Raw genomic sequence first — 56,656 nt, 5'->3', positions numbered from 1 at the left:
GCGCAAGACCCCGTCGTCCGCCGGGAGCTCCTTTTGCGCATCGCCACCTGGAACGTGAATTCCGTGCGGCAGCGGCTCACGCCGCTGCTCGCCTTTCTGAAAGAAGATGCGCCCGACATACTCTGCCTTCAGGAGCTCAAATGCGAGACGGAGGCCTTCCCGCGCCTCGAGGTCGAGGACGCCGGCTATAATGTTGTCCTGCACGGGCAGAAGACCTTCAACGGCGTCGCCATTCTCTCGAAGCGGCCGATCGAAGAGTCGTATGTCGGCCTTCCCGGCTTCGACCATGAAGGCCAGTCGCGCTACATCGAAGCGGTGATCTCGGACGGCGTGGGGGGCGCTGTGCGCGTCGCCTCGATCTATGCGCCCAACGGCAATCCGCCCGACACGCCCAAATACCGCTACAAGCTCGCCTTCATGGAGGCGCTGACGCAGCACGCGGCGGCGCTGCTGCGGCTCGAGGAAAAGACCGTTCTCGCCGGCGATTACAATATCATTCCCGAGAACCGCGACGTGCACGACCCCGCCGCCTGGGCGGGGGACGCGCTGTTTCTGCCCGAAAGCCGCGCCGCCTACCGGCGGCTCGTCAACCTCGGCTACGCCGACGCGCTGCGCGCCGTCACCGACGACGGCGGGCTCTACACCTTTTGGGACTATCAGGCGGGCGCCTGGCAGAAAAACAAGGGCATCCGCATCGACCATCTGCTGCTCTCGCCGCAGGCGGCCGACAGGCTGCAAGGCGTCGAGATCGCGAAGACATTGCGCGCGGGCGAGAAGCCTTCCGATCACGTGCCGATCGCCGCGCAGCTCGGCTGATCAGTCGAGCGCCGCGACCGCCCGGAAAATCACATAGAGCGCCACGGCGACCACGATCGCCGCGAAGACCATGGCGAGCGCCCCGCGCTCGGCGGCGAGGCGGCGCGCCGTCGCCGCCCCAATCAGACCGCCGACGACGCCGCCCCCGAGCAGGGTGGCGGCGAGCGTCCAGTCGACAAGGCCGGAGAGCGCGTAATTCGCGGCCGTCGTCACCCCGAAGGCGGTGACGGACACGAGCGAAGAGCCGATGGCGTTGATGATGGGGAGATCCGCCGCAAACATCAGCCCCGGCACGATCAGAAAGCCCCCGCCGATGCCGAAAAAGCCCGACAGCGCGCCGGTCGTCGCGCCCAAAGCCGCGAGGCGCGGAAAGTTCTCGCGATTGAGCCGGACCTGCGGATAGCCCTCGCCGCTGCGGCTTCTGAACATCAGCGCGCCGACGACCAGCATCAGCACGCCAAAGAGGGCCAGCAGCTTTTCGCCGTTCATGAGTTTCCCCATCGTCGACCCGCCAAAGGCGCCGATGACCCCGAAGAGCGCGAAGACCGAGGCGCAGCGCCATTTGATCGTGCCGGCGCGCGCGTGGTGCCAAAGGCTGACCAGGGCGTTGGCGGCGACCGCCACGGCGCTGGAGCCGATGGCGACATGCGGCTCCGGCACGCCGACGAAATAGACGAGAAGCGGCACGGCGAGGACCGAGCCGCCGCCGCCGACAAGACCCAGCGAAAAGCCCACGAGAACGCCGGAGAGCGCGCCGGCGGCGATTTTCATGAAGAAGGGCGTGAGCATGGGAGTGGGGTCGCCTACATTAGAACTTGCTTATTTAGATAACCCGCATATATGAGGACAGCAAGCAGGAAGGGGCGAACTGAAAGGGCAAGACATGTCGCAGGCGGATATTCGCGGCTTTTTCGACGAGCCGACTTTCACCATCACCTATCTCGTGTCCGATCCGGCGACGAAGAAGGCGGCGATCATCGACCCCGTCCTGGATTATGAACCGGGCGGCGGCGTCGCCGACTCCCGTTCGATCGACGCCATTCTGGAGGTCGCCCGCGCCGAAGGACTGACGATCGAATGGGCGCTCGAGACCCACGCCCATGCCGATCACCTGTCCGCCGCCCCGGTGGTGAAGGCGCGCACGGGCGCCCGGACCGGCATCGGCGAACACATTACAAGAGTTCAGGACATCTTCCGGCCGGTGTTCCTGGCCGACGACATTGCGCCGCAGGGCCGTGATTTCGACCGCCTGTTCAAGGACGGCGAGCGCTTCCCGCTGGGGGAGCTGTCGATCGAGGCGCTTTACACGCCGGGCCATACGCCGGCCTGCGTCTCCTATAAGATCGGCGACGCGGTCTTCGTCGGCGATACGCTGTTCATGCCGGATTACGGCACGGCCCGCGCCGATTTCCCCGGCGGCGACGCGCGCGCCCTCTATCGCTCGATCCGCCGCCTGCTGGCCCTGCCGCCGGAAACGCGGCTCTTCATGTGCCATGATTACAAGGCGCCCGGCCGCCCCTTCTATGCCTGGGAGACGACGGTCGCGGAGCAACGCGCCAAGAATGTGCAGATCGCCGACGGCGTCGGCGAGGAGGAATTTGTCGCCTTGCGCCAGAGCCGCGACAAGGCCCTCGCCGCGCCGCGCCTGCTCCTGCCGTCGATTCAGGTGAACATTCGCGCCGGCCGTTTTCCGGCCCCCGGTCCGGATGGCGTGCGGCGGCTGCTGATCCCGGTGAAATTCAGGGGCGCCGCCGCGCCGGAGGCCTAATTGCGCGCGCGCAGATAGTCTTCGAGCAGAGCCACGGCCGCCTTGCGATCGGCCTCGCTCGCCGAGGCCAGCGCCTTGGCCTGGGCGTCGATGATCCATTGCTCATTGGCGCCGCCGGCGACGGCGTCGCGCGCCAGCGTCAGATACATGAGGCCGCGCGCCTTTTGCGCCGCGCCGCCGCCGGCCTCGCCGCTATACATCAGGCGGCCGAGCACGGCCTGGGCTTGCGGATGCCCCTTGCGCGCGGCGAGCTCGAGCCAGCTCATGCTCTGGCGCAAATCCTTCTTCACCCCAACGCCGTCGAGATACATGCGGCCAAGGTAATATTGCGCATCGGCGTTGCGAAAATACGTCGCCGCGTAGCGGAACAGTTCGAAGGCGCGGTCGAGGTCGGGCTCGATCTTCGCCGCCGAAAGGCCGTCCCGCAGATAGAGGCCGACGGCGACGAAGGCGTTCGCCGCCATGGAGCGCTCGCGCGGGTCCGGGTCGGCCTCGGCGAAATGTTCGACGATGCGCGAAAAATATTCGTAGGCCTTGACGTCGTCGCGCGCGACGCCGTCGCCGTCGGCGTACATGCGGCCGAGCTTCCATTGCGCGAGCGGCTCGCCCCCCTCGGCGGCGTAGCGCAGCGCGGCGACTGAGGTGGCCGCGTCGCCGTTATGGTAGGTCTCGAGCCCGGCGCGCAGAGCCGCGCGCGGATTCTTGAACATCGGCAGGGGCGTCGTCTCGGGCGCGCGCGCAGCGGGCGCGTCGAGCGCCGGGGCCGGATCGACGAAGGCCGTGACGAACATGGCGAAGCTCGCCGCGAACAGGCTCGCGGGCAGCGCCGCGCGCCGCAGCTTTTGCGTTGCGGCGGAGATCGCGTCCTTCTGCGCATATCCAACCATCATGCGACCCGACATCCTGGTCCCCCGACGCCTCAAAACTTGGCGTCCCTCAAGCAAAATAAAACCCCGTCGGCCGTCATCCAGAGCGCTTTCGGGAAACAGACGCCCGTCCCCTGCGGCGAGCGGCCGCCGGGCTGTCTTCCCGCACTCTGGATGAGCAAGTGACACAAGGACCTTATCGCAGCTTTTATGGCTGAAAAGGGGCTTCTGGCCTCGTGCGAAGGCGCTCGCTGCTTATGTTTTGAACTGTTGCAACAAGGGCACAACCACTGTTGCAAAATTACACTAGTCCGCTTCGACCTTGTTTTTTGCAGCCGCGAAGAGCGGGCCTGTAAAGTCCGGGGCAAGGGGTTTATGCGAGACGCGCCGGGCCGCCCGGGGAGCGTTCCGCCGGCCCCTGACTTGTGCTTTGATCGCGCCCCGCCCCGGAACGGCGAATCGCGCGGCCCACGCGCGCCAAAAAGGATAAATGGAATGGCCCTTCGCTCTCGCGCCCCGCTTCTTCTCAGCCTCGCCGGCGCCGCGGCGCTCGCCGCCGTCCCTGCCAGCGCCGGCGACGCGCAAAAGGGCGCGGTGATCGCCAAGCGCTGGTGCGCGACCTGCCATGTGGTGTCGAAGGATCAGACCTCGGCCAACGCCGACGCGCCCTCCTTCTTCGACATCGCCCAGCGCCGCACCGACAAGAAACAGCTCGGCAATTTCCTCGTCGACCCGCATCCGCCGATGCCGGACATGCACCTTACGCGCAGGGAAATCGACGACATCACGACCTATATCCGGAGCCTCGACCCGCGTCCGCAGCCCAAGGGCGAGCCGGACGGCAAGGATGCGGATCTGCCCAAGAACGGGTGAGCCTTCAGGCTTCCGCTGGACCTGAGGCCTCCGAAGCGATAGAGCGGCCGCGCGGGATGGATCGCGGCGGGCCCCGGAGCCATGGCCTATTCAGTCAAGGAAGCCTTCAAGACATTGCAGGGGGAGGGGCGCCAGGCCGGCCGCGCCGCCGTCTTCTGCCGTTTCGCCGGCTGCAATTTGTGGAGCGGGCGCGAGGAAGACCGCGCCAGCGCTCAATGCCTGTTCTGCGATACGGATTTCGTCGGGACCGACGGCGAGGGCGGCGGCAAATTCGCCGACGCCCAGGGGCTCGCGGCGCATCTGGCGGCGCTCTGGGGCGAGGGGAGGGACGACCGCTTCACGGTGCTGACCGGGGGCGAACCCATGCTTCAGATCGACGCGCCCTTGATCGACGCCCTGCACGCGCAGGGTTTCGAGATCGCCGTCGAGACCAATGGCGCGATCGCCGCCGCGCCCGGCCTCGACTGGATCTGCGTTTCGCCCAAGGCCGGAACGCCGCTCAGACAGACGCGCGGCGACGAGCTGAAGCTCGTCTTTCCCCAGCCAGGGGCGGAGCCGTCGCTTTATGAGGGGCTCGAGTTCCGCCATTTCCTGCTTCAGCCCATGGACGGCCCGGAGATTCTGCGCAATACGAGGGCCGCGGTCGACTACTGCCTCGCGCATCCGCGCTGGCGCCTGTCGCTGCAAACCCACAAGATGATCGGGGTCAAGTGAAGGTGGCGACGTTCGAAGTCTACCGCGAGTTTTATTTCGAGGCGGCGCACGCCCTTTACGATCCGGAGGCGAAGGACGGCGGCAAATACCGCAATCTGCACGGCCATTCCTTCCGCGTGCGCGTGAGCCTGCGCGGCGAGCGCCACCCCGAGGAACAGTGGGTGATGGATCTTGGAAAGCTTGGCCGTCGCCTCGTCGAACTGCGCGAGAAGCTCGACCATTCCTTCCTCAATGATCTGGAAGGGCTCGGCAAGCCGACGCTCGAAAACCTTTGTCTTTACGTCTGGCGGGAGCTTCGCCCCGACGCGCCGGGCCTCTGCGAAGTCGGGATATTCCGCGACAGCTGCTTCGAGGGCTGCGTCTATCGCGGCGACTAGCCTTCCTGCGGCATCGTCGCTATTGCGATTTGCAGACGCGGTCTCTAGGCTCTGAGCCTGTCATTTGAGCAGAAGAACCGCCTGGCGGCCGCGCGAAGAGGCGCCCGCGCAATCCAAGAGCGGACTCGAGGGGAACCCTGAAGGACATGGCGAACAACAAGGTCATCAGCGCCGACGAGGCGATTGCGCTCATCCGCGACAACGACGTCGTCACCACCACGGGCTTCGTCCAGAGCTGCATTCCCGAGGCGCTGCACGCCGCCCTGGAAAAGCGCTTCGTCGAGACGCAGCATCCGCGCGACCTCACTCTCATCATGACCGCGGGCGCCGGCGACTCCAAGGGCCTCGGCACCGGCCGCTTTCACCATGAAGGTCTGTTGAAGCGCGTCATCGCCGCCAATTTCGGGCGCATGCCGAAGGTCGCCCAGGCCGCCCAGGAAAACAAGATTCTGGGCTACAACCTGCCCCAGGGCGTCATCTCGCAGCTTTATCGCGCCTGCGCCGCCGGCCAGCCCGGACTCTTCTCCAAGGTGGGCCTCTACACTTACGTTGATCCCCGCTTTGGCGGCGGCAAGGTCAACGAGGTAACGACCGAGGACATCGTCAAATATCACAATATACAGGGCGAGGAGTGGCTCTTCTATATCGCCACCAAGATCGACGTCGCCTTCATCCGCGGCACCTCGGCCGATCCTTCCGGCAATATCAGCATGGAGAAGGAGGCGCTCGTCCTCGACAATCTGGCGCAGGCCATGGCCGCCCACAATAATGGCGGCCTCGTCATCGCGCAGGTCGAGCGCATCGTCGAACAGGGGTCGATCAAACCCAAGGACGTGCATGTGCCGGGCATTCTGGTGTCCGCCGTCGTCGTCGCCGATCAGCCGGAAATGCACCGGATGAATTACGGCGTGATGTATAATGCGGCGCTCGCCGGCGAAGTTCGCGTGCCGGTCGAGAAGCTCGCCAAAATGCCGCTCGACGAGCGCAAGGTGATCGCCCGCCGCGCCGCCTTCGAACTGCCGCCGAACGGCGTCGTAAACCTCGGCGTCGGCGCGCCGGAAGGCATCGCCGCCGTCGCCAATGAAGAAAAGCTCACGCCCTATATCACGCTGACGACGGAAGCCGGCGCGATCGGCGGCGTGCTCGCCTCGGGATCGAGCTTCGGCGCCGCCACCAACGCCGACAGCATCATCCAGCAGAACCAGCAGTTCGACTTCTATGACGGCGGCGGTCTCGACATGACCTGCCTCGGCATGGCCGAATGCGACCTGCAAGGCAACGTCAACACGTCGAAATTCGGCGGCCGCCTCAACGGCTGCGGCGGCTTCATCAACATCAGCCAGAATGCGCGGCTCGTCGTCTTCGCCGGCACCTTCACCAATGGCGGGCTGCGGGTCGAGATCGCCGACGGCAAGGTGAACATCGCCCAGGAGGGCCGCAACAAGAAGTTTCTGAACTCCGTCGAGCAGATCACCTTCTCGGGCAAGTTCGCGCAGAAGCGCAAACAGCCGGTCTATTATGTGACCGAACGCTGCGTCTTCCAGCTCAAGGACAAGGGCCTGGAGCTCGTCGAGATCGCGCCCGGCATCGACATCGACAAGCACATTCTGCCGTTCATGTCCTTCAAGCCGATCATCAACGAGCCGGAATTGATGGACAAGCGCATCTTCATCGACGAGCCGATGGACCTCATCAACGATCTGCTGAACCTCAACCTCGATCAGCGCATCAGCTACGATCCGGCGCGCAATATTCTGTTCCTCAATCTCGAGGGCTGGCATGCGCGCACCAAGAAAGACATCGACGAGATGCGCAAGGCGCTGGTCACCGCCTGCGAGAAGGTCGGCAAGCGCGTCAATTCCGTGGTCAACCACGACGGCGCGCGGATCAACGAGGCGCTCTACGACGATTACGCCGAGATGATCGAATATTTGAGCCAGCACTACTATCTGACCACGACGCGCTATGCGACGAGCGCCTTCGCCCGCATGAAGATGAAGGAGGCCATGGCCAAGCGCGGCCTGCAGCCCCACGTCTTCGAACGCCGCGAAGCCGCCGAGACCTTCCTCCAGGTCGTCGCCAGCGAAGAAGAAAAGGCCCCGGCGTAAGGGTCGGGGGGCCGTAGCGCCGCACGTAAGAGCCCTCCTGCTCCCGGGCAGGAGGGCTTTTCTTTGCCTTCATCCGTCTCACCCTCGGCGAGCCGCCTTCTCCCCGGCGGGAAACGGACGCAACGCGAATGGCGCCCTTGAGGCGCGTTCCCTTCGCCCCTTGCGGGGGAAGGCGGCAACGTGAAGCGCGGCTGGATGGGGGAAGGCGCCAAACGACGAAAGGCCCCGTCGCCTGATCGCGCACGGGGCCGAAGCTTCCTTGGAAGCGGTCTGGATTGTCCAGTCTTTGAAGAGGGCCGCCCGCTGCTTGGCCTTCGCGGCGGGCTAACCCTGGTATGTTGCAGCTCTAGGGAGGTTTCGGGACATTCAGGCAGCGCTAGCCTGACTTCCCGAGTGACCGAAACGGAACGCCGGTCACGCAATCTGACCCGGTGGCGTCATGCTCCTCTCGCAACCTTGTTGCAACGGCTTCGCCGACGACAGGGGAGTTCGCCGACGCATCCTGATCGCTGCCGTCTCGAGGTCCCGCCCGAGCGGTCCCGCCTCGCAATGTGTTGGAGACGGGTGCGATGTGGGTCAAGGATGCCCCCGCTTGCGATTCCCGTCAAGCGGCAAGTTGCCGCTGTTTCAAGAACGAGGTTTCCGGGCGCCGCGGCGCTTGCCTCCCGCGCAATCAACGCATATAGATATCTTTATATCTTAACCGAGAAGCCTGTTTGACCGAGAAGCCTATGACCGAACCGCACATTCTCAGGCTCGAGCCGGCGCTCGCGGCGCTCAACGCCGCCGCCGAAGAGACGCGGTTACGCCTCCTTGCGCTTCTGTCGCAATCCGAACTCACGGTCAGCGAGGTGGTGGCCATTCTCGGCCAGTCGCAGCCGCGCGTCTCGCGCCATCTCAAGCTTCTGGTTGAAGCAGGCCTCGTCGAGCGGCGCCGCGAGGGCGCCTGGGCCTTCTTCCGCCTCGCGCCCGGCGGCGCGGCGGGGGCGCTCGCCCGCGACTTGTCAGCCTGGCTCGATCCACGCGATCCAGTCCTCGGCGAAGATCGGGCGCGGCTCGCCGACGTGCGCCAGGCCCGCGCCGAAAACGCCGCCCGCTATTTCGCCGCCCATGCCGCCGAATGGGACGATATCCGCTCGCTGCACGCGCCCGAGGCGCTCGTCGAAGCGGCGATGCGCGACGCCGTCGGCGACGCGCCGCTGCGCTGCGTCCTCGATCTCGGCGCCGGCGCGGGGCGCATGCTCGAGCTCTTTGCGCCGCTGGCCGAACGCGCCATCGGCGTCGATCTCTCCACCGCCATGCTCGCCGTCGCGCGCGGCCGGATGGAGGAGACCGGACTGCGCAATATCGAACTGCGCCAGGGCGACATTTATGCGCTGCCCGTCGAGCGCAATTCGGTCGATCTCGCGATCATGCATCAGGTGCTGCATTATCTCGACGATCCCGCCCGCGCCCTGCGCGAGGCGGCGCGCGTGCTGGCGCCGGGCGGGCGCCTTCTCGTCGTGGATTTCGCTCCGCACCAGGAAGAGGCGCTACGCGACAAGCACGCCCATCGCCGGCTCGGCTTTTCAAAAGACGAGATCGCCGGGCTCATCGCCCAGGCGGGGCTCGACACGGTCCTGCACCGTGAGCTCGCGCCGGACGCCAGGGAAGGAGCCAAGCTCACCGTTTCCTTGTGGCTCGCGCGGGACCCGCGCGTCATCGCCGATAAGATACCCGCTTCTTCTTATGAGATCGTCTGATGTTCAACGCGCTTCATCCTACCGCCGCCGGCAAGCAGTTTAAAATCTCCTATGAATTCTTTCCGCCCAAAACGGCGGAAATGGAGAAGCAGCTTTGGGAGTCGGTCAAACGGCTCGAGGCGCTCGATCCCCATTTCGTTTCCGTCACCTATGGCGCCGGCGGCTCGACGCGCGAACGCACCCACGCCATCGTGGCGCGCATCGCCCGCGAGACCCGGATGAACCCCGCCGCGCATTTGACCTGCGTCTCGTCGTCGGCCGCGGAAATCGATGAGATCTTGCATGGCTATTGGGAGGCGGGCGTCCGCCATATCGTCGCGCTGCGCGGCGATCCGCCCACCGGCGTCGGCGCGAAGTTCGAGCCCAACCCCAAAGGCTACGCCAGTTCCTGCGAACTCGTGCGGGGCATCCGCCGCCTGCACGATTTCGAAATTTCGGTTTCCACTTATCCCGAGGGCCACCCCGAAAGTTCGTCGGTCGAACAGGACCTCGACGCGTTGCAAGTGAAGATCGACGCGGGCGCGACGCGCGCCATCACGCAGTTCTTCTTCGACAACGACATCTACTTCCGCTTCCTCGACAAGGCGCGCGCCAGGGGCGTCAAAATCCCGATCGTGCCGGGCATCATGCCGATCCGCAATTTCCGCCAGGTCGCAAGTTTCGCGCAGAAGGCGGGCGCGAGCGTGCCGCGCTGGGTCGCCGAACGTTTCGAGGGTCTCGACGACGACCCCGAGACGCGCGCCCTCGTCGCCGCCACGACCGCCGTCGAACAGGTGATGGGCCTCGCCCGCGCCGGGGTCGACGAATTCCATTTCTACACCAACAATCGCGCCGACATGGTCTTCGCCATTTGCCATTTGCTCGGCGTCCGTCCCGTTCGCGAGAAAGCACCCGCATGACCATTGATAAAGCTTACGGCCAGAACATCCTGAAGGCGCTGGAGGAAGCGGCGCAAAAGCGCATCCTCATTCTCGACGGCGCCATGGGCACGATGATCCAGCGTCACAACTTCGAGGAAGCGGATTTTCGCGGCGAAAGGTTCAAGGATCACCCGAAGGATCTGCGCGGCAATAACGACCTGCTGATCCTCACCCAGCCCGAAGCGATCAAGGCGATCCATACCGCCTACCTCGACGCGGGCGCGGACATCATCGAGACGAACACCTTCTCGTCGACGACGATCGCCCAGGCCGATTACGGACTGGAGTCGCTCGCTTATGAACTCAATTACGAAGGCGCGAAGCTCGCGCGCGCCGCCGCTGACGCCGTTGCGGCGAAGACGGGCGTGCGCCGCTTCGTCGCCGGCTCCATCGGCCCGACGAACCGCACCGCCTCAATCTCGCCCGACGTGTCGAACCCGGGCTTTCGCGCCGTGAGTTTCGACGAGCTGCGCGCCGCCTATAAGGAAGCGGCGCTCGGCCTCATCGCCGGCGGCGCCGACGTCATGCTGGTCGAAACCATCTTCGATACGCTCAACGCCAAGGCGGCGATCTATGCGCTCGAAGACGCGTTCGACGAAGTGGGAACGCGCTTGCCGATTATGATCTCGGGCACGATCACCGATCTTTCGGGCCGCACGCTCTCGGGCCAGACCGCGATCGCCTTCTGGAATTCGCTTGCCCACGCCAGGCCGTTCTCGATCGGCTTCAACTGTGCGCTCGGCGCGTGCGAGATGCGCCAGCATATCGCCGAGATCGGCCGCGTCGCCGACACGCGCGTCTGCGCCTTCCCCAACGCGGGCTTGCCCAATGAATTCGGACTCTACGACGAAAGCCCCGAATATATGGCGGAGCTCGTCGGCGAGTTTGCGCAGGCTGGCCTCGTCAATATTCTCGGCGGCTGCTGCGGCACGACGCCCGATCACATTCGCGCCATCGCCGACAAAGTAAAAGGCCTCGCGCCGCGCACCGTGCCGAAGATCGAGCCCCTGCTGCGGCTTGCCGGGCTCGAACCCTTCGCGCTGACGAAAGACATTCCCTTCGTCAATGTCGGCGAACGCACCAATGTCACGGGCTCGGCGAAGTTCCGCAAGCTCATCACCAATGGCGATTACACCGCGGCGCTCGACGTCGCGCGCGATCAGGTCGCCAATGGCGCGCAGGTGATCGACGTCAACATGGACGAGGGCCTGCTCGATTCTGAGCGCGCCATGGTCGACTTCCTCAATCTGCTCGCCGCCGAGCCGGACATCGCCCGCGTGCCGGTGATGGTCGACTCTTCGAAGTTCGAGGTGATCGAAGCCGGCCTGAAGTGCCTGCAGGGCAAGGGCGTCGTGAACTCCATTTCGCTGAAGGAAGGCGAAGAGAAATTCATCGCCGAGGCGAAGAAGGTGCGCCGCTACGGCGCCGCGGTCGTCGTCATGGCTTTCGATGAAAAAGGCCAGGCCGACACGCTGCAGCGCAAGGTCGAAATCTGCAAGCGCGCTTATCAGATCCTGACTCAAGAGGTGGGCTTCCCGCCGCAAGACATTATCTTCGATCCCAATATTTTCGCGGTCGCGACGGGCATCGAAGAGCATGAGAATTACGGCGTCGACTTCATCGAGGCGGCGCGAAGCATCAAGCGCGATTTGCCTTACGCTCATGTCTCGGGCGGCGTCTCAAATCTCTCCTTCTCGTTCCGCGGCAACGAGCCGGTGCGCGAGGCGATGCATTCCGTCTTCCTCTTCCACGCCATCCAGGCGGGGATGGATATGGGCATCGTCAACGCCGGCCAGCTCGCGGTTTACGCCGAGATCGACCCCGAGCTGCGCGAGCTTTGCGAAGACGTCGTGCTCAACCGCCGCAAGGAAGCGACCGAACGGCTCGTCGAAGCGGCGGAGAAGTTCAAGGGCGCGGGCGCCAAATCCGCGGAAAAGGACGCCGCCTGGCGCGAGCACAGCGTCGAAAAGCGTCTCGAATATGCGCTCGTCAACGGCATTACCGAATATATCGAGAGCGACGTCGAGGAAGCCCGCGCAAAATCGGCGCGTCCGCTCGACGTCATCGAAGGTCCGCTGATGGCCGGCATGAATGTCGTCGGCGATCTTTTCGGCGCCGGAAAAATGTTCCTGCCGCAGGTGGTGAAGTCGGCGCGCGTGATGAAACAGGCCGTCGCCTATCTCATGCCGTTCATGGAAAAGGAGAAGGACGCGCGCTCCTCAGCCGGCAAGATCCTGCTCGCGACGGTGAAGGGCGACGTTCACGACATCGGCAAGAACATCGTCGGCGTGGTGCTCGGCTGCAATAATTTCGAGGTAATCGACCTCGGCGTCATGACGCCGGCGGCGAAGATTCTCGAAACCGCGAAGAAAGAGAAAGTCGATCTCATCGGCCTTTCGGGACTCATCACGCCGTCGCTCGACGAAATGTGCTTCGTCGCTTCTGAACTCGAGCGCGAAGGGCTCGACACGCCGCTGCTCATCGGCGGCGCGACCACGAGCCGCGTGCATACGGCGGTGAAGATCAGCCCCAATTATCGACGCGGCCAGGCCGTCTACGTCACGGACGCGAGCCGCGCGGTCGGCGTCGCGCAAGCGCTGGTCTCGCAGAAGACGCGCGACGACTATATGGCCGAGACGCGCGCCGAATATGAACGGGTCGCCGAAGCCCATGCCCGTGCGCAGGCCGACAAGCAGCGCGTCTCGCTCGCGCAGGCGCGGGCCAACGCCTATAAGATCGACTGGGCGGCCTATGCGCCTGTCAAGCCGAGCTTCCTTGGCGCCCGCGCCTTCGCGAGCTACGACGTCGCGGAGCTCATTCCCTATATCGACTGGACGCCCTTCTTCCAGACCTGGGAATTCAAGGGCCGTTATCCGGCGCTGCTCGACGATCCGGAGCGCGGCCCGGCGGCGCGCCGTCTCTTCGAGGATGCGCAGGAAATGCTGAAGCGCATCGTTGCGGAGCGCTGGTTTACGCCGAAGGCCGTCATCGGCTTCTGGCCGGCGAACAGCGTTGCGGACGACATCGCGCTCTATACGGGCGAGTCGCGCAACGAGACGCTCGCGACCTTCTTCACTTTGCGCCAGCAGCTCGGCAAACGCGACGGCAGGGCGAATATTGCGCTCGCCGATTTCGTCGCGCCGAGAGAGAGCGGCAAGGCCGATTATGTCGGCGCCTTCGTCGTCACCGCCGGCGCGGAGGAGGCGAAGATCGCCGCGCGCTTCGCCCGCGCCAATGACGACTATGGCTCCATCATGGTGAAGGCGCTGGCCGACCGCATCGCCGAAGCCTTCGCCGAGCGCATGCATGAGCGCGTGCGCCGCGAATTCTGGGGCCATGCGAAGGACGAGTCCTTTTCGCCGCAGGAGCTCATCAACGAGCCTTACGCCGGCATTCGCCCGGCGCCCGGCTATCCGGCGCAGCCCGATCATACCGAAAAGGCGACCCTCTTCCGCCTGCTCGAGGTCGAAAAGCGCACGGGCGTGAAGCTCACCGAAAGCTTCGCCATGACCCCGGCCTCGTCCGTCAGCGGTCTCTACATCGGGCATCCGCAGGCGCATTATTTCGGCGTCGCCAAGGTCGAACGCGACCAGGTCGAGGATTACGCGCGCCGCAAGGGCATGGCGGTTTCGGAGGTCGAGCGCTGGCTGGCGCCGATCCTCAATTACGAACCGGCGGCGCTCGCCGCGGAGTAAATCCTCTACGCCGGCCGCTTACCGTCATGCCCGGCCTGCGCCGGGCATCCACAAGCCCGGCCCCGACGAGCGAAGAAAGCCGCCAGGCGCAAGTCGAAGGCTGTTCTAGACGCTTTCGGCCATCATCGATATTTTCCGGCTGAGTCTCTTGATATCCCTCGCCCCTCACCCTGCCTCCCCGCGAGCGGGGGGAGGGGGGTGAACCCGCGGGGCGCGCGCGACATGTCTCGGATCGTTGGCAAGCATCCTCTCTCTTTCGCGTCCTGGGCGCTGGTTTTCCTGTTGGCGCTCTATGCGCTCTATACGCTCGCGACGGCCCGCGGCGAACCGGTCAACGCCATGTGGCTCGTCACCGCGGCGATCGGCGTCTACGCCATCGGCTACCGCTTCTATTCGCGCTTCATCGCGGACACGGTTCTGCGGCTCGACGCGACGCGACGCACGCCAGCGCATCGGCGCAATGACGGTCTCGACTATGTGCCAACGGATAAATGGGTGCTCTTTGGCCATCATTTCGCGGCCATCGCCGGCGCCGGGCCGCTCGTCGGCCCGGTGCTCGCGGCGCAAATGGGCTATCTGCCCGGGACGCTGTGGCTGCTCACGGGCGTGATTTTCGCGGGCGCGGTGCAGGATTTTCTCGTCCTCTTCATCTCGACGCGCCGCGACGGACGTTCGCTCGGCGATCTCATCAAGACGGAGATGGGCGATGCGCCCGGCGTCATCGCCATGGTCGGCATACTCTCGATCATGATCATCCTGCTCGCCGTGCTGGCGCTCGTCGTCGTCAAGGCGCTGGCCGACAGCCCCTGGGGGGCCTTTACGGTTTTCGCGACCTTGCCGATCGCCGTCTTCATGGGCGTCTATGGCCGCTACCTGCGGCCCGGCCGAATCGGCGAAATGTCGGCGATCGGCTTTGCGCTGCTCATCCTGAGCATCGCCTTCGGCCGCACGGTCGCCGAGAACGCGACGCTCGCGACGCTCTTTACCTATAAGGGCGAGACGCTCGCCTTCATGCTCATCGCCTATGGCTTCGTCGCCTCGGTGCTGCCCGTGTGGCTCCTGCTCGCGCCGCGCGACTATCTCTCGACTTTCCTGAAAATCGGCACGATCCTGTCGCTGGCGCTCGGCATCTTCATCGTCTGGCCCGATCTGCAATTGCCGGCCGTGAGCCGCTTCATCGACGGCACGGGGCCGGTCTTCGCCGGCAGCGTGTTTCCGTTCCTGTTCATCACCATCGCCTGCGGCGCGGTCTCCGGCTTCCACGCGCTGGTCGCGTCGGGCACGACGCCGAAGATGATCGCCGACGAAACGCAGACGCGCATCATCGGCTATGGCGCCATGCTGATGGAGAGCTTCGTCGCCATCATGGCGTTGATCGCCGCAAGCGTATTGGAGCCCGGCGTCTATTTCGCGATGAACAGCGCGCCGGCGGTCATCGGCGCGACGCCGGACGCCGCCGCGGCGGCGATCTCCTCATGGGGATTCGCGGTGACGCCGGAGACGCTCGCCGGCGTGGCGCAGGAAGTGGGCGAGAAAAGCATTTTGTCGCGCACCGGCGGCGCGCCGACGCTCGCCGTCGGCATGGCGAAAATTCTTTCCTCCGTCATCGGCGGCTCGACCGCCATGTCCTTCTGGTACCATTTCGCCATCCTCTTCGAAGCTCTGTTCATCCTCACGACCATCGACGCCGGCACGCGCGTCGCGCGCTTCATGATCCAGGACCTGATCGGCGCCTTCGTTCCGGCCTTCCGGCAGACCCAGGCCTGGGGCCCCAATCTCGTCGCGACCGGCATTGCGGTCACTGGCTGGGGTTATTTCCTCTATCAGGGCGTCATCGACCCGCTCGGCGGCATCAATACGCTGTGGCCGCTCTTCGGCATCGCCAATCAGATGCTCGCGGCGATGGCGCTGACGCTCTGCGTCGTCGTGCTCTATCGCATGAAGCGCGAACGTTACGCCTTCGTCGCCATCATCCCGACCGCCTGGCTCTACATCTGCACCATGACGGCGGGCCTGGAAAAAATCTTCCACGACGATCCGCGCATCGGCTTTCTGGCGCACGCCCGGAAATTTTCGGCGGCGCTCGACAAGGGCCAATTGCTCGCGCCGGCGAAAACGCTCGACGAGATGCGTCGCGTGATTTTCAACGACTATGTCGACGCCGGCCTTTGCGCGATCTACATCGTGCTGGTTCTGTCCCTTCTAGGCTTCGCGCTCCGCGCCATCCGCGCGGCGCGCGCTGCAACGACCGTCACGACGCGGGAGAGCGAAGATGAGCTGCTGCAGCCTGCCGGGGCTTGATCTCGCCAGGATCGCCGCGAAACTGCGGGACGGCGCGCGGCTGATGGTCGGGCAGGGCGATTACGACGCTTATGTCGCCCATGCCCGCGCCGCGCATCGGGGTCGACCGGTCATGACCCGCGAGGAGTTCTTCCGCGCGCGGGAAAACGCCCGTTTCGGCGTGGGCGGCGAACGGGCGTTCCGCTGCTGTTAGGCGTCAGCGGGCCACAGGCGGCAAAAAACGCCCGGATGCATGTTTCGCAGGCGATCCACGCTGCCGCTTAAGAAATATTCTCGATGTGACGGCCAAGCACTTGCTTTTTGCGGCAGGCGGCGCACAAGCTGCGCCGCGCGGCCCGCGCGCAAGTCGAAAGCGTAATTACAGGCAAACCTTTAGTACGGAGCGAGATGCAGATGAAAAAATTGGCGGCGCCGATTGGCCTGGGTTTGATCCTCTCCGCCTGCGCGAGCATCGGGGCGCAGGACACCGAAAACATGCTCGCCGCGGCGCAATTCAACATGAAGATCGCCGATACGCCGGCGAAGCTCGCCAATCTCAAGGCGATGCCGCAGAACAGGCTCGTTCCCCATGTGAAGAACGGCAAGAACTTCTATGTTTACGCCGACGCCGCGGGATGCCAGTGCGTCTATGTCGGCAACGAAGCCGCCTATCAGAATTACCAGCAGATGCGCATTGCGAAGAACATCGCCAGCGACCAGCTGATGGCGGCGGAAATGAACCAGCAGGCGATGATGGATTGGGGCGCCTGGGGTCCGTGGGGACCTGGCTTCTATTGATATTGACGGGCGGAGGCGTCCTCATCCCGACAGCGGGCGGGGCGTCGACGCCTGTTCGTCAACAGTCCGGGCGCTCGGTCGAACCGAGCGCCCTTCTTCTTGGTTACTCCGGCAGCGCAAACACGCTGAGCACGCCGCCGAGCGCGGTGTAATTGGCGAGCGAGGCGTAATTGCCGACCGCGCCGAGGCCCTCGTTGGACTTGGAGAGACCGGCCGCCAGGCCGATGCCCGCCCAGCCGCCGACGCCCGACAGCACCGCCACATACTGCTTGCCGCCCGCCTCATAGGTGATGACGTTGCCGATGATGCCCGACGGCGTCTTATACTTGTAGAGCTCCTTGCCGGTCTTGGTGTCGACCGCCTTCAGATAGCCTTCGAGCGTCCCGTAGAAGGTCACGCCGCCGTCCGTCGACGTCGCCCCGCCCCAAACCGAGAACTGCTCCTTGTTCGACCACACGATCTTGCCGACCTTCGCGTCCCAGGCGATGAAATTGCCGGTGTGGTTCGTCCCGTCGCCGAGAACCCGCCCCGCCGGGAACATCTCCAGCGTCGCGCCGACGTAAGGCTGGCCCGCCGTATAGCTCACGCGGAACGGCTCATAGTCCATGCAGACGTGGTTCGTCGGCACGAGGAACAGACCCGTCGCCGCGTCGTAGGACGCCGGCTGCTGGTCCTTCGACCCCAGCGCCGCCGGGCAGACGTTCTGCGTGTTGGTGTCCTCGCCATTGTGCTGCGTCGAATATTTGTCGACGACCAGCGGACGCCCATAGGTCGGCGACGCCTTGTCCATGTCGACCTTCGTCGCCCAGTTCACCGCCGGATCGTATTTCTCCGCGACCAGCAGATCGCCGTTGGTGCGGTCGAGCGTATAGCCGAAGCCGTTGCGGTCGAAGTGAACCAGCGTCTTGACCGTCTTGCCGCCGATCGGCTGGTCGGCCAGCACCATCTCATTGATGCCGTCATAGTCCCACTCGTCGTGGGGCGTCATCTGGTAGAGCCACTTCACCTTGCCGGTGTCGAGGTCGCGCGCCCAGATCGTCATCGACCAGCGATTGTCGCCCGGGCGCTGCACCGGGTTCCACGTCGAGGGGTTGCCCGAGCCGTAATAAACGAGGTTCAGCTCAGGATCGTAGGAATACCAGCCCCAGGTGGTGCCGCCGCCCGTCTGCCACTGGTCGCCCTGCCAGGTCGAGATGCCCGAATCCTTGCCCACGACCTTGCCGAGATGGGTGGTCTTGTCGGGGTCGATCAGCGTGTCGGCGTCCGGGCCCATGGAGTAGCCGCGCCACGCCTGCTTGCCGTCCTTCACCGAATAGGCGGTGATATGGCCGCGCACGCCGAACTCGCCGCCGGCGATGCCGACGAAGACCTTGTCCTTGAACACATGCGGAGCGGCGGTCGAGGTCTGGCCCTTGGACGGATCGCCGTTCTTCACCGACCAGACGAGCTTGCCGGTCTTGGCGTCGAGCGCGACGAGCGTCGTGTCGGCCTGGGCGAGGAAGATCTTGCCGTCGCCATAGGCGAGGCCGCGGTTGACCGTGTCGCAGCACATCACCGGCACGACCGACGGATCCTGCTTGGGCTCATATTTCCAGAGGATCTTGTGGTCGGGATCCTTCAAATCGAGCGCATAAACGATGTTGGGGAACGGCGTATGCAGATACATCACGTCGCCCACGACCAGCGGCGCGCCCTCGTGGCCGCGCAGAACGCCCGTCGAAAACTGCCAGGCGAGCTGCAGCTTCGCCACATTGTCGGCGGTGATCTGCTTCAACGCCGAGTGGCGGACATTGGCGTAGTCGCCCGTCGGCGACACCCACTGCTTGGGGTCCTTCTGCAAAGCGAGAAGCTCGTCGGAAGAGTCAGCCGGAGTGGCGGGCGCGGCCGGCGCAGCCGTCTGCGGCGCAGGGGCGGCGGAGGCGACAGGTTCGGCTGCGGGCGCGGACCCGGCTGACGCGTTCTGCGACGCGGGCGCGTGAGGCTCTGAGACGCTCGCGCTTTCATGCGCCGGGGATGCTTTCTCGCTCTGCTGGGAATTGCCGAGGTAATAGGCGCCGGCGCCCACGAGCCAGATGAGCGCCGTGGTGGCCAGAAGGTTCCTTGTGTCGGTTTTCATTTTCTTCTCCTTGGTCTCCCTTTCGATGTGGCCGCGCTTCGCCTGCGCCGCCACGAGCCAGCGGTCGAAAGCGTCTTTCCCTTCAGGGGTCTGCGTCAAAAGCCGCACGCTGGTGCGCTTGACGTCCGAGGCCTCGAGCTCCGCCTCGAAGGCGTCGAGCGAGAGCTCGGAAGGGACCATCCCATATTCCTCGCGCTTCCGGACGGCGCCGAGGTCGCGTTCGACAATGGTTTCGAGCACCCAGTAACCGCTTTCGACGCGCGGCTCTATGGTCAGGGTTGCGGTCGACGTCACGAGGTCAACGTTCGTCTTGTCCGTAACGCCATAGGCGGCGGCGTCGAACTCTTCCTGGATGAGATATTCCTTTTGCCCGCCAATGTTGAGTTCGGGTGCGCCCCAGGCCGCTTGTATTTCGGTCCGCAAGAGTTTCACGACCTCGGCAGGGGTCAAATTCAGAACAAAAACGCTCATTCGGCACTCTCTCGTTTGCACCGCCTCGGCTCAAAGAATATGGAATGGAGAGGAATGCAAGCGGGCGCTTTTGTCCCAGCGGGACAATGGCTCGAACTCGGCTATTTTTTACCCCCTCCATGGCCCGAATGGACGACGCCGCGCCTTTCTCGATTCCACGCTTCCGCGAGCGCGCGCCCTGGCTCGGGCCCGATCTGCAGACGATCCGGAACATGCTGGCGCCGAGGCCGGCCAATCCCCCGTGCGCGGAGCGCCTGTTATTGCCCGTCTCGGAGGGCGACCGTCTGGCGGCGCGTCTCGACCGACCGGCGGGCGCGCAGGAACGGCCGCTCATCGTTCTCGTGCATGGCCTGACCGGCTCCGAGGCGAGCGTCAATGTGATTGCGACGGCGCGGCGGCTCGTCGACGACGGCTGGCCTGTGCTTCGGCTCAATCTGCGCGGATCGGGGCCGTCGCGCCCGACGTCGACGGGCCGCTACCATGCCGGACGCACGGAAGACCTCGCCGCCGCGCTGCGCGCGCTTCCGGCCGATCTGCTGCGGCGGGGCGTGATCCTGCTCGGCCATTCCCTGGGCGGCAATCTCATTCTCAAATTCATGGGCGAAAGCGTCGGCGATTTGCCCATCCTCGGCGCCGCCGTCGTATCGACCCCGCTCGATCTGGCGGCGACCTGCGCGCGCATGATGGCGCCGCGCAATATCGTCTACCACCGCTACCTGCTCACGGCGATGAAGCGCGAGGCGCTCGCGCCAGGCGCGGCGTTGACCACGGCCCAGCGCGCCGCCGTGGCTGGAGCGCGCACAGTTTTCGAATTCGACGATCGCTTCGTTGCGCCGCTCTTCGGCTATCGCGGCGCAGAAGCCTATTACGAAACCAACTCAGCCGGCGCCTTCCTCGCCGGCATAGGGCTTCCCACGCTGATCGTTCACGCCCTGGACGATCCCTGGATTCCACAGGCATGTTATGACGCAGTCGACTGGGCGCGCCTGCCGGCCATCGAAACTGCGCTTTCGCCACACGGCGGGCATTTGGGATTTCACGGCGCCGGCAACCCCGTTCCGTGGCACGACCGCGTGGTCGCGGGTTGGCTGCGCGCCAAATTCGGGATGAGACGGCCGTGAACCGAGAGATCGAGACAACACGAGTCGCGCTGATTACGGGCGCCTCAAAAGGGATTGGCCGACTTTGCGCCGAAAGGCTCGCCGCGGAAGGCTGGCGGGTTTTCGGCGCGGCGCGCACCCATGCGACAATCGAGAACGTCGAGAGTTTGGAGATGGACGTCGACGACGACGCCTCAGTCGCAGCAGGGGTCGCGCAGGTTCTCGAGAAGGCTGGAAGGCTCGACGCATTGATCAACAACGCCGGGTTTTCGCAGCGGGGCGCGGTCGAAGACGTCTCCATGGCGGAGGCGAAGGCCATTCTTGAAACCAATTTCTTCGGGGCCCTGCGGTTGTGCCGGGCGGCGGCGCCGGCGTTGCGGGAAAGCCGCGGCGTCATCGTCAATATGAGTTCGCTCGCCGGACAGATCGGCCTGCCGTTCACCGCGCATTACTGCGCGAGCAAGGCGGCGCTGGAGGCGTTGAGCGAAAGCCTTCGTTTCGAGTTGCGGCCCTTCGGCGTGCGGGTCGTCATTGTCGAGCCCGGAGACTTCAAGACCGACATTCATACGGCGCGGCGCGTGTCGCAGGCGACGCGCGAGGGCGTCTATGGAGAGGCCTTCGATCTGTTCCTGCGCAAGCGGCGCGCCTTTGAAGAGAAGGCGTCGACAGCGGAGCCGGTCGCTGAACTCGTCGCGCGGATTCTAAACGAGCCCGAGCCCGCCTTGCGTTATGTCGTCGCCATGCCGAGCCAGCGGCTCCTGCTCGTGCTGAAACGCGTCTCCCCGCAGTTTTTCTACGAATGGATCATGAGGAAAATTTTATGTCAGTGACGAGCCGCGCGCGGCCCGCGCGCATCGTCGATCTCTCCAAGGAGATCGCCTATAACTCGAACGATCCGTTTTTCATGCGGGTCAAGATCAAACATCACAAACATTGGAAGGCGCGCTGGCTCGTGCGCGCGCTCGGCCTTCCGTTCAGGCTTTTCCCGAAGAGCTTCGCCGGCTGGGCCGACGACACGATCACGCAGATGGGCGTTCATTCGACGACCCACATCGACGCGCCCTGGCATTACGGCCCCGAGCTTCTCGACGGCGGCGCGGCGGCGGCGATCGATCAAATGCCGCTTAACCTCTGTTTCGGCCCCGGCGTCAAATTCGACATGCGGCACAAGGCCGACGGCGAAGAGATCACCGCCGACGACATGGCGGCGAGTCTGAAGCAAAGCGGCGCGACGCTCGAAGCGGGCGTCATCGCCTTGATTCAAACCGGCCGCGACGCCTTTCAGGGCTCGAAGGACTATTGGAAGAAAGGCGCCGGCATGAGCGCGCCGGCGACGGAATGGCTGATCGACCGCGGCGTGATCGTCATGGGCATCGATCAATGGGGATGGGACCTGCCCTTTCATCATCAGATTCGCAAATCGAAAGAAGCGAACGATTCCTCGATCTTCTGGCAGGGGCATCTCGTCGGCCGGCGCAAGCCCTATTGGCAGATGGAGCAATTGCGCGGTCTTGATCAGCTTCCGAGCCACGGCTTTGACGTCGCCGTCTTCCCGCTGCGCCTCAAGGGCGCCTCCGCCGCGCCCGCGCGCGTCGTGGGATTTCTCTATTGATGGGCCGGATTTGGCGCGGCCGTCACGTCGGGCCGCGCCCCCTGTCCTCGTTACTGGAGAAGGTCGGGACCTCGTTTGCTCGTCCCGGTCGCTGCGGGTGACCCTTCGCCCGCTCTTTTCAAGAGGCCATCGGACATCAACCTGTCGGCCAGCGCACCCATGGCCACCAGATTTCCTTCGTGGTTCAAGTGCCAATCCCGGCTGGAGACAAGCGTCGGCTTATCCGCTGATATATTGACGCGCAGGAGCGCATCCTGAAATGCGTCGTCCTCGAAATCGGAGGTCATATCCGAAAAATCAGTCTTGTACAGATCGCCGGTCGTCGCGTCTCTCACGCAACTCACGCGCTTGAGCGCCCGGTCCAATTCGCCATTGAAGGTGTTCAGCACTTTGAACTGTGCGCCGCTTCGCTTTGCGACGTCCATGGCTTTTCGAATCAAACGGTGCGTGATGTCGATTTGATATAATTCACGTGCGCCGAGAGGCCTGATGAAATGAGAAAAGTGGCTGCGGCCATTCGCGACGTCTTCTGCGGTGAGAGCGGTGATTTGAGGATAGGAAGAATCCACGATGTCCAGCTGACCGACTTCTGTCGCCGGACACGAGGACGCCGAGGTCGGCGCGAGAGACGACCGCGGCGTATGCTTGAGCCAATCGTCCAAATAGAGCTGCTCTATTGTGCCTCCTTGCCCAAAATGAAGGCGCGCCGACAGCGTCTCCAGGAGCAGCCACAACTTCGAACGAAACGAAGGGGTCTCGATATCGCCCGTGCGCAGGTCGAAAGTCGGTTTGATCCGCCCCGCGACCTTCGTCACGCTTCTGTCTATGTTCCCGTTCTCCCAATAGTCGTTTATGGGCGTCAGCCACATCAAGACGAGATCGGCCCGGAACTCTGCGAGATATGCGCTCAGAGCCAGGACTTCCTGATCCTGGCCCCATCCCGCGGAAGCAACGCTGAAGACCTTGATGTCATCGCGTCGATACTTAGTTTTTAGAATATCCTCGAGAACTCTCTCGGGCATTCTCTCCTTTGGCTGGAATCCCGCCTCGACGTACGAATCTCCCACCAGCACGACAACGAAATCGTCCCTGGCGTACTCAATAGGGCGGCCCCGCAAACCCAACTGGTTAACGTCGCTCTTGCTGGCGTAAAGGTCTGACTTATACGGGCTCGTCTCCCATTTCCATCCAACGGTCGGGGCGGGTGGAAGGTTCAAAATATGTAACGCGATCTCGCACAGCCCGGCGGAGACGATGAGAATTGCGAAAACCTCTATCGAAACGACGATTCTCCAACGATACGCGCTCATCGACATGGGCTTTTTCCAAAATGGGCTCACGAAGGGGCAATGTCTCGACGAAAGCGCTCGGTCAAGAATACGGTTAAGGTTTAGTCGTCGCCCCGTCAACGCCAACGGCGCAGAGCTGCTGGGCTCAACGGCGCCGTCGTGCATTTTCAGTGATTGGCGCGCTCGGGCGGAAACCTAAAAAATTGCTCGGAGCGGTTCATCATTGCGCCGTCCAGCCGCCATCCATCGGTAAAATGGCGCCGGTGATGGCGCAGGCTTCCTCGGAGGCGAGGAAGACGGCGAAGGCGGCGACCTCTCGAGGCGTGACGAAGCGGCGCGTCGGCTGCGCGGCGAGCAGCACCTTGTCGATGACTTCCTCGCGCGTCATGCCGCGCGCCGCCATCGTCGCCGGAATCTGGCGTTCGACGAGCTCCGTCCAGACATAGCCCGGCGCGATGGCGTTGACGGTGATCCCGTGGCTGGCGACTTCCAGCGCCGCGGTCTTGGCGAGGCCGGCGAGGCCATGTTTGGCGGCGACATAGGCGCTCTTATAGGGCGAAGCGATCGAGGCGTGCGCGGACGCGATCAAAATGACGCGTCCCCATTGCCGCGCCTTCATTCCCGGCAAGGCCGCCCGCAAGGCGTAAAAAGCCGATGAGAGATTGGTGTCGAGCACCCGCCGCCATTCTTGCAGCGGGAAGTCTTCTATCGGCGCCACATGCTGCACGCCGGCGTTGGCGACGAGAATGTCGACGACGCCAAACCTCTCGCGCGCCGCCGCAACCATGGCGTCGACCTCTTCGGGGTCGGAGACGTCGGCGCGCCAGGCGAGCGCCTCCACCCCAAACTCCTTTGCGATTTCAGATGCGGCGGCCGAGACGCGGGCGGAATCGCCGGCGCCATTGACGACGACATTGGCGCCTTTCGCCGCGAAGGCGCGGGCGATCTCGAAGCCGATGCCGCGCGTCGACCCGGTGACCAGCGCCGTCTTGCCCTTAAACATCAGGCCCTCCTTCTCCCGTCGCGCGGTTTTTTGCGATCTACAAGAGAATAAGACGCTGGCGACGTTCGGCGAGTTCAGCGGCGCCGCATTCGCTCGGCGCGGCGGATCTGCACGTAAAGCGCGCCCTCGCCGCCGTGATGGCGCGCCGCTTCGCCAAAGCCGACGACGACGTCGCGCAAATGCGGGGCCTGCAGCCACATCGGCACGACCCGGCGCAACACGCCGCCCTCCTCGCGCGACAGGCCCTTGCCCGTCACGACGATGGCGACCTTGGCGCCGTCGGCCTGGGCGCGGCGCAGAAAGCCGGTGAGCGCGCGCTGCGCCTCGTCCTGGCGCATGCCGTGGAGGTCCAGCCGCGCGTCGACGTCGAGGCGCCCGCGCTTGATTTTTACCCGGGTGCGATGGTCGATCTCGACGAGCGGCGCCGGGGGCCTGGGGGCGGGCGGGCGGTCGAGATGGGCGACGGGCGCGGGCTTTTGACCGGCCTCGCGCAGCGATTCCGCAACGACAGGCGCGGGCGGCGCTTCGTTTTGCGCGGGAGGCCTGGCGTGAAAGGGGCGCACATTGGCCGTGACGATTGTCCACAACTCCGCCTCGGCATGGGTCAGGCGGCGCATGTAGCGCGGCTTGTCGCTCATGGCGCCGGCGCCTCGCGCGGGAGCAGGACGACGACATCCGCGTCGTGACGCACGCGGCCGGCGAGCGCGCCCGCGCGGTCGCCCGCGCCGAAAAACAAATCGGCGCGCGCCGCGCCCAAAATCGCCGATCCCGTGTCCTGCGCGATCATCAGCCGCTGAAATCCCGTCTCCGCTTCGCCTTCCCACGGGATCCGCGCGCTGATCCAAAAGGGGAGGCCATAGCTCCAGAGCGACCGGTCCACGGCGATCGAGCGCAGCGGCGTCAAGGGAACGCCTTCGCCCCCGATCGGCCCGAGGCGCCGGTCGTCTGAGTCGTCGAGGCGGAAGAATACATAAGATCGATTTTCCTGCATCAGCCTTCGCCCTGGCTGATCGCGCCCGACCCCCATCTCCCGCAATGTCGCCTTCAGCCGCTCGAGCGACGTCTCCGCCGCCGGCGCCAACCCCCGCTCGATGATGAGCCGGCCGACTGACGTGTAAGGCCAGCCGTTGCGCCCGTCATAGGTGAGAGCGAGGCGGCGTCCATCGGGGAGGCGCAGGCGCGCCGAGCCCTGCACCTGGATGAGAAAAAGCTCGACCGGATCTCGCACATAGGCGATCGGCGCGGTCATTCGAGACGCCCGCGTCGCGCGCTCCGCAGGATGAAGCCGCGCCATCGCTTCGTCCTCCTTCGCCTCCGCCTCCTCGATTTCGCGCCGCGTGGGGTAGGGCGCGAGCCTGCCGTCCGGCAGGCGGCGCCCGCTCGTCAGCGTCTCGCCCGTCGGCGCGACAAGCGGCGCCGCGTTGAGCGTGACGAGGTCGGGCGGACGCGAGAGCGCCGCCGTCGCAAAGCCCGGCTCGGGCGCGAGCCGCGCGTCAACCTCCGGCTCGTAATAGGCCGTGACGAAGCCTTTGTGGGGGAGACGGAAGGGCGTAAACCAGCGCGAAAAAAATTCCGAGCCCGGGACTGGATCGGTCAGCGCGGCGCGCGCGGCGGCGATCAGGGCGGGCGAGGGAGCGCAGGCCGGTCGTTGCGCGTCTTCGCCGCCCAGAAGCCGGGCGGCGGAACGCCGGAAGACGGACAGGGCGGCGTCGAGATCATCCGCCCCGGCGCCGGGGATCGCCGCGAAGGAGAGAGGCGCGAAATCCCCCGGCGCGCGCAAGGGATCAGACGGCGCGGGTGGCGACGAGCTTCCAGTTCGGGTCCGAGGCGCGCGGATCGCGCGCGAAGGTCCACAGCTCCTCGACCGGCACGGTATTGCCGCCGTCGATCGTCTCGCCCGCCTTGTCCTTGCGGATCGTCATCAGGCGCACGGCGAAGCGCACGGTGATCTCGTTCAAGCGCGGCGCGGCGCGGGCGGCGTCGACGAGGGCCGAGTCGATGGCGACAATGGCCGTCTCCATGGTTTCGCCGGCCTGTTCGCGGCGGGCGATCTCGCCGGCGAAACCGTCGAAGACGTCCTTGGAGAGAAGCGGGCGCAGCGTGTCGCGGTCGCCCTTGGCGAAGGCCGTCACGATGATTTCGTAAGCGCGACGCGCGCCGTCCAGAAAGGCGCGGCCGTCGAAACGCGGGTCGGCCGCAGCGATGGCGTCGAGGCCGGGGGCCGCGTCCTCCTTTTCGGCGACGCCCCTCCAGTGGTCGTCGGGGCGCAGGGCCGGCATATCCTCGGCCGGCGGCGCGCCGGGCAACGGGGCCGGCCCCAGCGAAGCGCGCCGCGGCTCGAACCGGGCGGGCGGAGCCTGCTCGCGGTCGACGCGCACGCCGAGCACGGAGCGCAGCTTCCAGACGACGAAGATGGCGAGCGCCGCGAAGACGATCAGCGACGGGTCGAAGGGTTCGCCGGAGGGCGACATTGATCTCTCCCAGATCGAGCTTTTCTCGGCTACCATGTCGCGGCTCGCATGTCACGAATCAAGGGCCGCGCGGATCGCCGCAGGCATTGCGCCGCAAGGCGTTCTCGCGAGCCCGCGGGAGAGCCTTCCAGCCGTGAACGACAGGACCAAGCTCATCGGCCTGGCGCTGGGCCTTTGGCTCGCGCTTGAAATTCTCGCCTTCGCGTTCGTACTGCGGGCGGTGGGGCTTCTCGCCACGATTGCGCTCGGTCTCGGCACGACCGCGCTCGGCCTCTCCGACGTGAGGCGCCTGCTGACGGTCTGGCGCGAGCGCGGGCGGCTGCGCGCAGACGGCGCCATGCTCGACGGCGTCCTGCAGGCGCTCGCCTCGCTCCTGTTGATCCTGCCAGGCTTCGCCTCGGACATCGCCGGCCTGGCGCTGAAATCGCCTTCCTTCCGCGCTGGCCTGCTGGCCCGCTTCCGCAGCCGTGGCGGCGACGCCCGCGCCGCCGGACCGCAGACGATCGACCTCGCCCCGCACGAGTGGAAACATCTCACGGCGAGCGGCCGGCCCAAACGCAAGCGCCGCAAGAAGGACGGGCTTTCGGCGCCCTCGCCGTGAGCGCCGCAGCCTTGTTCGCGAGAGGCAGACGTGTTAGGCGGGCGCGGCTTTTTTTCTTGTCAGCGCAAGGCTGGAGATCCCTCAGATGACCGACACAAATGGAAATGGCGCCAACGCTGCGGCGGGGGGCGCGCCGGCCCTTAATGCGCTCGTGCAATATCTGAAGGATTTTTCGTTCGAGAACCCCAATGCGCCGAACTCGCTCGGGCCGCAGCAGAAGGCGCCCGACATTTCCATTCAGGTCAACGTCAACGCCAAACAGCTCGCGCCCACCGATTTCGAAGTGTCGCTGACGCTCGACGCCAAGGCCGGCGACGGTCCCAACGTGCTGTTCAAGCTCGACCTCGAATATGGCGGCGTGTTCCGCCTCATCAATATCCCCCAGGAGCAGGTCCATCCGATCGTGATGATCGAATGCCCGCGCCTGCTTTTCCCCTTCGTGCGCCAGATCGTGGCGGAGGCGACGCGCAACGGCGGCTTCCCGCCGCTCTACATCGACCCCATCGATTTCGTCGCCCTCTATCAGCAAAAGGCCGCCGAAGCCGCCGGTCAGCAGGGAACGGCGAACGCTTAAATCGGCAGGGCGAACGGAGACTCAAGCGGCGGAGGGCGGTTGCTCTCCGCTTTCTTGTATCTGCGGCAGATATTTGTCCCAAATGGCGGCCTTCCCGAGCGTGGACAGGAAGGCGCGATGCGCCTCGTCCTCGAGCGCGGTCAGGCGGCTTCGAAGCGGGGCCGGCCGCGCGCGCAACAGATCATTTCCGATTTGCGCCCGGCGCGCGACGCTGACGGTTGCAAGCGACAAAGCCGCCTGCCGTCCGCCGCGCAACTCGGCATAGACCTCCGCCAGGAGCCCGGCGTCGAGCAAAGCGCCATGCTTGTCGCGCCGCGATAGATCGACGCCGTAACGCTGGCAGAGCGCGTCGAGTGACGCCGGACTGCCGGGATGAAGCCGCCGCGCCATGGCGAGCGTGTCGATAATGCGGGCGGGCGACAACGCCGGCAACTTTTCTAGAGCGAATTCGGCGTTGAGGAAGCGCACGTCGAATTCGGCGTTGTGGGCGACGAGCGGACTGTCCTCGATGAAATCGACGAATTCCGCCACGATCTCGCGAAACTTCCGGTGCTGCAGCAGGAATTCACGCGAGAGGCCGTGAACGCGAAAGGCCTCCTCCGGCATGTCGCGCTCGGGGTCGATATAAGCGTGGAAGATGCGGCCGGTCGGGATGAGATTGGAAATCTCCACCGCGCCGATCTCGACGACGCGGTGGCCCTGCGCCGGATCGAGGCCGGTGGTTTCGGTATCGAAGACAATTTCGCGCATTCAAGCTCTCGCCGCCAATGTCCGCAGAAGTTCCTGCACCTGGGCGCGGGCCGCGTCGAGTCCCTGGTCCGTGCGCACCACGAAATCGGCGCGCGCGCGCTTTTCCGAATCGGGAACCTGCTTTTCGAGGATGGCTGCGAATTTTTCCGCCGTCATGCCGGGTCGCGCCAGAACGCGGGCTTTTTGCACATCTTCCGGCGCCGAGACGACGACAATGACGTCGACGCTCTTTTCGGCGCCCGTCTCGAAGAGCAGCGGCACGTCATAGACGACGAGGCGCGCGCCCTTCGCTTCCTGCTCCGTTAAAAACTGATCGCGGGCGGCCCAGACGAGCGGATGCACAATGTCTTCGAGCCGTTTCAAGGCGTCCGGATCGCCGAGGACCCGTTCGGCAAGCCGCCCGCGGTCGACCACGCCGTCGACGGCGACGCCTGGAAAGGCCGCTTCGATCGGCGCCACGGCCGCGCCACGGTAAAGATCGTGGACGATCTGGTCAGAATCGAGCACCGGCGCGCCCGCGTCGCGAAACATCTGCGCTGTGGTCGATTTGCCCATACCGATGGAGCCGGTGAGACCGATCTTCAGCACGAGATCACCCGACGAGCGCGCCGATGCGACGCAGAACGTCGAGAAGCGGCAACAACGGCAGGCCCATGATCGTCCAGTGATCGCCCGCAACCTCTTGAAAAAGATGCGCGCCGAGACCTTCGACCTGATAGGCGCCGGCCGTCGTCAGCGCCGTCTCTCCCATCGCCGCGAGATAGGCGTCGATGAAGGCGTCGCTCAAAGGCCGCATCTCGAGATCGGCGTGGGCCACCGTCTCATAGATCACCGCGCCATCGCGCGCGAGCGCGATGGCCGCGTGCAGCCGATGCCGGCGGCCGGAAAGAAAGCGCAAGAGCGCCGCCGCCTTCTCCATGCTTTCGGGCTTGCCGAAGAGCCGCTCGCCGCAGCTTGCCACCTGATCGGCGCCGAGCGTGAGACGCCCCGGCGCCTCGACCGAGACGGCAAGCGCCTTGGCGCGGGCGAGCGCCTGCGCAACCGAATCGGCGCCGACAGGACCGAGCGCCTGTTCGATTGCACGCTCGTCGACGTCGGCGGGCCATGATTCGAAGGGCAGGCCGGCCTGAGCCAGCACCTGCCGCCGGCCGGCGCTTTTCGAGGCGAGAATCAGCGGCGCGTCGGCGCGCCAGAGGGAGAAGGACGGGGCTTCGCTCACGAATGGCTCATCCACAGCCAGGGCTAAAAACTTTGGAAAGCGGGGACGGCGCGCTCGTCTCGACGGGGCGCTGTCGACAGCTGGGCATATCCACGACCGGCTTTCAACAGGCAAGCCGATCTCCAACGCGGCGCCGTGAATCGACGGCTCAAGACTCATAAACATTCAGAGCCGGGTTTTTCCCCAGCGGGCTCTAGAAGTAAGTAATTGAATAATAAATATTTTTAGCGCTCTTCCCGATTCTCGGCGGGCTCGCGGGCGAGTCGTCCCACCCGGCTGGCCCTGTGGAGAAAAGGTTAACAAAAATTAACCACTGCCGATCGTTGGTTAACAAAAAGTAAATCAATCCTTTTTTAAAGGATTTTAATTTTTTGGGCTTTCGGGCTACGTCACATTTGCAAGGACCTGAGCCGAGTGATGCGGGAGATGTGAGCTTTGACCGAGGAAAAACCCCTGATCGCGGCCCTGCGCGGCGTCGCGCAAGAGGTCCCGCCGCTGTGGCTCATGCGTCAGGCGGGACGCTATCTGCCGGAATATCGAGCGCTGCGGACGCAGGCGAAAAGCTTCCTCGATTTCTGCTACACGCCGGCCATGGCCGCCGAAGTGACGCTTCAGCCGATTCGGCGCTTCCACTTCGACGCGGCGATCCTCTTTTCCGACATTCTCGTCGTTCCCGACGCCATGGGGCAGACGGTCTCCTTCGAGACGGGCGAGGGGCCGCGGCTCGCGCCGATCGAGACGCCCGAGGGCGTCGCCCGTCTCGGCGCCTTCGACGTGGAGAAACTCTCGCCCGTCTTCGAGACCATCGATCGGGTGAAGTCGCAGTTGCCCGGCGACGTCGCCTTCATCGGTTTCTGCGGCGCGCCCTGGACGGTCGCGAGCTACATGATCGCGGGCAAGGGCACGCCCGACCAGGCGCCCGCCCGCCTCTTCGCTTTCCGGCACCACGAGGCGTTTCAGCAGCTGATCGACCGGCTGGTCGAGGCCTCGGTCGACTATTTGACCCGCCAGATCGACGCCGGCGTCGAAGTCGTGCAGATTTTCGACAGCTGGGCGGGCGTCCTCCCGGCCAATGAATTCGAGGCCTGGTGCGCCAGGCCCATCGCCCGCATGGTCGCGGCGCTGAAGGAGAAGCGCCCGGCGACGCCGGTCATCGCCTTCGTGCGCGGCGCAGACGCGCAGCTTCCGGGGCTGACCCGCCGGCTCGGCGCCGAGGGCTATGGGCTCGACACGGCGCTCGACGCCAGCTGGGCCGTCAGCGAAACCGCCTCGACGGTCTGCCTGCAGGGCAATCTCGATCCGCTGGCGCTGCTCGCCGGCGGTTCGGCGCTCGATCGGGAAATCGATACGATTCTCGACGCCTTCCACGGTCGTCCACATATTTTCAACCTCGGGCATGGCATTTTGCCGCAAACGCCGATCGAGCATGTCGAGCGTCTCGTCGCCAAGGTGAGGCGCGGTTTCGGCAGGAGCTAGAATGTATCTCTGGATCAAGGCCTTGCATGTCGTCGCCATCATCAGCTGGATGGCGGGGCTGCTTTATTTGCCACGTCTGTTCGTCTATCACGCGGAGACGGCGTCCGGGCCGCAGTCCGAGACCTTCAAGATCATGGAGCGGCGGCTTTATCGCTACATCATGACCCCGGCGATGGTCGTCGCCTGGCTCACCGGAGCGTTCATGGCGGCGGACGCCGGCGCCTTCGCCCAGGGCTGGTTTCATGTGAAGGCCGGGCTTGTCCTGCTTCTCACCGGCGCCCATTTTTATGACGGCGCGCTGCTCCGGCGGTTCGCGAGCGACGCCAACCGTCACTCCTCGCGTTTCTTCCGCGCAATCAACGAGGTTCCGACCGTGCTCATGATCGGGATCGTCGTCATGGCGATCGTGAAGCCCTTCTGAGGGCGCTTGCGTCGCGCGGAAAAAACCTTTATGAGAATAATCCTCACCTCTGGCAGATAGTCGAGTCGTCGACCGCCGAAGCACTGTCTCGGCGTGCGGAACATTTATTCCCATCCCCCTGCCCTCTCTCCGAACGCTCGTCTCTTATCGAAGGCCCACATGCGGGAAATCAAACTTTCGGACTTGAAGGCAAAGTCCGCCGCCGAGCTTCTTGCTTTTGCCGAGGAGCATGAAGTCGAAAATGCGTCGCTGCTGCGCAAGCAGGAGCTGCTCTTCGCGATTTTGAAGCAATTCGCCAGCCGCGACGTCGAGATCGTCGGCGAGGGCGTGGTCGAGGTGCTGCAGGACGGCTTCGGCTTCCTGCGTTCGCCCGACGCGAACTATCTCGCGGGTCCGGACGACATCTACGTGTCGCCCTCGCAGATCCGCAAATTCGGACTGCGCACCGGCGACACGGTCGAGGGCATGATCCGCAGCCCGAAAGAGGGCGAGCGTTATTTCGCTCTTCTCAAGGTCAACACCATCAATTTCGAGGATCCCGAGAAGGTGCGCCACAAGGTGCCCTTCGACAATCTCACGCCGCTCTATCCCGACGAGCGCCTGAAGCTCGAAATCGACGATCCGACCAAGAAAGACCTGTCCGCGCGGGTCATCGACCTCGTCGCGCCGATCGGCAAGGGGCAGCGCGCGCTGGTCGTCGCGCCGCCGCGCACGGGCAAGACGGTGCTGCTGCAGAACGTCGCGCAGTCGATCACCACCAATCACCCGGAATGCTATCTGATCGTTTTGCTGATCGACGAGCGTCCCGAAGAAGTCACGGACATGCAGCGCAGCGTGCGCGGCGAAGTCATTTCCTCGACTTTCGACGAGCCGGCGGTGCGCCATGTGCAGGTCGCCGAAATGGTGATCGAAAAGGCCAAGCGCCTCGTCGAACATCGCCGCGACGTGGTGATCCTGCTCGATTCGATCACGCGTCTGGGCCGCGCCTACAACACCGTGGTGCCGTCATCGGGCAAGGTGCTGACCGGCGGCGTCGACGCCAACGCTCTGCAGCGCCCCAAGCGCTTCTTCGGCGCGGCGCGCAATATCGAGGAGGGCGGTTCGCTGACCATCATCGCCACCGCGCTGATCGACACCGGCTCGCGCATGGACGAGGTGATTTTCGAAGAGTTCAAGGGCACCGGCAACAGCGAGATCATTCTCGACCGCAAGGTCGCCGACAAGCGCGTCTTTCCGGCGCTCGACATCACGCGCTCCGGCACCCGCAAGGAAGACCTGCTCGTCGCGCCCGACATCCTCAAGAAGATGTACGTCCTGCGCCGCATCCTCAATCCGATGGGCACGGTCGACGCCATCGAATTCCTGCTCGGAAAGCTCAGAGAAACGCCGAAGGGCAATCAGGCCTTCTTCGATTCGATGAACACCTAACGAGCCAAGCTGCGGCGCGCGCTGTCCTTCGGGCGCGCCGCAGTAGGTGACAAGCTGCGCTTTGGGGTTTGGGCTGAAGCGTCGCCGGGCGAGACCATGACGAAGGCGGTGTTCACCACGAAGAGCGCGTCGTCCTATGACGACCTCCCCGAGGTGCGTTATCATTTTCCAAAGACTTATTTGAATCAGGTGGAACGCGCAGTCGGCGACTGGATCGTCTATTACGAGCCGAGGCGATCCTCAAACGACCCAGCCAGCCGAGGCGGCGCGCAGGTTTATTTTGCAACGGCGCGTCTCGTCCGCGTCGCCCCCGATCCGACACGCGCGGATCATTTTTTCGCAGAGGTAGAGGATTATCTTCAATTCACGCGTCCGGTTCATTTCCGCGAAGGAAGCCACTTTTACGAGTCCGGTCTTGAGAAGCCGGACGGCTCGACGAACAAGGGCGCATTCGGGCGCGCGGTTCGAAATCTGAGCGACGCCGAGTACGATTTGATTTGGGCTGCCGGCTTTGGTCACATCATTGGGGCCGAACCGCGCCTTCGATTAGCGCCAGACATCCCCGAAGCGCCTTTGCAGCCGATTCCGGGCTTTTCCGAAGAAGGATCTAAATTTATCTACGACGAGCCCCTCGAACAGGATCGTCGGATCATCGAACAACTCACGTCGCGGCCGTTTAGAGACAGGGCATTTGCTGCGGCGGTGAAAGACGCTTACCTCGACACCTGCGCCATGTGCGGCGTCAAGATAATCAACGGCGGCGGTCGCTCCGAGGTTCAGGCCGCGCATATTAGACCGGTCGAGCACCGTGGGCCCGACAGTGTCCGCAACGGCATGGCGCTCTCGGGAACCTTCCATTGGATGTTCGACAGGGGTCTAATCTCAGTGGATGACGATTACAGGCTGCTCCTCGCGAAAGATCGGGTTCCGGATACGATTGACCGCTTCCTCGGCGGGAATGAGCGGCTGCTTGTCCCGAAGAGGCCCGAGTTGCGCCCCCACCCGAAATTCTTGGCATGGCATCGAAGCAATGTCTTCAAAGGTTGATCCATCTTCAACGTCGGACGCTAGGCACGGAATGTTCGCCAATTTCGCCAATGTCTGGACCTTCGTCGCCCTTTCCGGGGATTTGAGACCCGGGGCGCCGCTCCCGCTCCGGATCGCGGGCGAGCGCGTCGTTCTCTTCCGCGACCCCGCCGGCACGGCCGCCGCGCTCATCGACCGCTGCCCGCATAGGGGCGTGGCTTTGTCGCTCGGCCGGGTGGCGGGGGGCGAGATCGAGTGCCCCTTCCATGGCTGGCGGTTCGACGGGACGGGGCGCAATTGCGGCGTCCCCTGGAATCCGGACGCCAAGCTCGAAACCCTGAGCGCCATCGCCCTGCCCGTGCGCGAGATCGCCGGGCTCGTGTGGCTCCATACGGGCTTCGCGCCGCCGACCGAGCCTGACGTCTCGGAGAGTTTTACCGCCCCCAAGGTCGTGCTGTGCGCCCAGTCCGTCGTTTGGCGCGCTCATTGGACGCGGGTGATGGAAAATATGCTCGACATGCCGCATCTGCCCTATGTCCATCGCCGGACGATCGGCAAGGAGTTGAGCCGGCTCGTTGAGGGCGCGCGGATGGACATGCTCCTGCAGGAGCGCCCCTACGGGCTTCATATCTCCAATGAAATCAATGGCGAGACGCGTCCGGGGAGCCTCGACTATCGCTTTCCCAATGTCATGGAGCTCTGCATCGACCCGCCGGGGAAGCTGTTGCGTCTCATGGTGGCCTGCATCCCCGAAGACGACAGGACGACCCGGCTGCTGCTGCTCACCCTCCGGGATTTTGCCCGCTCGCCGCTGCTCCATCCAGTGTTCCGACTGATGAACGGCCGTATCGCCACCGAGGACCGGCGGATCGTCGAGTCGTCCCTGCCGGGCGAAGTCCCGCCGCCTGGCGAGGAAGCGTCCGTCCGCACCGACGCGCCCACCCTCGCCTTCCGCCGCATCTACCGGCAGCGGCTTCGCGGCAGTGAGGCGCATCCGCCTGCGCGGGTTTCTGCGGGCTAGCCATGGATACGGTTTTTTCCCTTGGCTCCGGGGCGGGTCGCGCGGCGATCGCCGTGATCCGACTCTCGGGACCGGCTGCCGGGACTGTTCTGGTGGAGTTCACTGGCGCACGGGGCGCCGCCCGTCAGGCCCGCTTCGTCACCCTGCGCGACCCGGAAAACGGCGAGGCGCTCGATCAGGGGCTGGCGCTGTTTTTCCCCGCGCCCCAGTCCCCGACAGGCGAGGACTATGCCGAGCTGCATATTCACGGCGGCCGGGCGGTGGTCGACGCCGTGCTCCAGGCGCTCTCGCGCCGTCCGGGCCTGCGTCCGGCTGAGCCCGGCGAATTCGCCCGACGCGGCTTCGCCAATGGCAAATTGGATCTCTCCCAGGCCGAGGCGCTGGCGGATCTCATCGACGCGGAGACCGAAGGGCAGCGGCGCCAGGCGTTGCGCATCGCCGGCGGGGCCTTGCGCCGGCAGGTGGAGGACTGGCGCGCGGCGCTCGTTGACGCTCTGGCGCTCGTCGAAGCCGAACTCGATTTCAGCGACGAGGCTGACGTGGGGAGTTTCGACCGCGACGGGCTCTGCCGGCGCCTCGCGCCGCTTTGCCGCGCGATGCAGGCGGCGCTCGCCGAGGCCCCGGCCTCCGAGCGGATGCGCGAGGGCTTCCTCGCCATGCTGCTGGGGCCGCCCAACGCCGGCAAATCCACGCTGCTCAACGCGCTCGCGCGTCGTGACCTCGCGATCGTCTCCCCGACCCCCGGCACGACCCGCGATATGATCGAGGCTCATCTCGATTTGAAGGGTCTCCCGGTTACCTTCATCGACACCGCGGGGCTACGCGAAGCGGCGGAAGAGATCGAACGGATCGGCGTGGACCGCGTGCTGCGGCGGGTCGAAACCGCCGATCTGCTATTGTGGCTGTCGCCCGGCGGCGAGACCGAGCCCGCGCATATCCCGGGGGGGACGCAGGTCTTGAAGATCGCCACCAAAGGCGATCTTTTTACCGCGCCCGGAGGTTGGCTCGGCATTTCAGCTTCGACCGGCGCCGGGCTGGAAGAGCTGTTTGCAGCCGTTGCGGCGCGGGCCGAGGCGAGACTGGGCGACGGCGGCGCCGCTCTGTTCATTCGTGAGCGGCACCGCGCCGCCGTGGCCTCGGCCCTTCTCGCGGTCGAAGCCGCCGAGGCGCGCGAAAAGGACTTGGAATTTGTGGCGGAGGATTTACGTTCCGCTGCGCGGGCGCTGGGGCGCATTGTCGGCGCCGTCGACGTCGAGCATGTGCTCGACGCGGTTTTCTCCCGCTTTTGCATTGGGAAGTAGCAGGCAGGCTGTTTCACGTGAAACAGGCAAGCTGGGGCCAGGAACTGTGCAGGCGATGCGATCCTTCGACGTGATTGTGATTGGCGGCGGCCACGCGGGCTGCGAAGCCGCCGCGGCTGCGGCGCGGCTCGGCGCGCGGACCGCGCTGATCACCCATTCCCGCCAAACGATCGGGGTCATGTCCTGCAATCCCGCGATCGGCGGGCTCGGCAAGGGCCAGCTTGTCCGCGAGATCGACGCGCTCGACGGCCTGATGGGCCGCGTCGCCGATCTCGGCGGCATCCAGTTCCGCATGCTGAACCGCTCCAAGGGGCCCGCCGTCCGCGGACCGCGCGCTCAGGCGGACCGCAAGCTGTATCGCGCGGCCATGCAAGCGGCGATCGAGGCGACGCAGAACCTTGCTGTGCTCGAGGGCTCGGTCGAGGATCTTCTGTTCGAGGGCGATCGCGTGCGCGGCGCGGTGACCGCCGCTGGGGACGAGATCCGCGCCGAGGCCGTGGTGATCACGACGGGGACGTTCCTTGGCGGGGTCATCCATATCGGCGATGTGCGCACGCCCGCCGGCCGCATGGGCGATCCGCCGGCGCTGGGCCTCTCACGCCGATTGCGTGCGGCCGGCTTTGCCGTTGCGCGGCTCAAGACCGGCACGCCGCCGCGCCTGGATGGCAGAACGATCGGCTGGGACGCACTCGAAAAACAATTTGGCGACGAAGCGCCCGAGCCCTTTTCGACGCTCACCACGCGCCTCGAGAATCGGCAGATCGCCTGTGCGATGACCCGGACGACCGCGCAGTCGCATGACGTGATCCGCGCTGATCTGCATCGCTCGCCTCTCAAAACCGGGGCGATTTCCGGCCCGGGGCCTCGCTATTGCCCCTCCATCGAAGACAAGGTCACGCGCTTCGGCGATCGCGACGGCCATCAGATCTTTCTCGAGCCGGAGGGACTGGACGACGACACGGTTTATCCCAACGGGATTTCCACCTCCCTGCCCGTCGCCACGCAAGAGGCGTTCATCCGCGCCATCCCGGGGCTGGAGTCGGCGCGCATTCTGCGACCGGGCTATGCCATCGAATATGATTATGTCGATCCGCGCGAATTGACGCCGGCGCTCGAAACCAAGCGCCTGAAGGGACTGTTTTTCGCGGGACAGATCAACGGAACGACCGGCTATGAAGAGGCGGCGGCGCAGGGACTGGTCGCCGGTCTCAATGCCGCGCGGCTCGCGGCGGATCAGGCCCCGATCGTTTTCGACCGCGCCGAGGCCTATCTCGGCGTCATGATCGACGATCTGGTGACGCGCGGCGTGAGCGAGCCCTATCGCATGTTCACCTCGCGCGCCGAATATCGGCTATCCCTGCGCGCGGATAACGCCGACGAGCGGCTGACCCCCAGGGGGATCGACCTTGGCTGCGTCGGGCCGGCCCGCCGGCAGATTTTCGCCGCCCGCGCCGAGAAAATGACGCGCGCCCGCGTCTTGCTGGAAGGCGTCTCGCTCACCTCGGCCGCGGCGCTCAAGCAGGGGCTGCCCGTCAATCAGGACGGCCAGCGGCGCACCGGCTTCGCCCTGCTCGCCCTGCCCGCAATCACAGTCGGGCGCCTGAGCCAAATTTGGCCCGAACTCTCCGAAATCGACGCGGCGACGGCGGAGCGGATCGAGACAGACGCGCGTTACGCCGTCTATCTCGACCGCCAGCAGGCGGACATCGACGCCTTCCGCCGTGACGAGCAACTCGCCCTGCCCGAGGCGCTGGATTACGAGTCGATCGCCGGTCTTTCGGCCGAGTTGCGCGGCAAGCTGGCGTTCCTGCGGCCCCGCACCCTCGGCCAGGCCCAGCGCATCGACGGCATGACGCCTTCAGCCTTGACCTTGCTCGCCGCGCGGGCCCGCCGGGCGTGAGCGACGGACGCGCAAAGGCGCTCGAGCGTTTCCCAGCGCTCCGGCCGATCGAGCAGGAGCTCAGCCTCTTTGAGACCTTGCTGCGGCGCTGGCAGGCCAAGATCAACCTTGTTGCGGCAAACACCGTCAACGACGTCTGGCTGAGGCACTTCGCCGATTCGGCGCAGGTCCTCGCGGCGGCGTCGGAAGCCAAGACGTGGGCGGATCTGGGGTCGGGGGCCGGCTTTCCCGGCCTGGTGACGGCCTTATTGCTCAAGGATCGTCCCGGCGCTCGGGTCCATCTCATTGAAAGCGACCAACGCAAGGCCGCTTTTCTGCGCGCTGTTTCACGTGAAACAGGCGCGCCTGCAACGGTGCATGCCGAGCGAATCGAGGGCGCGCTCCCGCCGCTCGTCGGACAAGTCGAGGCCATCAGCGCGCGTGCGCTGGCCCCGCTCGGCCGGCTCATGGAATTGGCGCGCAAACCCTTGGAAAACGGCGCAACGGGCGTGTTTTTGAAGGGGGAGGAGTGGCAGGACGAATTGACCGCCGCCCGCCGCCTCGGTAATTTCGACATTAGGACAATTGAGAGTCGCACACATCCGCGCGCCAGATTGATCGTCGTCAATTCACCGCCTGAGGCAGATTTTGACCGGACAGACTAACGGGCCGCGCGTGCTTGTCCTCGCCAATCAAAAGGGCGGCGTCGGCAAGACGACGACGGCGATTAATCTCGGCACCGCCCTGGCGGCGGTGGGCGAGGAGGTCCTCGTCATCGACCTGGACCCGCAAGGCAACGCCTCGACCGGCCTCGGCGTCGATCGCAAGAGCCGCACCCTCTCGACTTATGACGTTCTGCTCGGCGAGTCGAGCCTGGCCGACGCCATTGTCGAGACCGTGGTGCCCCGCCTGTCCATTGCGCCATCAACGCTCGATCTGCTCGGCGTGGAGCTCGAAATCGCGGGCGACAAGGACCGCGCCTTCCGTCTGAAGCGCGCGCTCGCCGAACTCGTCGCCGCCGAGCTGCATGACGGCAGGCGCTACGATTATATTCTCATCGACTGTCCACCCTCGCTTAATCTTTTGACCATCAACGCGCTGGCGAGCGCCGACGCGGTGGTTGTGCCGCTGCAATGCGAATTTTTTGCGCTCGAAGGCCTGTCGCAGCTTCTCTCCACCGTTGAGCAGGTCACGCGGACGCTCAATCCGAAGCTGTCGATCCACGGCGTCGTGCTCACCATGTATGACCCGCGCAATAATCTCGCGACCCAGGTGGCGGCGGACGTCCGCCGCTTCATGGGCGACAAGGTCTATGAGACCATGATCCCGCGCAATGTCCGTGTGTCCGAGGCGCCCTCGCATGGCAAGCCGGTGCTGCTCTATGACCTCAAATGTCAGGGGAGCCAGGCCTATCTGCGGCTCGCCTCCGAGGTGATTCAGCGGGAAAAAAACCTCCGCGCGGCTTGATCTTCGCGTAATGACGCCATTGGGAGAGGGGAATTATGGCTGAAGAACCGCGCCGACGGCTGGGCCGCGGCCTGGCCGCGCTGCTGGGCGACGCTGGAGAAGCCGCGCCCGTCGAGCGGCCGCGCGGTCAGCGCAAGGCGCCGATCGAATTTTTGCGCCCCAATCCTCGAAACCCGCGCAGCCAGTTTCGGGAAGAGGATCTGGCCGATCTCACCAATTCGATTCGTGAAAAGGGGGTCATCCAGCCCATTGTCGTGCGCGCCATCCCCGGCGTCGCCGACGCCTATGAGATCATTGCGGGCGAGCGGCGCTGGCGCGCGGCGCAGGCGGCCGGCCTCGCCGAGGTGCCGATCGTCATTCACGAGGCCGACGACAAGGAGGCGCTCGAACTCGCCATCATCGAAAATGTGCAGCGCGCCGACCTCAACGCCATCGAGGAAGCCAAGGGCTATGAGCGCCTGGGCGCCGAATTCGGCTATTCGCAGAGCGACGTCGCGAAAATCATCGGCAAGAGCCGCTCCCATGTCGCCAATACGCTGCGGCTGCTGAATCTTCCCGAATCGGCCAAGGCCCTGGTGCGCGACGGCGCGATTTCCGCCGGCCATGCCCGCGCCCTGCTCGCGGTCGAGAATCCCGAGGCCGTGGCGCGGCGCATTGTCGAAGACGGCCTGACCGTGCGCGACGTCGAGGCGCTGGCGCAGGAGCAACAGGCGGGGGGCGCGCCTGGCGGATCATCGCTCGGCAAGCGGCCCCGGCCGGAAAAGGACGCGAACACGCGGGCGCTGGAAAAGACGCTCGCCGACGCGCTCGGCCTCGCAGTGGAAATCAAGAATCAAGGGGAGCGCGGCGAGGTCCGCATCCGCTATCAGACCCTCGACCAGCTCGACGCCATCTGTCGCCTGCTCGGCGAATAGGAAGAAGTCGGGCAAGGCCGTCTGATCGGCAGGGGACGCGCGGCGCGCGCGCGACGCCGCCTTCGCGGCTCCTCCGTTTTTTTGACTTTCGTAATCGCTTCGGCCACGTCCCGAGAACGCTGGTCGAAAAAGAACGAGGACGCTCCGCAGAAACACAAAAAAACCGGCCCCGCGAGGGGCCGGCGTTTTCTGTTTCGGGGGGTTAAGTCGATCAGAACAGTCTCGGAACGCCCCAGTCGGCGCCGAAGCGGTAGGTCAGGCCGCCCGAGATGACGACCGGATTGATCTTCACCGCGAGGTTCAGCGGAACGAACACCGGACCGCAGTTGAAGCAGCCGCTGCCCACCGAGACCGGCGTCGTATTGGCGACGGCCCACACATGCGCGGTCGGCTCCATCATGATGTATTTGACGTCGACGTTCACGCCCCAGCGGTCGTTGAACATATAGTCGATGCCGGCCTGGCCGACGACGCCCCAGGACGGGGTGATGCTCGCCGAATAGGCGCTGGTCCAGGCGGTGAAGCCGGGGACCGCGGTGGCGAGGGCCGGGTTGATCGCGGCGATCGGCTGCGTTTGGTTGCCGGCGCGGGTGCCCCAGAAGGCGGTGAAGTTCACGCCGACGCCGACGTAGGGCTGGAAGGCGCCGAAATTCGTGAAGTGATACTGCAGCATCAGGGACGGCGGGAACACCCAGGTCTTGATGACGCTCGCGCCCTGAAGCGGGCCGACGCCGGTCACGTGATGCGGGGTGACGCAGCAGATCGCCTCGATCGCCCAGTTCTTCGTCAGATAATAGGCGACGTCGATCATCGGGACGATGGACGAGGAGATGTTCGTATTGGCGCCGAAGAACGGCGTCGTCGGGCCGCCGCTGTAGCCGAGGGTGTTGAGCGCCGTCTGCGGCCAGGGGTTGATGCCGGGCACGGCGAGATAGCTGCCGGTGCCGCGGTCGGTGATGTAGGCCGAGCCCTCGGTCGGGATCACGCCGCCGACCTTGAGGCGGACCTGGAACGGATGGAAGGGTTCGATCACCGGCGGCGGCGGCGGCGGCGGCGCCTTGATGCTGGGCAGATCGGCCGCGTAAGCGGAGACGGCGGCCGTCCCCATGGCAATCGCAGCAAAAGCGCCGCGGACAATATTCCTCATCGGAACCCCCATTAGAATTCTCTTGGCAGACGGTCGACGCCGTCGCGCCGAGTCGAGCGAAGGTTGCTATGTTTCAGTCCTGCGCTGCTTGATAAATATCAAGAAAAAGCCTGTGGAGAGTTCATTCTTCCTTATTGTGGCTCTTGCGCAACAATCCGGCGCTGTTGCCTTGCAGCACGGCGGGCGCTAATCGAGACGGCGAGAAACGCCTGAGAACCTCGGGCAAATCGGCGCATGATGCGCCGCAGCGGCGCCCAAAAAAGCGCCGCCCCTTGCGCAAGGTCCGCCCCATTGACCGCCATCGCCTCGAAAGCCGAACCGAAAGTCGACGCCGAACTCGCCGCCGCGCATGGGCTCAAGCCCGACGAATATGCGCGCATCCTCTCGCTCATCGGCCGGACGCCCAGCTTTACGGAGCTCGGCGTCTTCTCGGCGATGTGGAACGAGCACTGCTCCTACAAGTCGTCCCGCATCCATCTGCGCAAGCTGCCGACCAAGGCCCCCTGGGTGATTCGCGGCCCTGGCGAAAACGCCGGCGTGATCGACATCGGCGACGGCGACGCCTGCGTCTTCAAAATGGAGAGCCATAATCACCCCTCCTTCATCGAGCCTTATCAGGGCGCGGCGACGGGCGTGGGCGGCATTTTGCGCGACGTCTTCACCATGGGGGCGCGGCCGATCGCCTGCCTCAACCTTCTGCGCTTCGGCCAGCCCGAGCATCCCAAGACCCGCCATCTCGTCTCGGGCGTCGTGGCGGGCGTCGGGGGCTATGGCAACAGCTTCGGCGTGCCGACGGTCGGCGGCTCGACGGAATTCGATTCGTCTTACGACGGCAATATTCTCGTCAACGCCATGGCGGTGGGCCTCGCCCGCGCTGATTCGATTTTCTATTCGGCGGCCGCCGGCGTCGGCAATCCGATCGTTTATCTCGGCTCCAAGACCGGGCGCGACGGCATTCACGGCGCGACCATGGCCTCGGCCTCCTTCGAGGCCGACGCCGAGGAGAAGCGCCCAACCGTCCAGGTCGGCGATCCTTTCTCCGAAAAGCTCCTGCTCGAAGCCTGTCTCGAACTCATGGCCTCGGGCGCCGTCATCGCCATTCAGGACATGGGAGCCGCCGGCCTCACCTCCTCCGCCGTAGAGATGGGGGCGAAGGGCAATCTCGGCATCGAGCTCGATCTCGACGCCGTGCCCTGCCGCGAAGAAGGCATGACCGCTTATGAGATGATGCTCTCCGAAAGCCAGGAGCGCATGCTCATGGTGCTGAAGCCCGAGCTCGAGCAGCAGGCGGAGGCCATCTTCCGTAAATGGGGCCTGGACTTCGCCATTGTTGGCAAGACCACCGACACGCTGCGCTTCGTCGTCAAGCACGAGGGCGAGGTGAAGGCCGATCTGCCGATCAAGGAACTGGGCGACGAGGCGCCGGTCTATGACCGCCCCTGGGTTCCGACCCCGAAGCAGCCGGTCATCGACCCGGCGTCGGTGACGCCGCCCGTGTCGAACCGGGACGCCTTGTTGAAACTGCTTGCGACGCCCAACCTCTGTTCGAAGCGCTGGGTCTGGGAGCAGTACGACCATCTCATCCTCGGCAACAGCGTCCGTCAGCCGGGCGGCGACGCGGCGGTGATCCGGGTCAAGGACGGCCCCAAGGGCCTCGCGCTCACGACCGACGTCACCGCGCGCTATTGCGCCGCCGACCCCGTCGAGGGCGGCAGACAGGCCGTGGCCGAGGCCTGGCGCAACATCACCGTGCGCGGCGCGACGCCGCTGGCGCTCACCGACAACCTCAACTTCGGCAACCCCGAGCGGCCCGAATATATGGGCCAGTTCGTCGGCTGCCTGCAGGGGATCGGCGAGGCCGCGGCGGCGCTGGATTTCCCGATCGTCTCCGGCAACGTCTCGCTCTACAACGAGACCCAGGGCGCCGGCATTCTGCCGACGCCGGCGATCGGCGGCGTCGGCGTCATTGCGGACGTCGCGCAGTCGGCCCCGACCGGCTTCGTCCGCGCTGGCGACGTCATCCTCCTGATCGGCGACACGGCAGGCTGGCTCGGCCAGTCGGCCTATCTCGTCGATCTCTGCGGACGCCGCGCGGGCGCGCCGCCGCCGGTCGATCTCGCCGCCGAGCGACGCAACGGCGATTTCGTCCGCGCTCAGATCCTCGAAGGCAAAGTCGCGGCGGCGCATGATCTCGCGGACGGCGGCCTCGCCGTGGCGCTCGCCGAAATGGCGCTCGCGGGCGCAATCGGCGCGACGCTCGACGCCTTGCCCGATGGGCCGGCGCATGCGGCCCTCTTCGGCGAGGACCAGGGGCGCTATCTCCTCGCCGCATCGACAGAAGCTGCGGCCGCGATTCGCGCCGCGGCGGCGGCGCAGGGCGTTCCCGTCCAGCCCATCGGCGTCACGGGCGGCGATTCCTTGAACCTGCCGGGCGAGGCGCCGATATTGCTCTCGGATCTCCGCCGCGCGCATGAATCGCCGCTTCCGGCCTATATGGGCGGAGACGACGGAGCCTTTTCCAACAATTCATGACGCAAAGAGGACGAACCGAATGCCGATGCCCGCCTCGGAAATCGAGAAGATCATCAAGGGAGCTCTGCCGGACGCCACGGTGGAACTGACCGCGCTCGCGGACGACAATGACCATTGGGCCGCGACCGTGGTCTCGGAATCGTTTCGCGGGCTCACGCGCGTGCGCCAGCATCAGCTCGTCAACGCCGCCTTCGGCTCCCGGCTCGGCACGGAGCTGCATGCGCTGGCGCTGACGACCCGCGCCCCTTAAACAATGAGAGCCGGCGGCGCCTTGAACGCCGCGTGAAAGGAAAAAACAGATGTCCGACATCAGCAGCCGCATCAAAAGCGAGATCGAATCTTCCGACGTCGTGCTTTTCATGAAAGGCACGCCGCAGGCCCCGCAATGCGGCTTCTCCATGCAGGTGGTGCAGATCCTCAACCACCTCGGCGTGCCCTACAAAGCGATCAACGTCCTCGCCGACGGCGACATTCGCGAAGGCATCAAGGCCTTTTCCAACTGGCCGACGATCCCGCAGCTCTATGTGAAGAACGAGTTCATCGGCGGCTGCGACATCACCCGCGAGATGTTCCAGTCGGGCGAGCTCGTCGCGCTGTTCGACAAGGAAGGCGTGCCGCACGCGCAGGCCGGCAAAGCCTGAGCGCTTCTGACACAGAGCTTCAAGACGTCTGCGCGCCGCCAACCAAGCGGCGCGCATTTGTTTTTTCGATGGATCGGCAGACGGCCTGCCGGCGCCGCAGGCGCACAAGCAAAATTTGAGAGGCGAGAATCCTGCACTTTTTTGTGACAGGCAAATGACGGACACTGTTCTTCATGAAACGCCGGCGTCCCTCGGCGCTTTGGAGTGGAGGAGAACAATGTCGTTGAAATGGATGTTGCCTGCAGCAGCGCTCGGCCTCCTGTTATCCGCTGGCTCCGCGTTGGCCTATGAGCGCTATTTCGATTTCGGCCAGGTTTGGCAGGACGCGACCGCTGCGCATCAGCGTGACGAGGCGCTCAGCGCGCGTCCGCGCGACGCAATGCGGCGCCAGCCGGAGCAGGTCTTTCAGAACCGTCCGCATGATCCCTCCGGAAACATCATTCTCGAGGGCGCGCGTTAAGCCCCTCTTTGACGGCGATTGAAGAAAAGAACCCCGGCGGTCCGCCGGGGTTTTGCATTTCAGCTATCCATGGCGCCAGGCCCGCCCCTCCCCGCTGCGCGAGGGAGGAAAATTTTTACTGCGCTGCAACAAATTCGGCCGCGCGGCATGGTTCGGAAGTTTCCACATCGCCGCGAACGGCGCTCCGCCATCCAAAAAAGCGATGTCATCGGAGGGCCAGCCGGCGTTTGATTTCCGGGCCCATATGGGCAAGTGTCCCGCATGTCCACTCGTGAGCAATCGGCCGCGCCGTGATACTCCCCCTCGCCGTCACGCAAGGCGATCCCTCCGGCATCGGCCCCGAGCTGACGCTCAAGGCCTATATGGCGCGCGCCGCCGCCGCTTTGCCCCCCTTTTTCGTTGTCGCCGATCCCGCGCAGCTGGCGCGCGCGGCGCAGGCGCTCGGGATCGACGCGCCCATCGAAGAGACCGGCGCAGGAGAGGCCACGGCGGTTTTCGCCCGCGCGCTTCCGGTGGTTCCGGTAGGGCGGCCGGTGCGGGGCGAATTCGGCGCGCCGCTTGCGGCGGATGCGGCGGCGACCGTGGCGTCGATCGAACGCGCCGTGGAGAGCGTCGTCGCCGGCGCGGCGCGCGCGGTCGTGACCAATCCGATCGCCAAATCGGTCCTTTACGCCGCCGGCTTCGCGCATCCCGGCCATACCGAGTTCCTCGGCGAATTGGCCTCGCGCCATTATGGCGGCGCGTGGCGAGCGGTGATGATGCTGTGGTCGCAGGAGCTCGCCGTCGTGCCGATCACCATTCATATCCCCTTGAGCGAAGCGCCCCGCCGCTTGACGCGCGAGCTCATCGTCGAGACGGGAGAGATCGTCGCGCGCGACTTGCGCGACCGCTTCGGCCTTTCAGAGCCGCGCCTCGCGTTCTCGGGGCTGAACCCGCATGCGGGCGAGGACGGCGCCCTCGGCCGCGAGGAGATCGACACGATCGCGCCGGCGATCGACGCGTTGCGGGCCAAGGGGATCGACGCGCGCGGCCCCTTCCCCGCCGACACCATGTTCCATGCGGCGGCGCGCGCCACATACGACGTCGCGCTTTGTCCGACGCATGATCAGGCGCTCATTCCGATCAAGACGCTGGCCTTCGATCGCGGGGTCAATGTCACGCTGGGGCTGCCCTTTGTGCGCACCTCGCCCGACCATGGCACGGCCTTCGACATCGCCGGCAAAGGCGTCGCGGACGCGACGAGCCTCATGGAGGCGATCAGGCTCGCAGGACGGATGACTTCATGACCAACGCGCTTCCGCCGCTGCGCGAGGTCGTCCTGCGTCATGGGCTCGACGCGAGGAAGGCGCTCGGCCAGAATTTCCTGTTCGATCTCAATCTTACGGGCCGAATCGCCCGCGCCGCCGGGCCGTTCGACGACACGGTCGTCGTGGAGATCGGCCCCGGCCCCGGCGGCCTCACCCGCGCGCTGCTCGCGCAGGGGGCCCGCGTCGTCGCAATCGAGCGCGACGCGCGTTGCCTGCCCGCGCTCGCCGAAATCGCCGCGCATTATCCGGGGCGCCTCGCCATCGTCGAGGGCGACGCGCTCGAGATCGACGTCGCGGCGCTGGCGCGGGCGCAGGGCGCTTCACACGGCGCCCGCATCTGCGCCAATCTTCCCTATAATGTCGCGACCGCTCTGCTCGCGCGCTGGATCGAGGTCGAGCCCTGGCCGTCGGTCTTCGACCGCTACGTGCTGATGTTTCAAAAGGAGGTGGCGCTGCGCATCGTCGCGACGCCCGCCCAGCGCGCCGATTATGGACGACTGGCGGTGCTCTGCGGCTGGCGCACGAAGGCGCGCATCTTGTTCGACGTCTCGCCCGCGGCCTTCACGCCGCCGCCAAAAGTGACGTCCTCGGTGGTCGAGCTCATTCCCAACCCGACCCCCCTGCCCTGCGACGCGCGCGCGCTGTCGCGCGTCACGCAGGCGGCCTTCGGCCAACGCCGCAAAATGTTGCGACAAAGCCTGAAGTCTCTTGGCGTCGACGCCGGCGGCCTCCTCGTGCGGGCCGGAATCGAAGAGACGAAGCGCGCCGAGGAGATCGACGTCGCCGGCTTCGTGGCGCTCGCCAACGCTTTCGCGGCTCAGTGAGGCGCGCGCAAAACATCGCGCAGCACGACGGCGTTGTTCCGCTCTTCGTCATGCGCGGCGAAAAGCAGCGTGACCCGGCTTTCTCGCAGAAGCCGGCGAATCGCTGCGACCTCCGCCTGCGACTCGGGGCGTTCCAGCTCCTCGCGATAACGCGCGGCGAATTCTTCCCACCGCTCGGGCAGATGGCCGAACCAGCGGCGCAGCTCATTGCTGGGGGCCGCCTCCTTCGCCCAATGGTCGACGGCGGCTTTTTCCTTGGCGAGGCCACGCGGCCACAGCCGGTCGACGAGCACGCGCAGGCCGTCGTCTTGTTCCGGCGGCTCATAGACGCGCTTGAGGCGAAGGGCGTGCATCTGGCGCAGATAGCGCGCTAGCGCGCCGCTTCTACTCGCTCAAGAGCTTGTCGACGAATTGCTCGATGCCGCGCATGCGTCGGGGGCGGCGCTGGCGCTCGGCGCGCAGGATGGCGATCAGATCGTCGAAGGAGCGCTGCAGATCGTCATTGACGATCACATAATCGTAATCCTTCCACCGCTGAATTTCCTTGCGGGCGTTCTCGAGCCGGCGTTCGATGACCTCCGCCGAATCCTCGGCGCGGCGCTCGAGCCGGGCGCGCAATTCCTTCATCGACGGCGGCAGGATGAAAACCGTGACCGAGTCGGCGGCCATCTTCTCGCGCACCTGCCGCGTGCCCTGATAGTCGATGTCGAAGAGACAGTCGCGCCCCTGCGCCAGCGTCGCCTCGACCGGCGCGCGCGGGGTGCCGTAGAAATTGCCGTGCACTTCCGCCCATTCGAGCAACTCGCCGGCGTCGCGCATGGCGGCGAATTGGCGCTCGTTGATGAAGCGGTAATGAATGCCGTCGACCTCGCTCGACCGGCGCGCCCGCGTCGTCACCGAGATCGATAACGTCAGATCGAGGTCGCGGTCCTGCAGCAGCATCCGCGTCAGCGTGGTCTTGCCGGCGCCGGAAGGCGAGGAAAGGATGAGAACGACGCCGCGGCGCAGCGGGAGTGTGTGATCCATGACGGCGGTTGTTGAAGTGCGGGTTACCGCCAATAGGAAATTAGGGCGTTGGTTTCAACCGTCGCCCTGACCTATTCGATGTTTTGCACCTGTTCGCGCAGCTGCTCGACCTCGATCTTGAGCTCGAGCCCGAGGGCGGTGAGGGCGGGATCGTTGGATTTGGCGCAGAGCGTATTGGTCTCGCGCGAGAGTTCCTGGGCGAGGAAATCCAGCCGTCGCCCGATGGGGCCGCCGTCCTGCAGCAGCTTCTGGCCGGCGGCCACATGCGCCGCGAGCCGGTCGAGCTCTTCGCGAATATCCGCCTTGACCGCAAGCAGCACCGCCTCCTGATGGAGACGGACCGGGTCGAGCCCTTCGGCGCTGTCGAGGAGCCGCGCAAGCTGCTGCGCCAGACGCTGGCGCACGGCCTCGGGCTGGCGGCCGGGCAAGGCGTCGGCCTGAGCGGCGAGGGCGCCGATGCGGTCGAGCCGCGCCCTGAGCACGGCGGCGAGCGCAAATCCCTCGGCCTCGCGCGCGGCGACGAGCGAGTCGAGGGCGGCCTCCAGCGCCGCGAGAATGCTTTTCTCCAGCGCGGCCCGCTGGGTCTCGTCCTCCTCGGGCTCGATGATCTCGACGACGCCTTTGACGCTCAGCAGGCCGTCGAGCGAGGCCGGACGCAGGCTCGCATGCAGCGGCACGTCGTCGAGCGCAGCGAGCAGCTTGTCGAGCGCAGCGCGGTTGATGCGCGCGACGCCCTGCGCCTCCAAGCGCTGCGCCGAAAGACTGGCGAAGACCGAGCCGCGCGCCAAGCGCGCCGAAAGGCCGGCGCGCGCCTTGACTTCGACCGCGTCGAAATTGGCGGGAACCCTGACCCGGAGATCCAGCCCCTTGGCGTTGACGCTCTTGACTTCCCAGGCGTAGCTCCACGGTCCGAGGCTGCCGCGCGCGCGGGCGAATCCGGTCATGCTGGCGACAGTCATCGGCGCGCTCCGGTTTGCGGCGTCAACGCATGCTCGCCGCCGACGGAACGGATTTCGCCGAGGTGAGGTCCCAGCTCTTGTCGCGCAAGGGATCGAGCGGCGTGCCCTCCGAGGCGTCGAAGGCGCGCGGCCGCGTCCGTTGCGGCGCGGCGGCCAGAGCCAGCGGGCCGGCGTCGTCCGGGGAAACCTTGTCGCCCAACGCCTCGGTCGGCGCTTCGTCGGAGCCGGTGGCGAGGCCGAGCCTGGCGGCGCGCGCCTTCAGCTCCGCGCGTCGCGCCGGGGAGACGGGATAGACCGCAACGTCAGTGTCGGGCAGCGCTTTGCCGTCGGCGCTCTCGCGCGCCACCATGTCCGGACCGAGGACGCCCTCCTCCTCGGCCTCCGTGTCGGGCGCCGCGCGCGCCGCGAGAAGGGTGGGATCGAAACTATCGGCCGGCCCCTTGGGCTGGGCGGCGGGCTCGGTGAAATAAGGCCGGGCGACGCGCAGCCGCGCCAGATGCCGCGCGGCCCCGGCGGTCGGGTCGTCGAATCCGCCGAGGAAAAAGGCGGCTCCGGCGGGGCCGAACTTGCCGAGCCGGTGCGTCGCCCCGTCATCCGCCGCCATGTCGCGGGCGACGGGGTAATCTTCGTGCCGGGCGCCGAGGGCGACGAGCCGGCCGATCGGCGCCTGGGTGCGCTTATCGGTCTTGGGCGGCGCTTGCGGCGGCGCCGCCGCGGGAACGCTCTGGTCGACCCCCTCGCCCGCCTTGGTCTTCTGCTCCAGCTCGATGCGCCGCCAATTCTGGACGTTGCGCGAATGCTGCTCGAGCGAATCGGCGAAGACATGCCCGCCCGTGCCGTCGGCGACGAAATAGAGGTCCTTGGTGTTGGCGGGATTGGCGGTCGCCTCGAGCGCCGCCTTGCCCGGATTGGCGATGGGGCTCGGCGGCAGGCCGTCGACGGCGTAGGTGTTATAGGGCGTCCACTTCTCGATCTCCGAGCGCAGAATGCCGCGTCCGAGCGTCGCCTTGCCGCCGACGAGGCCATAAACGATCGTCGGGTCCGACTGCAGGCGCATGTTCTTGCGCAGCCGGTTCAGGAACACGGCCGCCACGCGCGGGCGCTCGTCCGCCTTGCCCGTCTCCTTCTCGACGATGGAGGCCAGCGTGACGAGCTCGTAAGGCGATTTCAGCGGCAGGTCCTTGGCGCGCTTCGCCCAGATCTGGTCCACGAGCTTGCGCTGGTCCTCCTGCATCTTGGAGATCAGTTTGGCGCGCGGAAAGCCGCGCGGGAATTTATACGTCTCCGGCAGCAGCGCGCCTTCTTTCGGCGCCTCCAGAACGTCGCCGGCGAGGAGGTCGGAGTCGCGTAGGCGCTGCAAAATCTGCTCGCTGGTCAGGCCCTCCGGTATGGTGACGCTGTGCAGGATCTGACGGCCGGCCACCAGGGCGTCGATGACGTCGCGCAGGCTCGCATGTTTCCGGAAGAGATATTCGCCCTGCTTGAGCTTGCCGCGCGCGCCTTCGACGAGCACGGCGAAATTCATCAGCGTCGGACTGTCGATGACGCCCTCGCGCTGCAATTGCGCCAGCATTTCCGGCACGTCGCTGCGCGGCGGCAGATAGACGATCTTGTCGGCGGCGAGCGGGCCCGGCTCTTTGAGCTTGTGCAAGACGGCGATGACGCCGAAGACGCTCGCGACCAGCGCCACGAGCGTGAAGCTCAGAAAGCCGCTCATGACGGAGAGCGTGCCGTCCCGGCGCTTCTTGCGCTTCTTCGGGGGCGCCGGCGGCGCTTCCGGCTGCAGCGCCTGCTGCGCGGCCTGAAGGGTGGCGCGCCGGCGGAAGATCCCGCCTGCCTTTTCGCTTGCAGATTGCGCGACACTTTCCGCGGCGGACCGCTTCGGCTCCTCAGGCGCCGGCTGCTGTGGCCCGGGCCGAGGCGTCACGGGCGCGGGAGTGGCCGGTTCGGGGATGGGCGCAGCCGCCACGGGCGCCGGCTTGTCGGAGGTTTCGGCGTCCGGCGCCGCCGTCGCGGCCGCCTCCGGCTTCTCGGAAACGGGATGAGGCGCGTCGGCGGGCGCGGGCGCCGACGCCTTCGGTTCGGACGCGGCGGCCTCGACCTTTACGCTTTCCGCCGGCGCGGGCGAGCCTGCCGTCTCCGAGGATTGCTGCTTGGCCGCCTCGTCGGGGGTCGTCGGCTTGTCGCCCGTCTCGTCGCTCATCATCGTGATCACGCCAATCAAAGCTCGACGCGGCGCCGGGAATCCGCAGGTCGGAACCCCTGGGGGCGGTAGCCGCAGGAGGGAGTATCCACACTAGGGGTCATTGTGGCGAATTCAGGAACGCAACGCCTCCCCCTTCCGGGCGAAGCCCTTTCGCCCGGAATATTCGCATCAAACGTCCCGCCTGTGAATTTTTACTGAAGCTTGCGGAAGAGAAGCGAGGCGTTGGTGCCGCCGAAGCCGAAGGAATTCGACAGCGCCACGTTGATTTCTCTCTCGCGGGCCGTCTTCGGCACGAGGTCGATCGCGGTCTCGACGGAAGGATTGTCGAGATTGCGGGTTGGCGGCGCGGCGTTGTTGGTCATGGCGAGAATCGTGAACACCGCCTCCACCGCGCCGGCGCCGCCGAGAAGATGGCCGACCGCCGATTTCGTCGAGGACATGGAGAGCCGCGGTTCGACATTGCCGATCAGCCGCTCGACGGCCTTCAATTCGATCTCGTCGCCGAGCGGCGTCGAGGTGCCATGGGCGTTCACATAGTCGATGTCGGCGACGGAAATCTCCGAGCGCTTCAGCGCCATCTTCATGCAGCGATAGGCGCCGTCGCCGTCCGGAGAGGGCGCCGTGATATGGAAGGCGTCGCCCGACATGCCATAGCCGATGAGCTCGCAATAGATGCGCGCGCCGCGCGCCTTGGCGTGCTCATATTCCTCGAGCACGACGCAGCCGGCGCCCTCGCCGAGCACGAAACCGTCGCGGTCTTTGTCATAGGGACGCGAGGCCTCGGCCGGGCGGTCGTTGAATCCGGTTGAAAGCGCGCGGCACGCGGCGAAGCCGGCGACGCCGATGCGGTTGACCGGCGATTCGGCCCCGCCCGCGACCATGACGTCGGCGTCGCCCATCGCGATGATGCGCGCGGCGTCGCCGATGGCGTGGGTGCCGGTGGCGCAGGCCGTCACCACCGCATGGTTCGGGCCTTTGAGATCGTGCATGATCGAGACATAGCCGGCCACGAGATTGATGATGCGGCCCGACACGAAGAAGGGCGACACGCGGCGCGGGCCTTTTTCCTTCAACGTCAGAGACGTTTCATAGATGCCGCCGAGCCCGCCGATCCCCGAGCCGATCAGCACGCCGGTCGTTTCCTGCTTTTCCGGCGTATCGGCCTTCCAGCCCGCGTCGGCCAGCGCCTGCGTCGCCGCAGCGGCTCCGTAGATGATGAAGTCGTCGACCTTGCGCTGCTCCTTGGGATCGAACCAGTCGTCCGCATTGAAGGAGCCGTTGGAGCCGTCGCCGCGCGGGATGATGGCCGCGATCTGGCAGGCAAGATCGTCGACCTCGAACATGTCGATGCGGCGGAATCCGTGCTCGCCGGCAATCAACCGCCGCCAATTCGTTTCGACGCCGCAGCCCAGAGGCGACACGACGCCAAGCCCGGTGACGACCACCCTGCGCATGGCTTGCTCTCTACTTTGATTTTACTGGATCGGTTGAACATCCGCCCGCGGCGCGGCCGGATCGGAAGCAAAAAGCGCGCGGCGATCCGCCGGCGCGCTTTTCCAAGTCGAGCGTCTCGAAATCAGGCGGCTTTCGCCTTCTCGAGGAACTTCACCGCGTCGCCGACCGTGACGATCGTCTCGGCCGCATCGTCGGGAATCTCGACGCCGAATTCTTCCTCGAACGCCATGACCAGCTCGACCGTGTCGAGCGAGTCGGCGCCCAGATCGTCGATGAAATTCGCCTTGTCGACGACCTTCTCAGGCTCGACGCCGAGGTGTTCCACAACGATCTTCTTCACGCGCTCGGCGACATCGCTCATTGATTTCGTCCCTGTTGCTATGGTGCTCGCACCGATGACGGCGCCGCAGGATTAAGCCCGCTCGCCGTTTCCTCCTAAACGATTCAGATGCGCCAGCCCATCCCCAAGGCGGCGCGGCCAGAACGGCGCTCGGGCCTGATTTTGAGGACTAAGGGCGGCGCCGCCCCTCTCGCGGCGTCGGTCTGGTAACATACTTCAAACAGGTTGGCGAGAGGGCCGAATCGGCGGCGCGGGGCGAAAAGGGCCGGCGCGACGCCCTTTTCGGCACGGCAAAAAGCCGCAGCCTGGCGGCGGCGCGCGCGGCCGCTTCAGATCATCGCCATGCCGCCGTTCACATGCAGGGTCTGCCCCGTCACATAGCCGGCCTCGAGACTGGCGAGATAGACCACGGCGGCGCCGATGTCCGCGCCGGTTCCCAACCGGCCGGCGGGAACGGCGGCGAGAATGCGCTCCTTCTGGGCCGCGTTCAGCGCGTCGGTCATCGGGCTTTCGATGAACCCCGGGGCGATGCAATTGACCGTGACGCCGCGGGAGGCGACTTCGGCGGCGAGCGACTTCGACATGCCGATCATGCCCGCCTTGGCGGCGGCGTAATTGCCCTGTCCGGGATTGCCGGTGACGCCGACCACCGAGGTGATGCCGATGATTCGGCCGAAGCGCTTCTTCATCATGCCGCGCAGCACCGCGCGCGAGAGGCGGAAGGCGGAGGTGAGATTGACGTTCAAGACCGTCTCCCAGTCTTCGTCCTTCAGGCGCATGAAGAGGCCGTCGCGGGTGATCCCGGCGTTATTGACCAGAATGTCGACGCCGCCCATCGCCGCCTCCGCGGCCGGCGCCAGCTTTTCAGTCTCGTCGCGATCGGCCAGATTGCACGGGAGGACATGCGTGGCTCCGCCGATCTCGGCGGCGAGCGCCTCGAGCGCCTCGCGACGCGTGCCGGAGAGCGCCACGGTCGCGCCCGCCGCAACGAGGGCGCGGGCGATGTCCTTGCCGATGCCGCCGCTCGCGCCGGTGACCAGCGCCGTCCTGCCTGTCAAATCGAACATATGTTTCCTCCCTTGCCGCGTGGAGCGGATGCGCCGCCCCTTCCGGCCGCGTTCCCCCTTAGCGCGAAATTCAAAAAATGCGAGGCCGAACCGCCCGCGCGCCAATCACCGACTGTCTGATGCGCCGAAATAAAGACAAGATTGTAGACACGCTCTAGCAATCAATTGTCAAGTTCGGCCAGAAACGCAAAGCTTTCCTGCGTGTCAAAAATGCAACAACGCAAGAAATTGGGGCCAATACTTCCCGTTTTGTACTTTTACTTTGTTGCTCGAATCTCTTTTTTCTTGGACAACCTGAAAGGCTCTCGGGGCCCATATCTGCATGGTTTTTAAAGCCAAGTTCGGGCAGACGCCGAGGTCGGGCTGACAAGAAAAAGGGTTTCAGACATGAGAACAACTCTCGCCATCTCCGTTCTTGCCGCCATCCTCGCGGCAAGTGCGGCGCAAGCCGCGGATCTTCCCCCCCACACGGCCCCGCCGCCACCCTATGTCCCGCCGCCGCCGGTCCTGACCTGGAACGGCGTCTACGCCGGTCTCAACCTCGGCGGCGGCTGGCAGGACCCCAACTCTTCGAACGTCTGGAATCCGGCCTGGGCCGGCCCGGGATGGGGCGGTCCGGGTTGGGGCGGTCCGGGTTGGGGCTGGGGCGGCGGCAACTCCGGCGGCACGGGCGGCGTCGTCGGCGGCGGCCAGATCGGCTATAATTTCCAGTTCTCGCCCTGGCTGGTCGTCGGCGTCGAGACCGACTTCCAGGGCACGAGCATCGGCAGCAGCGGCGGCGGCTGGCAGGGTTGGGGCGGCGGCGTCGACACGGCGCGCATCAACTGGTTCGGCACGGTGCGCGGCCGCCTCGGCGTCACCTTCCCCGGTTTGTCGCAGCTCCTGATCTACGGCACCGGCGGCTTCGCCTATGGCGACGTTCAGCGCAACTTCTGGTGGTCGAACAACAGCGTCGTGCAGACGGGCTGGACTGCCGGCGGCGGCGCCGAATGGCTGTTCCTGCCGAACTGGTCGGTCAAGGCGGAGTATCTCTATACCGAGATCAGCGGCAATCAGCAGAACTGGCTGTGGAACCCCGGCTTCTCGCTCAACAACATCAACAACCGCACGCGCTTCCACACGGTGCGCGCCGGCGTCAACTATCACTTCAACTTCGGCTCGCCGGCCCCCGTGTTGGCGCGCTACTAAAGGAACGATCGAACCCGCCCGGCCTTCTCGCCGGGCGTGGCGCGTCTCCCACCCCCGCCTTTCGAGGCGGGGGTTTTCATTTTCTGCAACGAACGAACCGGCCCAGCGTCCGCACGTTTAACCGGCATGTCCGAGTTCATGACCCTTGCCGCGCTCGCCGGCGAGGAAGAAATCTGCACCCGCTGTCCGCTGTATCAGAACGCCACGCAAGCCGTTCCGGGGGAAGGGCCGCGCGGCGCGCGGGTAATGTTCGTCGGCGAGCAGCCGGGCGACGTCGAAGACCTCTCGGGGCGCCCCTTCGTCGGCCCCGCCGGCCGGATTCTCGACAAGGCGCTGGCCAAAGTCCATCTGCCGCGCGAGCAATGTTTCGTCACCAACGCCGTCAAGCATTTCAAATTCGAGCCGCGC

General features: G+C 65.5%; 53 protein-coding genes and 1 pseudogene (1 of these 54 only partly in view). 35 read left to right on the top strand and 19 right to left on the bottom strand.

Going from position 1 to position 56,656, the window contains the following annotated elements; genetic code table 11:
• The first annotated feature begins 33 nt into the window (after positions 1-33).
• Positions 34-816, top strand: a complete 783-nt coding sequence (xth, locus tag ACETII_RS08395) for an exodeoxyribonuclease III (protein WP_472787741.1) — start codon at positions 34-36, stop codon at positions 814-816.
• Here the strand turns inward: xth and ACETII_RS08390 are convergent, their stop codons facing one another.
• Positions 817-1,605 (bottom strand): sulfite exporter TauE/SafE family protein, encoded by a 789-nt coding sequence (locus ACETII_RS08390; RefSeq protein WP_472787740.1) that lies wholly within the window; start codon positions 1,603-1,605, stop codon positions 817-819. It lies immediately after the preceding gene.
• Positions 1,606-1,699: 94 nt separating this feature from the next.
• Between ACETII_RS08390 and ACETII_RS08385 the strand changes: the two genes are divergently transcribed.
• Positions 1,700-2,584 carry an MBL fold metallo-hydrolase gene (locus ACETII_RS08385; RefSeq protein WP_472787739.1) on the top strand — a complete coding sequence of 295 codons (885 nt, stop codon included), beginning with the start codon at positions 1,700-1,702 and terminating at the stop codon, positions 2,582-2,584.
• Here the strand turns inward: ACETII_RS08385 and ACETII_RS08380 are convergent.
• Entirely contained in the window at positions 2,581-3,471 is an 891-nt protein-coding gene (locus ACETII_RS08380; RefSeq protein WP_472788139.1) for a tetratricopeptide repeat protein, read from the bottom strand. The genes ACETII_RS08385 and ACETII_RS08380 overlap by 4 nt on opposite strands.
• 474 nt (positions 3,472-3,945) lie before the next feature.
• Between ACETII_RS08380 and ACETII_RS08375 the strand changes: the two genes are divergently transcribed.
• From ACETII_RS08375 to ACETII_RS08330, 10 genes are all read left to right on the top strand, one after another.
• Positions 3,946-4,323, top strand: a complete 378-nt coding sequence (locus tag ACETII_RS08375; protein WP_363350540.1) for a c-type cytochrome — start codon at positions 3,946-3,948, stop codon at positions 4,321-4,323.
• A gap of 81 nt (positions 4,324-4,404) precedes the next feature.
• Positions 4,405-5,037 (top strand): 7-carboxy-7-deazaguanine synthase, encoded by a 633-nt coding sequence (queE, locus tag ACETII_RS08370; RefSeq protein ID WP_363350538.1) that lies wholly within the window; start codon positions 4,405-4,407, stop codon positions 5,035-5,037.
• Between the two features lie 2 nt (positions 5,038-5,039).
• Positions 5,040-5,414: a 6-pyruvoyl trahydropterin synthase family protein gene (locus tag ACETII_RS08365; protein ID WP_472787738.1), complete on the top strand. Its 375-nt coding sequence runs from the start codon at positions 5,040-5,042 to the stop codon at positions 5,412-5,414.
• 146 nt (positions 5,415-5,560) lie between these two features.
• Entirely contained in the window at positions 5,561-7,522 is a 1,962-nt protein-coding gene (locus ACETII_RS08360) for an acyl CoA:acetate/3-ketoacid CoA transferase (protein WP_363350534.1), read from the top strand.
• A 731-nt stretch (positions 7,523-8,253) separates the two neighbouring features.
• Entirely contained in the window at positions 8,254-9,264 is a 1,011-nt protein-coding gene (locus tag ACETII_RS08355) for an ArsR/SmtB family transcription factor (protein WP_363350533.1), read from the top strand.
• The gene (gene metF / locus ACETII_RS08350; protein ID WP_363350531.1) at positions 9,264-10,163 is read left to right on the top strand and encodes a methylenetetrahydrofolate reductase [NAD(P)H]; all 900 of its coding nucleotides are present in this window, start codon (positions 9,264-9,266) and stop codon (positions 10,161-10,163) included. The genes ACETII_RS08355 and metF overlap by 1 nt, the downstream gene beginning before the upstream one ends.
• Positions 10,160-13,879 carry a methionine synthase gene (gene metH / locus ACETII_RS08345; RefSeq protein WP_472787737.1) on the top strand — a complete coding sequence of 1,240 codons (3,720 nt, stop codon included), beginning with the start codon at positions 10,160-10,162 and terminating at the stop codon, positions 13,877-13,879. The genes metF and metH overlap by 4 nt, the downstream gene beginning before the upstream one ends.
• Positions 13,880-14,101: 222 nt before the next feature.
• Positions 14,102-16,180, top strand: a complete 2,079-nt coding sequence (locus ACETII_RS08340; RefSeq protein ID WP_472787736.1) for a carbon starvation CstA family protein — start codon at positions 14,102-14,104, stop codon at positions 16,178-16,180.
• On the top strand, positions 16,152-16,373 hold the full coding sequence (locus ACETII_RS08335; RefSeq protein ID WP_472787735.1) for a YbdD/YjiX family protein: 222 nt from the start codon (positions 16,152-16,154) through the stop codon (positions 16,371-16,373). The genes ACETII_RS08340 and ACETII_RS08335 overlap by 29 nt, the downstream gene beginning before the upstream one ends.
• A gap of 200 nt (positions 16,374-16,573) precedes the next feature.
• Positions 16,574-16,957 (top strand): hypothetical protein, encoded by a 384-nt coding sequence (locus tag ACETII_RS08330; RefSeq protein ID WP_363350523.1) that lies wholly within the window; start codon positions 16,574-16,576, stop codon positions 16,955-16,957.
• Between the two features lie 103 nt (positions 16,958-17,060).
• Here the strand turns inward: ACETII_RS08330 and ACETII_RS08325 are convergent.
• Positions 17,061-18,806: pseudogene (locus tag ACETII_RS08325) on the bottom strand (methanol/ethanol family PQQ-dependent dehydrogenase); the annotation flags it as partial.
• 866 nt (positions 18,807-19,672) lie between these two features.
• Between ACETII_RS08325 and ACETII_RS08320 the strand changes: the two are divergent.
• The 3 genes from ACETII_RS08320 to ACETII_RS08310 are packed head-to-tail and all read left to right on the top strand — an operon-like array spanning position 19,673 to position 22,256.
• Positions 19,673-20,665, top strand: coding sequence for a YheT family hydrolase (locus ACETII_RS08320; protein ID WP_472787734.1), 993 nt, complete (start codon positions 19,673-19,675; stop codon positions 20,663-20,665).
• On the top strand, positions 20,662-21,474 hold the full coding sequence (locus tag ACETII_RS08315) for an SDR family oxidoreductase (protein WP_472787733.1): 813 nt from the start codon (positions 20,662-20,664) through the stop codon (positions 21,472-21,474). Before ACETII_RS08320 ends, ACETII_RS08315 begins: the two co-directional genes overlap by 4 nt.
• Positions 21,465-22,256, top strand: coding sequence for a cyclase family protein (locus tag ACETII_RS08310; RefSeq protein ID WP_472787732.1), 792 nt, complete (start codon positions 21,465-21,467; stop codon positions 22,254-22,256). Before ACETII_RS08315 ends, ACETII_RS08310 begins: the two co-directional genes overlap by 10 nt.
• A 50-nt stretch (positions 22,257-22,306) precedes the next feature.
• Here the strand turns inward: ACETII_RS08310 and ACETII_RS08305 are convergent, their stop codons facing one another.
• From ACETII_RS08305 to ACETII_RS08285, 5 genes are all read right to left on the bottom strand, one after another.
• Positions 22,307-23,572, bottom strand: a complete 1,266-nt coding sequence (locus ACETII_RS08305; protein WP_472787731.1) for a hypothetical protein — start codon at positions 23,570-23,572, stop codon at positions 22,307-22,309.
• Positions 23,573-23,765: 193 nt separating this feature from the next.
• Entirely contained in the window at positions 23,766-24,548 is a 783-nt protein-coding gene (locus ACETII_RS08300) for a 3-hydroxybutyrate dehydrogenase (RefSeq protein ID WP_472787730.1), read from the bottom strand.
• Between the two features lie 74 nt (positions 24,549-24,622).
• Positions 24,623-25,186 (bottom strand): Smr/MutS family protein, encoded by a 564-nt coding sequence (locus ACETII_RS08295; RefSeq protein ID WP_472787729.1) that lies wholly within the window; start codon positions 25,184-25,186, stop codon positions 24,623-24,625.
• Positions 25,183-26,328, bottom strand: coding sequence for a murein transglycosylase A (mltA, locus tag ACETII_RS08290; protein ID WP_472787728.1), 1,146 nt, complete (start codon positions 26,326-26,328; stop codon positions 25,183-25,185). The genes ACETII_RS08295 and mltA overlap by 4 nt, the downstream gene beginning before the upstream one ends.
• A gap of 4 nt (positions 26,329-26,332) precedes the next feature.
• The gene (locus ACETII_RS08285; RefSeq protein ID WP_472787727.1) at positions 26,333-27,019 is read right to left on the bottom strand and encodes a Tim44/TimA family putative adaptor protein; all 687 of its coding nucleotides are present in this window, start codon (positions 27,017-27,019) and stop codon (positions 26,333-26,335) included.
• Positions 27,020-27,152: 133 nt separating this feature from the next.
• Between ACETII_RS08285 and ACETII_RS08280 the strand changes: the two genes are divergently transcribed.
• Together ACETII_RS08280 and secB are read left to right on the top strand one after the other, a co-directional pair.
• Positions 27,153-27,620, top strand: a complete 468-nt coding sequence (locus tag ACETII_RS08280) for an FxsA family protein (RefSeq protein ID WP_363350505.1) — start codon at positions 27,153-27,155, stop codon at positions 27,618-27,620.
• Positions 27,621-27,705: 85 nt separating this feature from the next.
• Positions 27,706-28,194: a protein-export chaperone SecB gene (gene secB, locus ACETII_RS08275; protein ID WP_363350503.1), complete on the top strand. Its 489-nt coding sequence runs from the start codon at positions 27,706-27,708 to the stop codon at positions 28,192-28,194.
• Positions 28,195-28,215: 21 nt separating this feature from the next.
• Here the strand turns inward: secB and dnaQ are convergent, their stop codons facing one another.
• From dnaQ to ACETII_RS08260, 3 genes are read right to left on the bottom strand one after another with little or no spacing between them, the layout of a single operon-like run.
• Positions 28,216-28,944, bottom strand: a complete 729-nt coding sequence (gene dnaQ, locus ACETII_RS08270; protein ID WP_472787726.1) for a DNA polymerase III subunit epsilon — start codon at positions 28,942-28,944, stop codon at positions 28,216-28,218.
• Positions 28,945-29,532 carry a dephospho-CoA kinase gene (gene coaE, locus ACETII_RS08265; RefSeq protein WP_472787725.1) on the bottom strand — a complete coding sequence of 196 codons (588 nt, stop codon included), beginning with the start codon at positions 29,530-29,532 and terminating at the stop codon, positions 28,945-28,947.
• Positions 29,533-29,536: 4 nt separating this feature from the next.
• On the bottom strand, positions 29,537-30,163 hold the full coding sequence (locus ACETII_RS08260) for a Maf family protein (protein WP_363350497.1): 627 nt from the start codon (positions 30,161-30,163) through the stop codon (positions 29,537-29,539).
• Between the two features lie 435 nt (positions 30,164-30,598).
• On the opposite strand from ACETII_RS08260, the gene hemE reads away from it, so the two are divergent.
• The 10 genes from hemE (at position 30,599) to ACETII_RS08210 (ending at position 41,096) form a co-directional block, all read left to right on the top strand.
• On the top strand, positions 30,599-31,639 hold the full coding sequence (gene hemE / locus ACETII_RS08255; protein ID WP_472787724.1) for a uroporphyrinogen decarboxylase: 1,041 nt from the start codon (positions 30,599-30,601) through the stop codon (positions 31,637-31,639).
• A 1-nt stretch (position 31,640) separates the two neighbouring features.
• Entirely contained in the window at positions 31,641-32,060 is a 420-nt protein-coding gene (gene hemJ / locus ACETII_RS08250; RefSeq protein ID WP_363350493.1) for a protoporphyrinogen oxidase HemJ, read from the top strand.
• A gap of 159 nt (positions 32,061-32,219) precedes the next feature.
• The gene (gene rho, locus ACETII_RS08245; RefSeq protein WP_363350491.1) at positions 32,220-33,488 is read left to right on the top strand and encodes a transcription termination factor Rho; all 1,269 of its coding nucleotides are present in this window, start codon (positions 32,220-32,222) and stop codon (positions 33,486-33,488) included.
• Between the two features lie 96 nt (positions 33,489-33,584).
• On the top strand, positions 33,585-34,535 hold the full coding sequence (locus tag ACETII_RS08240; protein ID WP_472787723.1) for an HNH endonuclease: 951 nt from the start codon (positions 33,585-33,587) through the stop codon (positions 34,533-34,535).
• A gap of 31 nt (positions 34,536-34,566) precedes the next feature.
• On the top strand, positions 34,567-35,535 hold the full coding sequence (locus ACETII_RS08235; protein ID WP_472787722.1) for a Rieske 2Fe-2S domain-containing protein: 969 nt from the start codon (positions 34,567-34,569) through the stop codon (positions 35,533-35,535).
• Between the two features lie 2 nt (positions 35,536-35,537).
• Positions 35,538-36,836 carry a tRNA uridine-5-carboxymethylaminomethyl(34) synthesis GTPase MnmE gene (mnmE, locus tag ACETII_RS08230; RefSeq protein ID WP_472787721.1) on the top strand — a complete coding sequence of 433 codons (1,299 nt, stop codon included), beginning with the start codon at positions 35,538-35,540 and terminating at the stop codon, positions 36,834-36,836.
• Positions 36,837-36,891: 55 nt separating this feature from the next.
• Complete coding sequence (mnmG, locus tag ACETII_RS08225) at positions 36,892-38,736, top strand: tRNA uridine-5-carboxymethylaminomethyl(34) synthesis enzyme MnmG (RefSeq protein WP_472787720.1); 1,845 nt, start codon at positions 36,892-36,894, stop codon at positions 38,734-38,736.
• Positions 38,733-39,380: a 16S rRNA (guanine(527)-N(7))-methyltransferase RsmG gene (gene rsmG / locus ACETII_RS08220; RefSeq protein WP_472787719.1), complete on the top strand. Its 648-nt coding sequence runs from the start codon at positions 38,733-38,735 to the stop codon at positions 39,378-39,380. Before mnmG ends, rsmG begins: the two co-directional genes overlap by 4 nt.
• Positions 39,364-40,182: a ParA family protein gene (locus ACETII_RS08215; protein ID WP_363350480.1), complete on the top strand. Its 819-nt coding sequence runs from the start codon at positions 39,364-39,366 to the stop codon at positions 40,180-40,182. Before rsmG ends, ACETII_RS08215 begins: the two co-directional genes overlap by 17 nt.
• Before the next feature lie 35 nt (positions 40,183-40,217).
• Positions 40,218-41,096: a ParB/RepB/Spo0J family partition protein gene (locus tag ACETII_RS08210; RefSeq protein ID WP_363350478.1), complete on the top strand. Its 879-nt coding sequence runs from the start codon at positions 40,218-40,220 to the stop codon at positions 41,094-41,096.
• 211 nt (positions 41,097-41,307) lie between these two features.
• Here ACETII_RS08210 and ACETII_RS08205 read toward each other — a convergent pair whose 3' ends face one another.
• Positions 41,308-42,243, bottom strand: coding sequence for an OmpW/AlkL family protein (locus ACETII_RS08205; protein ID WP_472787718.1), 936 nt, complete (start codon positions 42,241-42,243; stop codon positions 41,308-41,310).
• A 291-nt stretch (positions 42,244-42,534) separates the two neighbouring features.
• Here ACETII_RS08205 and purL point away from each other — a divergent pair, with 291 nt between their 5' ends.
• The 6 genes from purL to rsmA all read left to right on the top strand — a co-directional run bounded on the left by purL (position 42,535) and on the right by rsmA (position 48,007).
• Positions 42,535-44,775 carry a phosphoribosylformylglycinamidine synthase subunit PurL gene (gene purL / locus ACETII_RS08200; RefSeq protein ID WP_472787717.1) on the top strand — a complete coding sequence of 747 codons (2,241 nt, stop codon included), beginning with the start codon at positions 42,535-42,537 and terminating at the stop codon, positions 44,773-44,775.
• A 19-nt stretch (positions 44,776-44,794) separates the two neighbouring features.
• A complete protein-coding gene (locus tag ACETII_RS08195; RefSeq protein ID WP_363350472.1) occupies positions 44,795-45,025 on the top strand; it encodes a BolA/IbaG family iron-sulfur metabolism protein in 231 nt (76 codons plus the stop codon).
• Positions 45,026-45,074: 49 nt separating this feature from the next.
• Positions 45,075-45,416, top strand: a complete 342-nt coding sequence (gene grxD / locus ACETII_RS08190; protein ID WP_363350470.1) for a Grx4 family monothiol glutaredoxin — start codon at positions 45,075-45,077, stop codon at positions 45,414-45,416.
• Between the two features lie 217 nt (positions 45,417-45,633).
• A complete protein-coding gene (locus ACETII_RS08185) occupies positions 45,634-45,876 on the top strand; it encodes a hypothetical protein (RefSeq protein WP_363350468.1) in 243 nt (80 codons plus the stop codon).
• Positions 45,877-46,166: 290 nt separating this feature from the next.
• Complete coding sequence (gene pdxA, locus ACETII_RS08180; protein WP_472787716.1) at positions 46,167-47,162, top strand: 4-hydroxythreonine-4-phosphate dehydrogenase PdxA; 996 nt, start codon at positions 46,167-46,169, stop codon at positions 47,160-47,162.
• Complete coding sequence (gene rsmA / locus ACETII_RS08175; RefSeq protein WP_472787715.1) at positions 47,159-48,007, top strand: 16S rRNA (adenine(1518)-N(6)/adenine(1519)-N(6))-dimethyltransferase RsmA; 849 nt, start codon at positions 47,159-47,161, stop codon at positions 48,005-48,007. The genes pdxA and rsmA overlap by 4 nt, the downstream gene beginning before the upstream one ends.
• Here the strand turns inward: rsmA and ACETII_RS08170 are convergent.
• The 7 genes from ACETII_RS08170 to fabG all read right to left on the bottom strand — a co-directional run bounded on the left by ACETII_RS08170 (position 48,001) and on the right by fabG (position 55,060).
• On the bottom strand, positions 48,001-48,360 hold the full coding sequence (locus ACETII_RS08170) for a DUF488 domain-containing protein (RefSeq protein WP_363350462.1): 360 nt from the start codon (positions 48,358-48,360) through the stop codon (positions 48,001-48,003). The genes rsmA and ACETII_RS08170 overlap by 7 nt on opposite strands.
• 31 nt (positions 48,361-48,391) lie before the next feature.
• Positions 48,392-49,033: a guanylate kinase gene (gene gmk, locus ACETII_RS08165; protein ID WP_363350460.1), complete on the bottom strand. Its 642-nt coding sequence runs from the start codon at positions 49,031-49,033 to the stop codon at positions 48,392-48,394.
• Between the two features lie 71 nt (positions 49,034-49,104).
• Complete coding sequence (locus ACETII_RS08160; RefSeq protein WP_472787714.1) at positions 49,105-49,992, bottom strand: YicC/YloC family endoribonuclease; 888 nt, start codon at positions 49,990-49,992, stop codon at positions 49,105-49,107.
• 22 nt (positions 49,993-50,014) lie between these two features.
• A complete protein-coding gene (mltG, locus tag ACETII_RS08155) occupies positions 50,015-51,919 on the bottom strand; it encodes an endolytic transglycosylase MltG (protein ID WP_472788138.1) in 1,905 nt (634 codons plus the stop codon).
• A 470-nt stretch (positions 51,920-52,389) separates the two neighbouring features.
• On the bottom strand, positions 52,390-53,652 hold the full coding sequence (fabF, locus tag ACETII_RS08150; RefSeq protein ID WP_363350456.1) for a beta-ketoacyl-ACP synthase II: 1,263 nt from the start codon (positions 53,650-53,652) through the stop codon (positions 52,390-52,392).
• 122 nt (positions 53,653-53,774) lie between these two features.
• A complete protein-coding gene (locus ACETII_RS08145) occupies positions 53,775-54,014 on the bottom strand; it encodes an acyl carrier protein (RefSeq protein WP_281799750.1) in 240 nt (79 codons plus the stop codon).
• Between the two features lie 308 nt (positions 54,015-54,322).
• A complete protein-coding gene (gene fabG / locus ACETII_RS08140) occupies positions 54,323-55,060 on the bottom strand; it encodes a 3-oxoacyl-[acyl-carrier-protein] reductase (RefSeq protein ID WP_363350453.1) in 738 nt (245 codons plus the stop codon).
• 387 nt (positions 55,061-55,447) lie between these two features.
• On the opposite strand from fabG, the gene ACETII_RS08135 reads away from it, so the two are divergent.
• A complete protein-coding gene (locus tag ACETII_RS08135; RefSeq protein WP_472787713.1) occupies positions 55,448-56,248 on the top strand; it encodes an outer membrane protein in 801 nt (266 codons plus the stop codon).
• 138 nt (positions 56,249-56,386) lie between these two features.
• Positions 56,387-56,656, top strand: partial view of a UdgX family uracil-DNA binding protein gene (locus ACETII_RS08130; protein WP_472787712.1) — the 5' portion only. 339 nt of this gene lie beyond the right edge of the window; 270 of the gene's 609 nt are visible here — the first part of the coding sequence; its start codon is at positions 56,387-56,389; its stop codon lies beyond the right edge, outside the window.

The organism is Methylocystis sp. NC52PC (assembly GCF_055698645.1).
The sequence above is the reverse complement of the archived record's forward strand: the minus strand, read 5'-3'. Positions and strand labels throughout refer to the sequence as shown.

Coding starts and splice junctions, on each gene's coding strand:
- ACETII_RS08390 (WP_472787740.1), bottom strand. CDS start 1,605: ATGCTCACGCCCTTCTTCATGAAAATCGCCGCCGGCGCGCTCTCCGGC.
- ACETII_RS08385 (WP_472787739.1), top strand. CDS start 1,700: ATGTCGCAGGCGGATATTCGCGGCTTTTTCGACGAGCCGACTTTCACC.
- ACETII_RS08380 (WP_472788139.1), bottom strand. CDS start 3,471: ATGGTTGGATATGCGCAGAAGGACGCGATCTCCGCCGCAACGCAAAAG.
- ACETII_RS08375 (WP_363350540.1), top strand. CDS start 3,946: ATGGCCCTTCGCTCTCGCGCCCCGCTTCTTCTCAGCCTCGCCGGCGCC.
- queE (WP_363350538.1), top strand. CDS start 4,405: ATGGCCTATTCAGTCAAGGAAGCCTTCAAGACATTGCAGGGGGAGGGG.
- ACETII_RS08360 (WP_363350534.1), top strand. CDS start 5,561: ATGGCGAACAACAAGGTCATCAGCGCCGACGAGGCGATTGCGCTCATC.
- ACETII_RS08355 (WP_363350533.1), top strand. CDS start 8,254: ATGACCGAACCGCACATTCTCAGGCTCGAGCCGGCGCTCGCGGCGCTC.
- metF (WP_363350531.1), top strand. CDS start 9,264: ATGTTCAACGCGCTTCATCCTACCGCCGCCGGCAAGCAGTTTAAAATC.
- metH (WP_472787737.1), top strand. CDS start 10,160: ATGACCATTGATAAAGCTTACGGCCAGAACATCCTGAAGGCGCTGGAG.
- ACETII_RS08340 (WP_472787736.1), top strand. CDS start 14,102: ATGTCTCGGATCGTTGGCAAGCATCCTCTCTCTTTCGCGTCCTGGGCG.
- ACETII_RS08335 (WP_472787735.1), top strand. CDS start 16,152: ATGAGCTGCTGCAGCCTGCCGGGGCTTGATCTCGCCAGGATCGCCGCG.
- ACETII_RS08330 (WP_363350523.1), top strand. CDS start 16,574: ATGAAAAAATTGGCGGCGCCGATTGGCCTGGGTTTGATCCTCTCCGCC.
- ACETII_RS08320 (WP_472787734.1), top strand. CDS start 19,673: ATGGACGACGCCGCGCCTTTCTCGATTCCACGCTTCCGCGAGCGCGCG.
- ACETII_RS08310 (WP_472787732.1), top strand. CDS start 21,465: ATGTCAGTGACGAGCCGCGCGCGGCCCGCGCGCATCGTCGATCTCTCC.
- ACETII_RS08305 (WP_472787731.1), bottom strand. CDS start 23,572: ATGTCGATGAGCGCGTATCGTTGGAGAATCGTCGTTTCGATAGAGGTT.
- ACETII_RS08300 (WP_472787730.1), bottom strand. CDS start 24,548: ATGTTTAAGGGCAAGACGGCGCTGGTCACCGGGTCGACGCGCGGCATC.
- ACETII_RS08295 (WP_472787729.1), bottom strand. CDS start 25,186: ATGAGCGACAAGCCGCGCTACATGCGCCGCCTGACCCATGCCGAGGCG.
- ACETII_RS08285 (WP_472787727.1), bottom strand. CDS start 27,019: ATGTCGCCCTCCGGCGAACCCTTCGACCCGTCGCTGATCGTCTTCGCG.
- secB (WP_363350503.1), top strand. CDS start 27,706: ATGACCGACACAAATGGAAATGGCGCCAACGCTGCGGCGGGGGGCGCG.
- dnaQ (WP_472787726.1), bottom strand. CDS start 28,944: ATGCGCGAAATTGTCTTCGATACCGAAACCACCGGCCTCGATCCGGCG.
- hemJ (WP_363350493.1), top strand. CDS start 31,641: ATGTATCTCTGGATCAAGGCCTTGCATGTCGTCGCCATCATCAGCTGG.
- rho (WP_363350491.1), top strand. CDS start 32,220: ATGCGGGAAATCAAACTTTCGGACTTGAAGGCAAAGTCCGCCGCCGAG.
- ACETII_RS08240 (WP_472787723.1), top strand. CDS start 33,585: ATGACGAAGGCGGTGTTCACCACGAAGAGCGCGTCGTCCTATGACGAC.
- ACETII_RS08235 (WP_472787722.1), top strand. CDS start 34,567: ATGTTCGCCAATTTCGCCAATGTCTGGACCTTCGTCGCCCTTTCCGGG.
- mnmE (WP_472787721.1), top strand. CDS start 35,538: ATGGATACGGTTTTTTCCCTTGGCTCCGGGGCGGGTCGCGCGGCGATC.
- mnmG (WP_472787720.1), top strand. CDS start 36,892: ATGCGATCCTTCGACGTGATTGTGATTGGCGGCGGCCACGCGGGCTGC.
- ACETII_RS08210 (WP_363350478.1), top strand. CDS start 40,218: ATGGCTGAAGAACCGCGCCGACGGCTGGGCCGCGGCCTGGCCGCGCTG.
- ACETII_RS08205 (WP_472787718.1), bottom strand. CDS start 42,243: ATGAGGAATATTGTCCGCGGCGCTTTTGCTGCGATTGCCATGGGGACG.
- ACETII_RS08195 (WP_363350472.1), top strand. CDS start 44,795: ATGCCGATGCCCGCCTCGGAAATCGAGAAGATCATCAAGGGAGCTCTG.
- grxD (WP_363350470.1), top strand. CDS start 45,075: ATGTCCGACATCAGCAGCCGCATCAAAAGCGAGATCGAATCTTCCGAC.
- ACETII_RS08185 (WP_363350468.1), top strand. CDS start 45,634: ATGTCGTTGAAATGGATGTTGCCTGCAGCAGCGCTCGGCCTCCTGTTA.
- rsmA (WP_472787715.1), top strand. CDS start 47,159: ATGACCAACGCGCTTCCGCCGCTGCGCGAGGTCGTCCTGCGTCATGGG.
- ACETII_RS08170 (WP_363350462.1), bottom strand. CDS start 48,360: ATGCACGCCCTTCGCCTCAAGCGCGTCTATGAGCCGCCGGAACAAGAC.
- gmk (WP_363350460.1), bottom strand. CDS start 49,033: ATGGATCACACACTCCCGCTGCGCCGCGGCGTCGTTCTCATCCTTTCC.
- ACETII_RS08160 (WP_472787714.1), bottom strand. CDS start 49,992: ATGACTGTCGCCAGCATGACCGGATTCGCCCGCGCGCGCGGCAGCCTC.
- fabF (WP_363350456.1), bottom strand. CDS start 53,652: ATGCGCAGGGTGGTCGTCACCGGGCTTGGCGTCGTGTCGCCTCTGGGC.
- ACETII_RS08145 (WP_281799750.1), bottom strand. CDS start 54,014: ATGAGCGATGTCGCCGAGCGCGTGAAGAAGATCGTTGTGGAACACCTC.
- fabG (WP_363350453.1), bottom strand. CDS start 55,060: ATGTTCGATTTGACAGGCAGGACGGCGCTGGTCACCGGCGCGAGCGGC.
- ACETII_RS08135 (WP_472787713.1), top strand. CDS start 55,448: ATGAGAACAACTCTCGCCATCTCCGTTCTTGCCGCCATCCTCGCGGCA.